The sequence below is a fragment of the Agromyces cucurbitae genome, assembly GCF_058349945.1.
This window is the reverse complement of record NZ_JBYRES010000003.1, coordinates 658,031-701,086: the sequence shown is the minus strand read 5'-3', so window position 1 is coordinate 701,086 and position 43,056 is coordinate 658,031. Positions and strand designations below refer to the sequence as shown.

Below are 43,056 nucleotides of genomic sequence, written 5' to 3'. Positions count from 1 at the left end.
GAAGCTAAGACTCGCAGCGCCGATGGTACTGCAGGGGGGACCCTGTGGGAGAGTAGGACACCGCCGGACATTCATTCAGGAGTGGCCACCCCCTGAGCTCAACAGCGAGCTCAGGTGGGTGGCCATTTCGCGTTAACAGCGGATCGGGCGCGGCCCGGCAGTACGGTTGAGTCTGACGAGACTCCCATTCGACAGGAACATCGTGAGCGATTCGAACAAGGACCGAGACGACCAGGGACGCCCGGCGCGGGCCGGCGGCTCCCAGGGCCGCGGAGGGCATGGCTCCGGTCAGCGAGGATCCGGTTCGTCGTACGGCCAGCGGGATGCGAAGCGCCCCTCGGGCGACCGCGGCGACCGCAAGCCCTACGGAGACAAGAAGCACGCCTCCGGCGACCGCGACGCGAAGCGCTCGTACGGTGACCGTGATCAGAAGCGTCCGTACGGTGACCGTGATCAGAAGCGGTCGTACGGTGACCGTGATCAGAAGCGGTCGTACGGTGACCGTGATCAGAAGCGGTCGTACGGTGACCGTGACGCGAAGCGTCCGTACGGTGACCGTGATGCGAAGCGGTCGTACGGCGACCGCGATCAGAAGCGTCCGTACGGTGACCGTGATGCGAAGCGCTCGTACGGCGACCGTGACCAGAAGCGTCCGTACGGTGACCGTGACGCGAAGCGCTCGTACGGCGACCGCAAGCCCCACGGCGACCGCGACCAGCACCGTTCGCACGGCGGCGAGCGCCGTGGTGCGCCGTCCGCGCCGGCCTACGAGCGGCACGGCGCTGCCGATCTCGCGGTGCGCCAGCGGCACGACGACCCGATGCTCCCGGATCGCATCGAGGCGCGCCAGCTCGACAAGGTCGCCCGCGCCGAGCTCAAGACCCTGAGCAAGGAGAACGCCGACTGGGTCGCGCGCCATCTCGTCGCGGCATCCGAGTACCTCGACGTCGACCCCGAGCTCGCGCACCGTCACGCCATGTCGGCGGCGCGGCGGGCCGGTCGCATCGCGGTCGTGCGCGAGACCCTCGCGATCACCGCGTACGCCACCGGCGACTTCGCCCTCGCGCTGCGCGAGCTGCGCACCTACCGCCGGATCTCGGGCAGCAACGACCAGCTGCCGCTCATGGTCGACAGCGAGCGCGGCGTGGGACGGCCCGATCGCGCGCTCGAGGTCGGCCGCGCGGTCGACCGCAACGAGTTGCCGGCGGCGGTGCAGGTCGGCTTGGCGATCGCAATGTCGGGCGCCCGGCTCGACCTCGAGCAGCCCGAGCTCGCCCTCGCGGAGCTCGAGATCCCGCAGCTCGACCCCGACCGTGCGTTCTCGTACAGCCCGGCCCTGTTCTCCGCGTACGCGGAGGTGCTCGAGGAGCTCGGCCGTGCCGCGGAGGCGGCCCGCTGGCGCGAGCTCGCCGGACGCGCGGAAGCCGCTCTCGCCGGCCCCGCCGAAGCCGAGCTCGTCGAGATCTTCGAGCTCGAGGACGCCGCGGCCGACGAGTTCATCGTCGAGGAGCCGGCGGTCGAGCCTGAAGAGGCTGACGCCGAGGTGTTCGCCGTCGTCGACGACGCGGATGACGCCGAGCCCGGCGACTACGGCGACGTGCTCGAAGACGATGTGCGCGAGGTGCTCGCCGAGGGCGCGACCCTCGACGCCGAGGCCGCGACCGAGGATCCCGCCGATGGCGCTGTTCCGAGCGAGGACTGAGCCCGCGACGCCGCTCGACGGCGTCGATGCGGTCTTCGCCGACCTCGACGGCGTCGTCTACGCGGGCGCCGGGGCGATTCCGCACGCCGTCGAGAGCCTGAACCTCGCGAAGCGATCCCACCCGGTCGGCTACATCACGAACAACGCCTCCCGCAGCGACGTCTCGGTCGCCGGGCACCTCACCGAGCTCGGGCTGCATGCGGCGCCCACCGACGTCGTCACCTCGCCGCAGGCAGCGATGAGCCTCCTCGCCGAGCAGGTCGCACCGGGGGCGCTCGTGTTCGTCGTCGGCGGCGAGGGCATCGAGGTCGAGCTCCGCAAGCGCGGCTACCGGGTGACCCGATCGGCCGACGACGGCCCCGATGCGCTCGTGCAGGGATTCACCCCGGAGATCGGCTGGAAGGACCTCGCCGAGGCTGCGTTCGCACTGCATTCCGAGGGACCGGCTGCCGGCGGTTCGGATGCCTCGGGGCCCGGGATCCCGTGGATCGCGACGAACATGGACTGGACGATCCCGGTCGCCCGCGGCATCGCGCCGGGCAACGGCACCCTGGTCTCGGCCGTGCACACCGCCGTCGGTCGGTTGCCGCTCGTCGCGGGCAAGCCCGAGACGCCGATCTTCGACGAGGCGCGGCGGCGGTTCGAGGCATCCGCGCCGCTCGTGGTGGGCGACCGGCTCGACACCGACATCCTCGGGGCCAATCGCGCAGGCATGGCCAGCGCGATCGTGCTCACGGGGATCGACCGCGCGAAGCAGCTGCTCGCCGCGAACGCGGCGAGCCGGCCCGATTTCATCCTCTCCGACCTGCGTGGGCTGCACGAGCCCTATCCGACGGTCGAACGGCTGCGCGGCGACGTCGTGCGGGTGGGGACGGCCCGGGTGCGCCTGACCGGCAATCGTGTCGAGATCCTCTCCGAGGGAGACGGCGGACTCGACCTGCTGCGCGCCGCGTGCGCGACGATCTGGGATTCGGGGTCGGCGATCCACGTGCTCGACGTCCCGGCGCGCCTCTACGCATGACCGTCCGTGTGACGGATGCGCGGGGTAGCGTGGACGGGTGAGCATCGACCACGAGTACGACCCGAGCGGCCCCGACGACGACGAGCTGGGCGAGGGCACGCGCGCCGCGCTCTCCGACATCGAGGGGCTCCCGCTCGACGAGCGCGCGCCCGGGTACGAGGCGCTCACCGCCCGCCTGCGCGACGAGCTCGAGCACTCCGACCCGTCGCAGGCACCGCGCTCGTCATGAGCGGCCAGCGTCTCGACGCCGCGCTCGCGGCTCGCGGCCTCGTGCGCTCGCGCACGCTGGCCGCGGCGCTCATCGCCGAGGGTCGCGTCGCCGTCGACGGCCGGCCGGTCGTGAAGGCGTCGTTCAAGGTCGACGCCGACGCCGTGCTCTCGGTCGAGGCATCCGACCACTACGTGAGCCGCGCCGCGCACAAGCTGATCGCCGCGCTCGACGCGTTCGCCGTCGACCCGTCGGGCAGAGTCGCACTCGATGCGGGGGCGTCGACGGGCGGTTTCAGCCAGGTCCTGCTCGAGCGTGGAGCACGCACAGTGCTCGCCGTCGACGTAGGTCATGGCCAGCTCGCCGCGGAACTGCACGGCGCGGCCGGGCTCGTGCTCGTCGAGGGGTGCAATGTCCGAGGACTCACCCGCGAGTCGCTCGCGACCGCCACGGGCGTCGCCGAGCCGCCCGATCTCGTCACCGCCGACCTGTCGTTCATCTCCCTCACGACCGTGCTGCCGGCGCTGCGCGCCACCGCGGCCGACGACGCCGACTTCGTCCTGCTCGTGAAGCCGCAGTTCGAGGTCGGTCGCGGGGGAGTGCGCGAGGGCATCGTGCACGACGGTGCACTGCGGTCCGAGGCCGTCATGAACGTGCTCTGGGCCGCGCACGATCTCGGCCTCGGTACCGACGGCGTCCTGTCCTCCCCAATCGCGGGCTCGCACGGAAACCGCGAGTTCCTCGTCCACCTCCGAGCGGGCGGCTCGAATCCGACAGAATGGTCAGGTCGGGTCGACGAGCTGACGAGAGGAGAGCACGGGTGAACGACGCACGCCACTTCCTCGTGGTCTCGCATACCGGCAGGCAGTCCGCCCTCGAGGCGACCGGCGCCGTCTGCACCCAGCTGCTCGCCGCCGGCGCCGTGCCCGTGATCGCCGCCGAGCACTGGGACGACGTGCACACGTTCGTCCCCGAGCTCGACGGCGGCGTGGTGCGGTTCGAAGACATCGACCCCGCTCGCATCGAGCTCGTGATCGTGCTCGGCGGCGACGGCACGATCCTGCGCGCGGCCGAGCTCATCCGCGACCATCCGGTGCCGCTGCTGGGCGTCAACCTCGGTCACGTCGGCTTCCTCGCCGAGAGCGAGCGCGACGATCTCGGCTACACCGTCTCCCGGGCGCTCGCGCGCGACTACGCGGTCGAGGAGCGCATGACCCTGTCGGTGCGTGCGAAGGTGGGCGACGAGGTCGTCTACGAGAGCTGGGCGCTCAACGAGGCGACCGTCGAGAAGGCCGAGCGCGAGCGCATGCTCGAGGTCGTGATCGAGGTCGATCGGCGGCCGCTGTCGTCGTTCGGCTGCGACGGCGTCGTGATGTCGACGCCGACGGGCTCGACCGCCTACTCGTTCTCGGCCGGCGGCCCGATCGTCTGGCCGAGCCTTGAGGCCCTGCTGCTCGTGCCGCTCAGCGCGCACGCGCTGTTCGCCCGTCCGCTCGTCGTCGGCCCCGAGTCGTCGCTCGCGGTCGAGATCCTGCAGCGCACCGAGACCTCCGCGGTGATCTGGTGCGACGGGCGTCGCACCTACGATCTGCCGCCGGGTGCGCGGGTCATCGTGCGGCGCTCCGACACGCCCGTGCGGCTCGCGCGCCTGCACGAGGCGCCGTTCACCGATCGCCTCGTGAACAAGTTCCAGCTGCCCGTCACCGGGTGGCGCGGACCGGCGGGGCGCGAATGAGGGTTGAGACGGGACGCGCGGCGATGAGAAGGGGTGTTCGATGATCGAAGAGCTCGGCATCCGCGATCTCGGCGTCATCGCCGAGGCGACCCTGCCGCTCGGTGCGGGGTTCACCGCGGTCACCGGCGAGACGGGCGCGGGCAAGACGATGGTCGTGACCGCGCTCGGGCTGCTGCTCGGTGCGCGTTCCGACGCCGGCGCCGTGCGCTCGGGGGCCAGGCAGGCGTGGGTCGAGGGCCGATGGATCGTGCCCGACTCGGGGGCGATCGCCGACCGCGTCGCCGAGACCGGCGGCGAGATCGAGGCCGGCGAACTCCTGCTCGGGCGATCCGTGTCGAGCGAGGGCCGCAGCCGTGCCGTGGTCGGCGGTCGCAGCGCGCCGGTCGGCGTGCTCGCCGAACTCGGCGACGAACTCGTCGTCGTGCACGGACAGGCCGACCAGCAGCGCCTGCGATCGGCCTCGGCCCAGCGAGACGCCCTCGACCGGTTCGCCGGCGCCCCGCTCGCCGAGACGCTCGACGCCTACGGCGCCGTCTTCGAGCGGTGGCGCACCGACGCCGCCGAGCTCGCTCGACTGCGCGACGAGCACGACGCCCGCGCACGCGAGGCGGAGGCGCTTCGGGCCGACCTCGACGAGGTCGAGGCGGCAGACCCGCAGCCCGGCGAGGACGCCGAGCTGCACGAACGCGCCGAACGGCTCTCGAACCTCGAAGAGCTGCGGCTCGCCGCAGCCCAGGCCAAGGCGCTCGTCTCCGGCGACGAGGTCGTCGACGACGCACCCGATGCGGTCACTCTCGTCGAGGCCGCGCGTCGGCACCTCGAACGCGTCGCCGAGCACGATGCGGCGCTCGCGCCGATCGCCGAGGCGCTCGCCAACGCCGGGTTCCTGCTCGCCGACGCCGGCACCGACCTCGCCGGCTACCTCACCGGACTCGACACCGACGGCGCCCGCGAGCTCGAGCTCGTGCAGGAGCGCCGGGCCGTGCTCGCCGGGCTCATCCGGCGTCACGGGGGCGACCTCGACGACGTGCTCGCGTTCCGGCGCGACGGCGGGCTCAGGCTCGTCGAGCTCGACGGCGACGACGAGCGCATCGCCGAACTCGATCGCACGGTCGACGAGCTGGCGGCCGAGGTCGACCGGCTCGCAACCCGCATCACCGAGCAGCGCACCGAGGCGGCGGGCCGGCTGGCCGAGGCGGTCACGATCGAGCTCGCCGCACTCGCGATGCCCGACGCGGTGCTGACCGTGAGCGTCGAGCCGGGCGCCGAGCCGACCGCGCACGGGCGCGACCAGGTCGCGATCCTCCTGCGTCCGCACCCGGGCACCGAGCCGCGCTCCGTCTCGCGCGGCGCGTCGGGCGGCGAGCTCTCCCGGGTCATGCTCGCGATCGAGGTCGTGATCGCCGGCACCGATCCCGTGCCGACGTTCGTGTTCGACGAGGTCGATGCGGGGGTCGGCGGCGCGGCGGCGATCGAGATCGGGCGCCGGCTCGCCCGGCTCGCCGAGCGCTCGCAGGTCATCGTCGTGACCCACCTCGCCCAGGTCGCCGCGTTCGCGACGAACCACCTGAGCGTCGTGAAGGGCACCGACGGTGCGGTGACCGCGTCGAGCGTCCGACAGCTGCACGGGGCCGAGCGCGAGGCCGAGATGGCCCGCCTGCTGTCAGGCCTCGCCGACTCCGAGAGCGGGCTCGCGCACGCACGGGAACTGCTCGAGATCGCCTCCGAACGGGCGGCCTGAGACTACGGGCCGCAGGGCCGAAACCGACCGGGGCCGGTTCGCTCCGAACGACGAAGGGGGAACGCGTGGGGCATGTCGCGGCAAGCGATCGGGATCGTGGGTTAGAATCGAAGCCCGTGGTGGATGAACGCGGAACAGCGCAGAGCGCAGACAACAACGACACGACCAAGCACATCTTCGTGACCGGTGGTGTCGTTTCTTCTTTGGGCAAGGGACTCACCGCCGCGAGCCTCGGCAACCTGCTGACGGCACGCGGCCTCCGGGTGGTCATGCAGAAGCTCGACCCCTATCTCAACGTCGACCCCGGCACGATGAACCCGTTCCAGCACGGCGAGGTCTTCGTGACCGATGACGGCGCCGAGACGGACCTCGACATCGGCCACTACGAGCGCTTCCTCGACATCGACCTGTCGCAGGCGGCGAACGTCACGACCGGCCAGATCTACTCGACGGTGATCGCCAAGGAACGCCGCGGCGAGTACCTCGGCGACACGGTGCAGGTCATCCCGCACATCACCGACGAGATCAAGCGCCGCATGCGGCTGCAGGCGTCGGAGAGCCCGAAGCCCGATGTGATCATCACCGAGATCGGCGGCACGGTGGGCGACATCGAATCGCAGCCGTTCATCGAGTCGGCCCGCCAGGTGCGCCACGAGCTCGGCCGCAAGAACGTGTTCTTCGTGCACGTCTCGCTCGTTCCGTTCATGGGCGCCTCGGGTGAGCAGAAGACGAAGCCGACCCAGCACTCGGTCGCCGCACTCCGCTCCATCGGCATCCAGCCCGACGCGCTCGTGCTCCGCAGCGACCGCCCCGTCACCGAGTCGAACAAGCGCAAGATCGCGCTCATGTGCGACGTCGACGAGGCCGCCGTCGTGAACGCCGTCGACGTGCCGTCGATCTACGACATCCCGACGATGCTGCACGAGCAGGGCCTCGACGCGTACCTCATCGACGCGCTCGGCCTGGGCGAGAAGGCCGACGCCGTCGACTGGTCGGGCTGGAGCGACCTGCTGCGCGTCGTGCACGACCCCAAGCACGAGGTCAAGATCGGGCTCGTCGGCAAGTACATCGACCTGCCCGACGCCTACCTCTCGGTGACCGAGGCGCTCCGCGCGGGCGGCTTCGCGAACGACGCGAAGGTCAACATCGAGTGGATCCCGTCCGACGAGTGCCAGACGCCCGAGGGTGCGCAGAAGCACCTCGCCCACCTCGACGGCATCTGCGTGCCCGGCGGCTTCGGCGTGCGCGGCATCGAGGGCAAGCTCGGGGCGCTGCACTTCGCCCGCGACAACGGCATCCCCGTGCTCGGCCTCTGCCTCGGCCTGCAGTGCATGGTCATCGAGTACGCGCGCAACGTCGCCGGGCTTCCCGGCGCGTCGTCGAGCGAGTTCGACCCCGACACCGAGTTCCCGGTCATCGCGACCATGGAGGAGCAGGTCGAGATCATCTCGGGCGGCGACCTCGGCGGCACGATGCGCCTCGGCCTGTACCCGGCGAAGCTCGGCGACGGCACGATCGCGGCCGAGCTCTACGGCTCGACCGACGTGAGCGAGCGTCACCGCCACCGCTACGAGGTCAACAACGCCTACCGCGACCGCATCGCCGAGGCCGGCCTCGTGTTCTCGGGGCTCTCGCCCGACCGCAACCTCGTCGAGTACGTCGAGCTGCCGCGCGACGTGCACCCGTTCTACGTGGGAACCCAGGCCCACCCCGAGCTGCGCAGCCGCCCGAACGACGCGCACCCGTTGTTCCGCGGGCTGGTCGCGGCGGCGCTCGAGCGTCAGCAGGCGAGCCGCCTGTTCGACGTCAACAATGGCTGATCCGGTCGGCACGGTCGTCGGCGGGTCGCGCGAGCGACTCGCCGACGACCCCGTCGAGCTCGCGCTCGTCGACGGCGAGGAGGTCTTCGCCGGCCGCGTCTGGAGCATCCGGCGCGAGACCTTCGAGCTCGGTGGCGCGCCGATCGTGCGCGAGTTCATGGACCACACCGGGGCCGTCGGCGTGCTCGCGCTCGACGACGACGATCGGGCCCTGCTCATCAAGCAGTATCGGCACCCGATCCGGATGCGCGACTGGGAGATCCCGGCGGGCCTGCTCGACGTGGCCGGCGAGGACCCGCTCGCGGCCGCGAAGCGCGAGCTCGCCGAGGAGGCCGACCTCGAGGCCGCCGAGTGGGCGGTGCTCGCCGACTTCGCGACCTCGCCCGGCGGCAGCGACGAGGTCATCCGGGTGTACCTCGCCCGTGGCCTGCGTGCGACCGCCGAGGCCTACGCGCGCGAGGACGAGGAGGCCGAGCTCGAGACCCGCTGGGTGCCGCTCGACGAGTGCGTCGACGCCGTGCTCGGGCGACGCATCCACAACGGTCCGCTCGCGATCGCGGTGCTCGCCGCCCACGCGGCCCGCGGCCGCGGCTGGAACGGGCTCGGCGAGGCGGATGCCCCGTGGCCGAGCCGCACGCCGCCGATCCGGGGGTCGGCGGGCCCGTGACGACCGCATCGCGGGTCGACGGGTACCTGCGGCACCTCGCCGTGGAGCGCGGCCTGTCGCGCAACACGACGGGCTCGTACCGTCGCGACCTCGCGATCTACGCCGACTGGCTCGAGACGCGCGGACCGGGCGAACTCGACCGTGTGGCCGAGCGCGACCTCTCGGACTTCGTGCGGTATCTCGGCACCGATCGCGATCCGGTGCTCGCGACCTCGTCGATCGCCCGCGTCCTCTCCGCCGTGCGGGGGCTGCACCGGTTCCTCGCCGAGGAGGGCGAGCTGACGGCCGACGTGTCGCGTGAACTGCGTCCGCCGAAGCTACCGGCGCGGCTGCCGAAGGCGATCCCGGTCGAGGACGTCGAGGCGCTCATCGCGGCGGCCGGCGGCGACGAGCCGGCGCAGTTGCGCGACGCGGCCCTGCTCGAGCTGCTCTACGCCACCGGGGCCCGCGTCACCGAGGCGATCTCCCTGAATGTCGACGACCTCGTCGACGACGAGGTCGTGCGGCTGTTCGGCAAGGGCGGCAAGCAGCGCATCGTGCCGCTCGGCAGCTACGCCAGGCGCGCGGTCGGCGCGTACCTCGTGCGAGCCAGGCCGATCTTCTCGGCGCGCGGCCAGGCGACGCCCGCGCTGTTCCTCGGCGTCCGCGGCAAGCGGCTCTCCCGGCAGGGGGCATGGGACGTGATCCGCCACGCGGCCGAACGAGCGGGGCTCGAGGCATCCGTCTCGCCCCACACCCTGCGCCATTCGTTCGCGACCCACCTGCTCGAGGGCGGGGCCGACGTGCGCGTCGTGCAGGAGCTGCTCGGGCACTCGTCGGTCGCGACGACGCAGATCTACACGCTCGTCACAGCCGATACACTCCGGGAGATGTACACGGCAGCGCACCCGCGTGCTCGCTAGAATCGACCAAGCCCAGATCCGAACAGGGCGCGCAGCACCGCCCCGGCCCAGGAGAGAAGACGACACGTGACGCAGCAGAAGCACGACTCGGCGGACGGAATCGCTTCGCTGGAGCCGGAGCTGGGTCCGACGGGTCGACCGCACCGCGAGTTCCCCGAACCGGCGCCGCTCGCCTCGCACGGGCCCGCGCGCATCATCGCCCTCTGCAACCAGAAGGGCGGCGTCGGCAAGACGACCACGACGATCAACCTCGGCGCCACGCTCGCCGAGTACGGCCGCAAGGTGCTCGCGATCGACTTCGACCCGCAGGGCGCGCTGTCGGCCGGTCTCGGCGTGCAGACGCACGACGTGCCGACGATCTACGACCTGCTGCTGTCGCGGCAGATCGAGCCGAAGGACGCGATCCAGAAGACGACGGTCGAGGGCCTCGACGTCATCCCGGCCAACATCGACCTCTCGGCCGCCGAGGTGCACCTCGTCACCGAGGTCGCGCGCGAGCAGATCCTCGCGAGCGTGCTGCGCCGCGTCGCGCCCGAGTACGACGTCATCCTCATCGACTGCCAGCCGTCGCTCGGCCTCCTGACGGTCAACGCGCTCACCGCGAGCCACGGCGTCGTCATCCCGCTCGAATGCGAGTTCTTCGCGTTGCGCGGTGTCGCCCTCCTCATCGAGACCATCGACAAGGTGCGCGACCGGCTCAACCCGGCCATCACGCTCGACGGCATCCTCGCGACGATGTACGACGCGCGCACGCTGCACTCGCGCGAGGTGCTCGAGCGCGTCGTCGACGCGTTCGGCGACCAGGTGCTCGAGACGGTCATCACGCGCACCGTGAAGTTCCCCGACGCGACGGTCGCCGCGACGCCGATCACCGAGTTCGCCCCCGAGCACCAGGCGTCGAAGGCGTACCGGCAGCTCGCGAGGGAGCTGGTCTTCCGTGGCGCGGTCGCCTGAGCAGGCGCCCGCCGAGCTCACTGCATCACCCGATGGCGGGGCGGTCGCGGATGCCTCGGGCGAGGGCGACGACACCGGTTTCCGAGTCGCACTGACCAACTTCGAGGGGCCGTTCGACCTCCTGCTCTCACTCATCGCGAAGCACGAGCTCGACATCACCGAGGTGTCGCTCTCGAAGGTCACCGACGAGTTCATCTCCTACCTGAAGGGTCTCGACTCCGAGGAGGAGCTCGACCGGGCGAGCGAGTTCCTCGTCGTCGCCGCGACGCTCCTCGACCTCAAGGTGGCGGGCCTGCTGCCGCAGGGCGAGCTCGTCGACGCCGAGGACGTGGCGCTCCTCGAGGCGCGCGACCTGCTGTTCGCCCGCCTGCTGCAGTATCGCGCCTTCAAGGAGGCGGCGCGCTGGTTCAGCGGGGAGCTCGACGCCGAGGCGCGGCGGCACGCGCGCACCGTGCGGCTCGAGGAGAAGTTCCGTCAGCGGGCCCCCGAGCTCGTGTGGACCCTCTCGGCCGACGACTTCGCCGCGCTCGCGACGCTCGCGCTCACCCCGCGCGAGATTCCCGTCGTCGGCCTCGACCATCTGCACGCGCCGCTCGTGTCGATCCGCGAGCAGGCCGCGCAGGTCGTCGCGGTGCTGCGTCGCGGCGATCCCGTCACGTTCCGCCAGCTGATCGCCGGCGTCGCACAGCGCGGTGTGGTCGTCGCCCGGTTCCTCGCCGTGCTCGAGCTCTACCGGCACGCGGCGATCGGATTCGACCAGATCGAGCCGCTCGGCGAGCTCACGCTGCACTGGGCCGCCGAGCACTGGACCGACGCGAACCTCGAGAGCCTGGGGGCCGACTATGACGAATGAGACGCAACCGCTGATCGACGGGAGAGCGGCGCGACCGTCTCGAGATCCGGATGCCGCGGGCGAGGTCGTCGAGACGCCGCCGTCGTCGGCGTCTCGACCTGCTGACGCCAACGCGCCCGAGCTCTCGGTGGCGACGCCGCTCGACGTGCCGGGCCAGCCCCGCCTCGACCTCGACCGCGCCGTCGAGGCGATCCTCTTCATCGCCGACGAGCCGCAGAGCGTCGTGCACCTCGCGGCGGCGGTCGCCCGCCCGGTCGCCGAGGTCCGGGCGTCCATCGCCCGGCTGCGCGACGACTACGACGGCGGAGCGGCCTCGGGCGAGCCCCGCACCGACCGCGCCGTCGACGAGGGCGAGCCTCGGGGCGTCCGCCGAGCCTTCGAGCTCCGCGAGGTCGGCGGGGGATGGCGGTTCTACGTGCGCGGCGAGTACGACGCGCTCGTCACCGACTTCGTCGTGACGCAGTCGTCGACCCGGCTCTCGCAGGCGGCACTCGAGACGCTCTCCGTCATCGCCTACAAGCAGCCGATCTCGCGGTCGCAGGTCGCGTCGATCCGCGCGGTCAACGTCGACTCGGTCGTGCGCACCCTGCTCGGCCGCGGGCTCGTGACCGAGGTCGACACCGACCCCGAGACAGGGGCGATCCTCTACGGCACGACCGAGCTGCTGCTCACGAACCTCGGCATCAACTCGCTCGACGAGCTGCCGCCCATCTCGCCGCTCCTCGACGACGGACAGGGAGGATTCGACCTCGATGGCTGAATCGGATGCCGCGGGTGCGAGCCCGTCGGCGAACACAGGACAGCGCCTGCAGAAGGTGCTCGCCGCCGCGGGCGTCGCGAGCCGGCGAGTCGTCGAGGAGTACATCCTCGCCGGCCGCATCGAGGTGAACGGACGCATCGTCACCGAGCTCGGCACCCGCGTCGACCCCGAGGTCGACCTCGTCTCGGTCGACGGCGTCGCCGTGCAGCTCGATACCGCGAAGCGGTACTACATGCTCAACAAGCCGACCGGCGTCGTCTCGTCGATGCGCGACGAGCAGGGGCGCCCCGACCTGCGGCGCTTCACCGACGACCTCGAGGAGCGCGTCTACAACGTCGGGCGGCTCGACGCCGAGACGAGCGGGCTGCTCGTGCTCACGAACGACGGCGAGCTCGCGCACGTGCTCGCGCACCCGTCGTTCGGCGTCGAGAAGACCTACATCGCGAAGGTGCGTGGGCGCCTGACACCGCAGACACTGCAGCGGCTCAAACAGGGCATCGAGCTCGACGACGGACCCATCAAGGCCGACCGGGCGAAGATCCTGCAGACACAGGGCGACGCGAAGCACACGATCGTCGAGATCACCCTGCACTCCGGCAAGAACCGCATCGTGCGCCGCATGCTCAAGGCCGTCGGCCACCCGGTCGTCGAGCTCGTGCGCCGCCAGTTCGGGCCGCTGCACCTCGGTACACTGAAGGCCGGTCAGCTGCGCGAGCTGACGAAGGACGAACGCGGCCGGCTGCTCACCATCGCCCGGGCCGCGGAGGGCGGCGCACCCGCGCGAGAGAGGCACTGACGTGGTCGAATCACGACTCACCGGACCGGTGCGCGTGGTCGGCGCAGGGCTGCTCGGCACGAGCGTCGCGCTCGGCCTGCGCGCGCGGGGCATCGACGTGATCCTCGCCGACGCCTCGCCGACGCACGTCGCCATCGCGACCGACCTCGGTGCCGGACGCCCCGCCCGCTCCGATGACGCCCCGCAGCTCATCGTCGTGGCGGTGCCGCCCGACGTGACCGCGCGGGTCGTCGCCGACGAGCTCACCGACTTCCCCGACGCGATCGTGACCGATGTGGCGAGCGTGAAGGCGGGCATCCTGGACGAGCTCGTCGCCGGCGGCGCCGACGTCTCGCGGTACATCGGGTCGCATCCGCTCGCCGGGCGCGAGCGCGGTGGGCCGCTCGCCGCCCGAGCCGATCTCTTCGCGGGCCGTCCCTGGGTGGTCGCAGCGCACGACGCCATCAGCTACCAGCGCGCCGGCGCGATCGACGACCTCATCCTCGATCTCGGAGCGACCCTCGTCGAGATGACCCCCGAGGAGCACGACCGGGGCGTCGCCCTCATCTCGCATGTTCCGCAGGTCGTCGCGAGCGTCATGGCCCGTCGCTTCATCGACGCCCCCAACGCCGCGCTGGGCCTCGCGGGGCAGGGCGTGCGAGACGTGACCCGTATCGCCGCGAGCGACCCCGACCTCTGGGTGCAGATCCTCGGCGCGAATTCTGCGCCCGTCCGGGACATCCTCGTCGCCTTCCGCGACGACCTCGACCGCTTCATCGACGCGCTCGGCGACCCCGCCGCGCCCGGCGCCCGGCGTCGTGTCGCCGAAGAGCTCACGGGCGGCAATACGGGCGTTTCGCGCCTGCCCGGCAAGCACGGCACCGACAAGCGCTTCACGACCGTCGTCGTCATGGTCGACGATCGTCCGGGCCAGCTCGCCCGGCTGCTCGCCGAGATCGGCGAGATCGGCGTCAACCTCGAAGACCTGCGGCTCGAGCACTCGCCGGGCCGTCAGGTCGGCCTCGCCGAGGTGCAGGTCGTGCCCGAGGCCGCCGACCGACTGACCAACGAGCTGGCCGAACGCGGCTGGCGCATCGCCGGCTGAGCCGGCCCGAACCGACCCCCTTGGAGGCATCCGTGGAGCTCCCCGTCGTCGTCGCCGTCGATGGCCCAGCCGGCAGCGGCAAGTCGAGCGTGTCGAAGGCGGTCGCGAAGCGACTGTCGTACGGCTTCCTCGACACCGGCGCCGCCTATCGCGCGCTCGCGTGGCACGTCGAGGCGTCGGGCGTCGACACCGACGACGCCGACTCGGTCGTCTCGTGCCTCGCGAGCTTCGACTACCGCATCGGCACCGACCCCGCCGGGTACCGCGTGCACGTCGGCGAGACCGATGTCACCGAGGCCATCCGCGATCCGCAGATCTCCGCCGTCGTGAGCCGCGTCGCCCGGGTGCCCGAGGTGCGCGCGCACCTCATCGAGCTGTTCCGGTCGATCATGGCCGCCGAGCGCCGGCCGGGCATCGTCGTCGAGGGTCGCGACATCACGACCGTCGTCGCTCCCGACGCGCCCGTCCGGATCCTGCTCACGGCTTCCGAGGAGGTGCGCATGGCGCGGCGCGCGGCCGAGCTCACCGGCAGCTCGGCCGCGGCCGTGGGCGAGGCCATGCGCAAGCGCGACGCCGACGACTCGAAGGTCGTGGAGTTCATGACGGCCGCCGACGGGGTCACCACCGTCGACTCGACCGAGCTCGACTTCGACCAGACCGTGGACGCGATGATCGCGGTCGTCGACGCGCGGCCGGCGCGAGCATAGCGGCGCCCGAGGCGCGCCCCGGGCGCGTCGCTCGCGCCGATGCGCGTCGCGCGCGCCGAGCACGGGCGGCGGCATCCCGAGTTCACAGCCGGCATACGGCAGACTGGTAGCCGCGCGCATTCGCGCCCACGACGTTCCAGGAGACAGCATGACCGACCAGCGCGACGAGAACCTGCGCGACGAGTATGGCGACGTCGCCGACGACGACCTGGCCGAGCGACTCGCCGGCGTCGACGACGAACTCGCCGAGCAGCGGGCCGCGGCCCTGCGCTCGGGCCTCAGCGACTACGAGCTCGACGACGACGACCTCGAGGTGCTCGAGCACTCCGAAGAGGGCGTCGAGGGCATCCGCTACCTGCCGGCGCTGCCGGTCATCGCGATCGTCGGCCGTCCGAACGTGGGCAAGTCGGCGCTCGTCAACCGCATCCTCGGCCGGCGCGAGGCCGTCGTCGAGGACACCCCCGGTGTCACCCGCGACCGGGTCTCGTACAAGGGCGAGTACCTCGACCGCCGATTCACGCTCGTCGACACCGGCGGCTGGGAGCCCGACGCGAAGGGCATCGACGCCTCGGTCGCCGCCCAGGCCGAGGTCGCGATCGACCTCAGCGACGTCGTGCTCTTCGTCGTCGACGCGACGGTCGGCGCGACCGCGACCGACGAGCACGTCGTGCGCCTCCTGCGCAAGACGAAGAAGCCCGTCTTCCTCGTCGCGAACAAGGTCGACGACGCCCGCCAGGAGCCCGAGGCGACGGCGCTGTGGAACCTCGGCCTCGGCGAGCCGTACCCGGTCTCGGCGTTGCACGGCCGGGGCGTCGCCGACCTGCTGGAGCAGGTCTTCACGGTCCTGCCGCAGGTCTCGGCGGTCGCGAAGGAGGAGTTCGGCGGCCCCCGCCGGGTCGCCATCGTGGGCCGCCCGAACGTCGGCAAGAGCTCGCTGCTGAACAAGGCGGCGGGCGAGGAGCGGGTCGTCGTGAACGACCTGGCCGGCACCACCCGCGACCCGGTCGACGAGCAGATCGAGCTCGGCGGCAAGATCTGGCGCTTCGTCGACACCGCGGGCATCCGCCGTCGCGTGCACCTGCAGCAGGGCGCCGACTTCTACGCGTCGCTGCGCACGCAGGCCGCCCTCGAGAAGGCGGAGGTCGCGGTCGTGCTGCTCGACGTCACGCAGCCGATCTCCGAGCAGGACGTGCGCATCATCGACCTCGTGCTCGAGTCGGGGCGCGCCCTCGTGCTCGCCTACAACAAGTGGGACCAGCTCGACGACGACCGCCGCCGCTATCTCGAGCGCGAGATCGAGCAGGACCTGCACCACGTCACGTGGGCGCCCCGCGTGAACATCTCGGCGCGCACCGGACGACACCTCGAGAAGCTCGTGCCCGCGCTCGAGACGGCGCTCGAGGGCTGGGACACGCGCATCCCGACGGGCAAGTTCAACGCGTTCCTCACGGAGCTCACGCAGGAGCACCCCCACCCGGTGCGCGGCGGCAAGCAGCCCCGCATCCTGTTCGGCACGCAGGCCGGCAGCCGCCCGCCGACATTCGTGCTCTTCACGACGGGCTTCCTCGACCCGGGCTACCGCCGGTTCATCCAGCGGCGCCTGCGCGAGGTCTACGGCTTCGAGGGGACGCCCATCGTCGTCAACATGCGCGTGCGCGAGCGCCGCCAGCGCTGAACCCGGCGAACGAGCGGAGGGCGCCCGATGGAGGTCACCGTCCGGGTGAAGCCCGGCAGCCGCAAGGGACCGCTCGTGGAGGAGAGGCCCGACGACCCCGCGGCGTCGCTCACGGTGTTCGTGCGCGAACGTGCGGTCGACGGTGCGGCGAACGCCGGCGTGATCGCCGCGATCGCCGCCCACTTCTCCGTGCCGCGGCGCGACGTCGAGATCGTGCGCGGGGCGTCGGCGCGCATCAAGCGGGTGCGGGTCGAGATCGAGGGCCCATGATGCGGCACGCGGATGCCGCGGGAACGGCCGCCGACGTCGTGCTGGCCTCGCTCGCCGACGCGTCGGCGCGCCTCGACGGGCTCGCGCCCGCCGTGGCCGTCGACGATCCCGATGCGGTGCACCAGGCCCGCGTGCTCGTACGCCGGCTGCGGAGCGTGCTGGCTGCCGCCCGTGCCCTCTTCGACGCCGCCGAGGTCGATCGTGCCCGCGACGAGCTGGAGGTGCTCGGCGACGAGCTCGGGCGCATCCGCGACCTGGAAGTGCGGATCGCCCAGGCGGAGGCGAATCTGGACGCGGACGCCACCGACACGATGCGTCGGCGCCTGGTCGAGGACGTCCGCGCCCGGCATCGCGCGGCGCATGCGGACTTCGTCGCCCGACTCGACCTGCGGGCGCCGCTCTCGAGTCCGATCCACTCGTTCCTCGACCTGCCGTCGCGCACGCTCGTGCCGGGCGAACCGGATTCGAGTGCCGCACGCCTCGTCGACCTGCTCGACGGGGAGGTGCATCGGGTGCTGCGCGCCGACGCTCGTGCGGGCGGCGACCTCACCTCGCTGCATCGACTCCGCCGGGCGGCCCGACGGTTGCGCTACGTCGCGGAGGCGGTGGCCGACGACCTCGAACCCGCGCTCGGTGACCGCGTGCGCGGTCTCGCGGCGGCCGCCGAAGCGGTGCAGGACCTGCTCGGCGCGAATCGCGACGGGCGGCTGTTCGCCGCCGAACTCGACGCGCTCGCCCACGAGCACTGCGGCGACGGCGACCCGGCGTCGGTCACCGGCTACCGGATGCTCGCAGCGACCGTGCGCGACGAGGCGGCCGCGCGCTTGCGCGACCTGCCCGAGGCGATGGGCGAGTTGCGGCGGCGTGCGAGGACGGTGGTCGGCTCGCGCGACGACTGATCGCTCGGAGGTCAGAGCTCGCGGATGATCGTCGCCCGCTGGGCGTCGTACTCCGCAGGGGTGATCACGCCGCGGTTGCGCAGGTCTTCGAGTTCGCGGAGGCGCCCCTCGACGGACCGCGGAACGGGCGCCCCGCGATCGTCGGTGGCACCCGAGCTGCGGGTGACGAGGACGATCGGCACCACGATCGCCGCGACGATGAGCGCGAAAACCAGCATGACCCCGAGGACGACGAGGACGTGCCAGCCACCCATGCCGTAGAACATGGGCTCATCGTAACCCCGTCGACGCTCGACGGGGGTGAGTTCGACGACGCCTCGCTCAGCCGAACTGCCGCTGCATGATCGCACGGTCGGGTCGAGGGCGGGCCACCTCGGTGAACCCCGCGTCGACGAACATCGACACCGTGCCGTGGTAGAGGTCGGCGGCCGGCGTCTTCGCCCGCTCCGACGGGTCGACGGCGTACCCCTCGAGCACCCGGGCCCCGCGAGCTCGCGCGTATTCGACGGCCGCGGCGGCCAGCGCGCGCCCCACGCCGCGCATGCGGAACTCGCGAGGAACGACGAAGCACGAGACCGCCCAGACGCGTTCGTCGTCGAAGTCGGGGTCGGGCGTCGAGGAGGATATGATGCGGCTGCGACGCAGGCGCGACAGGTTCGGCCGCGGCTCCACGGCGCACCAGCCAACCGGGATCTCGTCGTCGTAGGCGAGCAGCCCGGGGCCGTTCTCGGACGACTCGAGCTGCCGGTGCAGGAGATCGCGCAGGTCGGCGTCGCCCGTCGTGCGCCAATCGGCGGGGGCGAGCTTGAACCACTGGCACCAGCAGTGCGCCGGGTCGCCCTTCGTGCCGAATACGGCCTCGACGTCGGCGAAGGGCACGTCGCCCGCGGGCACCACGCGGAGCGGGTTCGGCTCGAGCTCGCCGCTGAGATCGCTCATCATGCGTCCACGCTAGCGGTGCCCACCGACATTCGTCCCGGCCGTCGATCCGCCCGAATCCCTCAGATAGTGAAGTAAGGTAACAATGCAGTAGACTCACGGTATGACCCCCGAGATCACCGTCCTCGACCGGCTGCTCGAGGTGAGCGAACTCTTCCAGAAGGACATGGCGCGCGCGTTCGCCGGCACCCCGCTGACGCCGTCGCGGGTGCGCGTGCTCTGGGTGCTCGCGGCGAGCGGACCGGCGAGCCAGCACGAGCTCGCGGCGCAGCTCGAGGTGAGTCCGCGCAACATCACCGGGCTCGTCGACGCACTCGAGGCGGGCGGGTACGTGATGCGCGCACCGCATCCGCACGACCGACGGGCCATCGTCGTCTCCCTCACGGCGTCGTCCCGAGCCCTCATGGCGGACATGCGGGCCGAGCACGCCGCGCTCACGGCCGACCTGCTCGCCGCGGTCGAGCCGGCCGACCGTGCGGCGCTCGAGCGCGGCGTCACGGCGATCGCCGATCGCCTGCGCCGGCTCGTCGCCGAGGCGGCGACCGCCGATCGTGCGACCGCCGATCGTGCGACCGCCGACCGCGCGGTCTCCGGGCGTCGGCCGGGGGAGTCGTGACGACCGAGGCCGGCGTCGGCCGCGAGGCATCCCGGTTGCTGATCGCGCGGGGTCTCGCGGGGCGGGCCCTGCGCATGGAACTCGCCGTGTACGCGAGCATCGGGCGGTTCGTCGCCCGGCGACCCGCGATCGAGCGCGGCGGGGCGGGGTTCGGGTACCACCGGCCCGTGCTGACGGTGCTCATCGTCTTCATCGTGCTGTCGGCGGTCGAGATCCCCATCCTCGACCTCGTGGTGCACCGCTGGCCCGCCGTGCGGATCCCGGTGCTCGTGCTCGGAATCTGGGGGCTCACGTGGATGGTCGGACTGCTCTGCGCGTACCTCGTGCGCCCGCACACGGTCGGCCCCGAGGGCATCCGGGTGCGCGCCGGGCTCGAGACCGATGTGCTGCTGCGATGGGACGACATCGCGTCCGTGGAGCGACGGCTGCTGGTCGACGAGCCGAAGTCGCCGAAGATCGTCGAGACCGGTGATGGGGCGGATGCCTCGCGCATGCTGCTCGTGCGCGTGAACAACGAGACCGTCATCGAGATCCGCCTCGAGCGGCCGACCGCCGTGCGGCTGCCCGGGCGCGGCGCGACGGGCGGCGAGCAGGTCGTCGACGCGGTCCGTATCTGGGTCGACGAACCGGCCGCGTTCATGGACGCGGTGCGGGAGCACCTGTAGGCGGGTTCAGGGTGCCGACTCGGCGACGGCGAACCGCCCGGCCTCGATCGCGGCGCAGAACGCCTCGTAGTCGGCGCGCGACTGCTCGGCATAGGCGAGCGACCAGTCGGCGATCGCTTCGTCGAACCGTTTGCTGCCGCCCGTGTAGCCGGCGATGAACCCAGCGCGCGGACTCTGCGAGTGCGCGCGGGCGAGCTTGCCCGCGCAGGCCTCGACGTACTCGACGAACGCCGGCTCGTCGAGTTCTGCGATCGCGAACGACGCGTTGCGGTCTCGGAACTGGCGCACGTAGAAGCCGCGTTCCTCGACCATGACGTGGCCGAGGAACACGTCGGACGTCGTCTGCAGGATTCGCTGCAGCGTGACGACACGGGCCCCGCCGGTGAGCTCGTCGATGCGCTTGGCGCTCGGACGGTCCGTGCGATCCCGCAGCCCGCCGAACTCGTCGAGCACCGAACGGCCGGCCTCCTTCACCTGCAGGATGACGATGTCGCCATGCGATCCTGCGAAGACGACGATGTAGCAGCGGGTGCCGACGCTGCCGACCCCGACCACGCGTCGCGCGACATCCGTCGCCGTGTACTGGGTCATGAGCATCGCGACGTCGGGCTGGACGGTGTGCAGGTAATCGTCGACGACCTCGGCCAGCCGGGCCTCCACTTCGGCCGATACGTGCGTCAGTGTCGGCGGCTGCTCGCGGAACACGGGCACCCCCGCCGCTGTCCGGTCGACGATCTTCGCCGCGACGCGCTCGGTCGTGCGCTTCGTCGACTGCTCGACCACGTCTCGGATCGCGGCGCGCGAACTCGCGTGCGCCCCGCCCTCATTCCCCGTCTGTCGCAGGTAGTAGCGTTCGACGGGGGAGAGTTCGGTCATGCGCCGGATGCTCCGTCGGTATGCCGCGATCGCCCTGACCGTGGCAGTGCGAACCGTCTCGTCGTCGAACCCGTTCGCCTGCGCCCCGATGACGACGCTCGTCGCGAGACGCTTGAGATCCCACTCCCAGGGCGCGAGCGCGGCCTCGTCGAAGTCGTTGAGGTCGAACACGAGGCTGCGATCGGGTGCGGCGTACACCCCGAAGTTGCTGATGTGCGCATCGCCGCACGCGACGACGAAGAAGCCCGAGTCGAGCGAGTTCGCCAGGTCGGCGGCTTGCAGGGCCGCGGTGCCCCGGAAGAACGCGAACGGGCTCTCGGCCATTCGCGCCATGCGCAGGGGCACAAGCTCCTGCAGCCGATCGGCGTTCTGGCGCTCGATGATGGCGAGCGGGTCGCGGCCCTCCGGCGCGTCGTAATGCGCATGCTTCGAGCGCTTGACCCGCTGCCGCGCCTCGCGGCCCTCATTGCGGTAGGCCTCGCGCTCGGCGACCGCGCCGTGCTCGTAACGAAGGTGGCCCGTGGTCTCGGTCGGCATCGACATGCGTTGATCGTGCCATAGGAGTGCGTCGCGGGATAGATGGCGGGCTGAGGTGTGGTGCCGAGGCGCCCATGTGCACGAGCACCCCTTCGGATACCGCTATGATGGTCAAGTTGCCTCGGCGAAGTCGCCGGAGCATCGGGCTGTGGCGCAGCTTGGTAGCGCACTTGACTGGGGGTCAAGGGGTCGCAGGTTCAAATCCTGTCAGCCCGACCGAAAAGCCCCGGTGAGAAGAGATTCTCACCGGGGCTTCGTCGTACGCGGCGAGGTCTGCCCGGCGTCGATTCGGGCGACACGGGAATGCCCCGATGGGATCGACATCCCACCGGGGCATCCCCGTCTCACCGACCGCGGTTCAGAAGCGGCGGTCGCGCCGATCGTCGCGGCGGTCCTGGCGCCGGTCCTGTCGACGGTCGACGCCGTTCGAGACGACCTTGGCCGTGCCGACGACGGCCGCGGTGCGCGCCACGGGGCGTCCGATCATTCCGACGCGCCCGACGCGTCCGATTCCGATGGGCATCAGTTGTCTCCTTCGCTCGTCATCGAGGCGACCAGCGCCTGCGTCGGGATCCGGCCCGACGCGATCAGCTGGGCACCGGTCTTGCGCAGGGCGACCGCGAACGGCGCCGCCCAGGTGTTCTCCCACACGAGCACGGCGGCGCTCGAGCCGGGCTCCATCGCGGCCGAGATGTCGATGAGGTCGGCTTCGGCGAGCACGTCGGCGAGCGTGGCCTCGAACGCGCCCAGCGGGCCGAGGTCGTCGATGTCCTCGAACTCGTCGACGTCGATCGAGCCGTCTTCACCCTTGTGCACGACCACGAGGTCGAGCACGCGGATCGTCTCGGTGGCGGCGAGCGTGGCGAGCTCCTCGGCGGCCGCGCCGGTCAGGCGGGTCTGGCCGGCGGGGAACTCGACGACGATGTAGTCGATCGGCCCCAGTTCTTCTTCGGTGAGGTCGAGGTCCTCAGTGGTCTGTTCCGACACGTGCCGGCTCCCTTCATCGATCGCACCGCGTCGTCGACGGGTGCGATTCCCATGAAAGTCGCGCGTCGGGAGCGAGGCATCACATGAATGGGATGAATCGTGCGCGCCATCCGGGATGGGGCGCAGCCCGTCACGGTGCGGTGACGGCGGCGAGCGCCGCCGCCACAGCACCCGGCCCTCGACGAACCCGAGCTCCTCGTGCTGCGCGCGGATCGCGGGCGCCTCGTGCCGCACGATCGCGCGGCACAGCGTGCCGCCGGGATGGTCGAGCACGATCTCGGTGGTCATCGGGACGGGTGCGCGGAACTCACCGCGGATGTGCGAACGGCGGGAACGCCTCCCGCCCTCTCCAGTTTATCGGCGGGTGGGGGGCTTGCGGCAAGGGCCCCCGGCGGAGGCATGATTGACGCTTCCGTCCACCTGGAGCTGAGCATTTGACCCGTTCGTCGACCGACGTCTTCACCCTGCCCGACCGCCTCGCCGCAAAGGCCACGCCCGGATCGATCGGTGGCGACGAGCGGCACTTCGCGCGCATCGCCGCGACCCTCGCGAACCAGGCCGCCGACGTCGCCGGCCGGTTGACCGAACTGCGCGCCCTTCCCGCCCGCGGCGGAGAAGCGGCGCTCGAACGCGACCTCGAGATCCATCGGTCGAGCGCCCGGCTCCGGCTGCTGCAGCGATTCGGACTCGACCTCTGCCTCGGCCGCATGGTCCCGGCCGACGGCGCCGATCCCGTCTACGTCGGTCGAACCGGGCTCACGGGCGACGACGGCGAGCCGCTGCTCGTCGACTGGCGGGCTCCCGCCGCCGAGCCGTTCTTCGGCGCGACGCACGGCGATCCCATGGGGCTCTCGAGCCGGCGGCGGTACCGATGGACGGGCGGACGGATCACCGACTACTGGGACGAGGTCTTCACCCCGGGGCGCGGCGACGGCGGTCTCGCGCCGGACGACCAGTCGGCGTTCATCGCGAGCCTCGGCGTGAGCCGTTCACCGCGGATGCGCGACGTGCTCGGCACCATCCAGGCCGACCAGGACGCCGTCATCCGTGCCGGGTCGCGCGGGGCGCTCGTCGTCGACGGCGGCCCCGGCACGGGCAAGACGGTCGTCGCGCTGCACCGCGCCGCGTACCTGCTCTACTCCGACCCGCGACTCGATGCGCGACGTGGCGGGGTGCTCTTCGTCGGCCCGAGCCACGCCTACATGTCGTACGTCGACGACGTGCTGCCGAGCCTCGGCGAGGAGGGGGTGCGGATGGCCACGCTCGGCGATCTCGTCGACGAGGGCGCGGACGCGCGACCCGAGACCGACCGGGAGACCGCACGGCTCAAGGCGGCCGCCTCGCTCGTGGAGGCCGTGGAGGCCGCGGTCAGGGCGTACGAACGACCGCCGACCGACGAGCTCGTCGTCGAGACGCCGTGGTCGGAGCTGTCGGTGACCGCCGCCGACTGGGCGGAGGCGTTCGACGCGCCGGAGCCCGGCACGGCGCACAACGACGCGCGAGCGGAGGTCTGGGAGGCGCTGCTCGGGATCCTCGCCGACCAGCTCGACGCGGACGACCTGCCCGCTTCGCTCGTGCGTCGCGCGCTCGAGCAGCACGAGGAGCTCGTGCGCGTCTTCAACCGATCGTGGCCGCTCCTCGACCCGGCCGGCGTGGTCGCCGACCTCTGGTCGGTGCCGGACTACCTGCAGCGTTGCGCTCCGCAGCTCGCGCCGGCCGACGTCGAGCGCCTGCAGCGCGACGACCCCCGGGCGTGGACGGTCGCCGACCTCCCGCTGCTCGACGCCGCCCGCCGCCGTATCGGAGACCCCGAGGCCGCTCGCCGACGCCGCCGACGGCGGCTCGCCGCGGCGGCGGAGCGCGAGCAGCGCGAGCGGGTGCGCGACGAGCTCATCGCCGCCGACGACTCGGAGATGCTCATCATGTCAATGCTGCGCGGGCAGGATCTCGCGAACACGCTGGCCGACGACGACGATGGGATGCCGCGCACGGACCCGGAACAGCTCGCCGGCCCCTTCGCGCACGTCGTCGTCGACGAGGCCCAGGAGCTCACCGACGCCGAATGGCAGATGGTGCTCGCACGCTGCCCGTCCCGGAGCCTCACGATCGTCGGCGACCGGGCGCAGGCGCGCCACGGCTTCATCGAGACCTGGCGCGAACGGCTCGACCGCCTCGGAGTCCCGAACGTGCGACTCGCCGCCCTCGGCGTCAACTACCGCACCCCGCAGGAGGTCATGGACCTCGCCGAGCCGGTCATCCGTGCCGTCCTGCCCGATGCCAACGTGCCGACCTCGATCCGCCGCAGCGGGGTGCCGGTCGTCCGCGCCGGCGTCGGCGAACTCGGTGCGATCCTCGAGCGCTGGCTGCGCGAGCATGCCGAGGGCACGGCGTGCGTCATCGGCGCGCCCGGCCTCCCGAGCACGTCGCGCGTGCGTTCGCTCGCACCCGAGGGCGCGAAGGGACTCGAGTTCGACCTCGTCGTGCTGGTCGACCCCGACCGGTTCGGCGCCGGCATCGAGGGCGCCGTCGACCGCTACGTCGCGATGACCCGGTCGACGCGCGAGCTCGTCGTGCTCACGAGCGACTGACGTTCACGGTCGCTCGGCGAGCGCCGCCTCGATGCGCTCGAAGACCTCGGGATCGCGTGCGACGAGCCGCACGTCGTCGACGTGGGTGTCGGCGGCCTCGATCGTCTCGATCGCTGCGGCGATCGCGTCGTCGAGCGGCCAGCCGTAGATGCCGGCGCTGATGAGCGGAAAGGCGATCGAGTGCACCCCGAGCTCGTCGGCGACGGCGAGCGAGCGCCGATAGCAGGATTCGAGCAGCGAGCGATCGCGCTCGCCGGCGCGGTGGTTCGGCCCCACGGTGTGGATCACCCACGGGGCGGGCAGGGCACCGCCGGTCGTCCAACCCGCGTCACCGGTCGCGAGTCCGTAGGGGAAGCGTGCGATGCAGTCGTCGAGCACGGCCGGCCCGCCGGCGCGATGGATCGCGCCGTCGACGCCGCCTCCGCCGCGCATCGCGTTGTTGGCGGCGTTGACGATCGCGTCCACGCGCTGCTCCGTGATGTCGCCGAGGACGGCGGTGACGACGGCCATGCGTCCAGTCTGCACCGGGCGGCCCCGTCTGCGCGAGGCCGCCCGATGCCGATCAGGCCGGAACCGCCGACGGGTTCTGCGCCCAGAGGTCGGGTCCGAAGACCTCGTACTGGATCCGCTCGCTCGGGATGCCGCGGACCATGAGGGTCTCGCGCATGGCGCGCATGAAGGGCAGCGGACCGCACATGAAGACGGTCGCGTCCGTCGGCAGATCGACCTCGTTGAGGTCCATGAACCCCGGCAGTGCGGGGTGCAGGGTGGGCGCCTCGGCCGCGTCGCGCTCGTACCAGTTCTGGGCACGGGCGTCCTCCATGGCGAGCACCTGGCGTCGGAGCGAGGCGTACAGGGCGTGCGAGTCGTGCGCGCGATCCGCGTGGAACAGGCGAACGGTGCGGTGCGGCTGCGTGCGCGAGAGGTCCTCGAGGATCGCGGCGACCGGGGTGATGCCGATACCCGCCGACACGAGCACGAGCGGGGCGTCCGAGTCGTCGAGCACGACGTCGCCCGCGGGCTGCGAGACGTCGAGGATCGTGCCCGGACGCGCGTGCTCGTGCAGCCAGCCCGACACCTGGCCGTCGGGGGCGCCGTCGACGCCGCGCACTCGCTTGATCGTCACCCGCAGCGAGTCGCCGCGGGGACCCGAGGAGATCGTGTACTGGCGCGGCTGGCGCATGCCGTCGGACAGGTCGACCGCGATCGCCACGTACTGGCCCGTGTGATGCGCGGGCACGGCCCCTTCGGTCGGTGCGAGCACGAGCGAGAAGACCTCGTCGGACTCCTCGTAGCGCTCGACCACGCGGTACTTCCGCCACGGGTGTTCGGGGTCGGTGCCGCCGAGCGCGTAGAGCTTCGCCTCCTCGGCGATGAGCGAACAGCCGAACAGCCAGTAGACCTCGTCCCACGCCGACCGCACCTCGGGGGTGACCGCGTCGCCGAGCACGGTGCCGACGGCGTCGAGCAGGTGCTTGCCGACGATCGTGTACTGGCGGGCGGTGATGCCGAGCGACACGTGCTTGTGGGCGATGCGCCGCATGACGGGTGAGAAGTCCGGCGCGTCGGGGTCGATGAGCCGCACCGCGAATGCGACGACCGAGGCCGCGAGCGCCTTGGGCTGCTCGCCGACGGCCTGGTTCGCGCGGTTGAAGACCCGCAGGAGCTCGGGGTGGGCGGCGAACATCGCGGGGTAGAACACCCGCGTGATCTCCTCGGCATGCTCGGCGACCACCCCGGCGGTCGCGCGGACGATGGCTTCGGACTCGGCAGAGAGCTGCATGACGTACCTTCCAGGTTCGAGAGAACGCGTCCCTCCGAGTCTCGGACCGGAGCGCACCGTGCGCTCGCGGTTCCACCGGACTTATTCGACGCGACGTAGAATCAGTCCGTGCCACGTCGCGTCGGGGACTTCCGGGGACTCACCCAGCCGAGCCGCATCCGCCTCCTCCGTGCGATCCAGCGCGAGCCCGGTCGCCGGGCGGCCGAGCTGGCCGACGAGTGCGGCATTCCGACGAACACCGTGCGCGACCATCTCCAGGTGCTCGAGCGCGAAGGACTCATCCGGGGCGAGTCGATCCCGACGTCGTCGCGCGGACGTCCGCCGATCGGCTTCCACCCGGTGCAGGACGCCGCGACGAGCGCGGTCGCGGGCGACCGGATCGACGCCGCACGACGGCGTGGGCAACTGCTGCGCGCCGCCACCGGTTCGGGCGGGGTCGACCTCGACGACGCCGCCCGGACGCAGCTCGACGTGCTCTACGAGCATCTCGACGACGCGGGCCTCGAGCCCGAGGTCGACGAGGCCGCGCTCACCTTCGAACTCGCACCGTGCCGCTATCACGAGCTCATCGACGAGGACGTCGCCCTCGTCTGCTCGGTGCACGCGAGGCTCGTCGGCGACGTGCTCGGCCAGACCGGCGGCCCGCTCGCGCTCGAGAAGCTCGAGCCCTTCATCACCGGGCACCGGTGCAGGGTGGTGCTTGCGCGGCGCACGGTCGACTGACCGACCCGCCGACCGTCCGGCCGAGTCGTGCGATACGTGGAGCGTATGCCGGCGATGCTGTCCCCGCGACGATCGGCGCGTCCACGAGGCATCCAGCGTTCATGCGGCCCCGGCCGCGTACCCTTGGAAGGTGACGAACTCGACCGACCAGACCGCCGCCGACGCGGTGCGCCGCACGAAGCCCCGCCAGGTGCGCCCGGCCACCGAAGGCTGGGAGCAGAAGAAGGGCCCCGATGGGCGGCCGATGCTGCAGTTCGCCTCGCCCAAGCGCGGCAAGCCGCCCGTGCACCTCGCCGACATCGCGCCGGCCGAGCGCAAGGCGCACGTCGCCGAGCTGGGGTTCCCCGGCTACCGCGCCGCGCAGCTCGCCACGCACTACTTCGTGCACCACACGAACGACCCGGCGCAGATGACCGACCTGCCCGCGTCGTCGCGCGACGCGCTCGCCGCAGCGGTGCTGCCGAAGCTCCTGACCGAGGTTCGCCGGTTCACGACCGACAACGGCGACACCATCAAGTTCCTGTGGAAGCTGCACGACGGCGCGCTCGTCGAGTCCGTGCTCATGCGCTACCCGGGCCGGGTGACCCTCTGCGTGTCGAGCCAGGCGGGCTGCGGCATGAACTGCCCGTTCTGCGCGACGGGCCAGGCGGGGCTCACCCGCAACATGTCGGCGGCCGAGATCGTCGAGCAGGTCGTCATGGCGAACGCGGCGCTCGCTCGCGGCGAGCTCGGCGGCCGCAAGCAGGGCGACCACACGCCCGACCGCGTGTCGAACATCGTCTTCATGGGCATGGGGGAGCCGCTCGCCAACTACGCCCGCCTGATGTCGGCCGTGCGCACGATGCTCGCCCCGGCGCCCGAGGGCCTCGGCATGTCGGCCCGCGGCGTCACCGTGTCGACGGTCGGCCTCGTGCCCGCGATCAAGAAGCTCGCCGACGAAGACCTGCCGGTGACCTTCGCCCTCAGCCTGCACGCTCCCGACGACCAGCTGCGCGACGAGCTCATCCCGGTGAACTCGCGCTGGAAGGTCGACGAGGCGCTCGACGCGGCGCGCGCGTACTTCGACAAGACCGGCCGTCGCGTGTCGATCGAGTACGCCCTCATCAAGGACATGAACGACCACGGCTGGCGCGCCGACCTGCTCGCCGAGAAGCTCAACGAGCGCGGTCGGGGCTGGGTGCACGTCAACCCCATCCCGCTGAACCCGACGCCCGGCTCGATCTGGACCGCCTCCGAGAAGGACGTGCAGCAGGAGTTCGTGCGCCGGCTCGAAGCGGCCGGCATCCCGACGACGATCCGCGACACCCGCGGCAAGGAGATCGACGGCGCCTGCGGGCAGCTCGCCGCCGCCGACGCGTAGGGGTCGTCGGATGCCTCGTCGACGGCGTCGCGAGGCCGGACAGCCGTGGCATCCCCGCTGGTGAATCAACTTTAGTTCATCTAAAGTTGATTAAGGAGTCACCGGGCGGAAGGAGGCGCGATGGGGCGATTCATCGAACGCACCTGGCATCCGCAGGATGCCGGACACCTCAGCCGTCGCGACCGCGAGCCCGGCCGGTACCTCGCGTACGTGCCCGACGAGCTGGGCGACGCGCTGCCCGAGGTCGGCGCCGCCGCCCGCCAGGCCGCCGAGGACGCACTCGCCGTGCTCGCGCGCGCCGACGAGCGCATCGGGCCGCGGGGCGGGTACCTCAACCACCTGCTCATCCGCTCCGAGAGCATCTCATCGTCGTGGATCGAGGGCAATCGCATCACCCCGAAGCGGCTGGCGATCGCCGAACTGCTCGAATCGGGGCCGAAGGTCGCGCTCGACGTCGTCGCGAACGTTCGGGCCACCGAGCGGGCGATCGCCGGGCTCGCCGACCGCGGCCGCACGATCGCCGTCGCCGATCTCGTGCGGCTGCAGCACCTCATCGAGCCGACCTTGGCGCCGGGCCTGCGCACCGAGCAGAACTGGGTCGGCGGAGCGGGATGGAGCCCGCTGCGCGCGGACTTCGTGCCCCCGCCCGAATCGGAGGTCCCGCGCCTCGTCGAGGACCTCGCCCGGTTCGTCACGGCGACCGACGGCAACCCGGTCGTGCGGGCCGCGATCGCGCACGCGCAGTTCGAGACGATCCACCCGTTCATCGACGGCAACGGACGCACCGGGCGAGCGCTCATCCACACGGTGCTGCGTCGCGCTGACGCCGTGCGCAACGTGCTCGTGCCGATCAGCACGGTCTTCGCGGGCGACACGAACGCCTATCTCGCGGGTCTCACGGCATTCCGTGCCGACCGGCCCGCCCTCGACGACTGGATCATCGGATTCGCGCACGCGGCCGAGCTCGCCGCGGGCAACGCCGTGCGACTCGCCGACGACCTCGACCGGATCGACGAGGAGCTCATCGAGCAGCTCGTCGAGACGCGCCGTGCGCGCGGCGCCTCACCGGCACGCCCACGCAGCGACGCGGTGGTGCTCAAGGTGCTCGGCGACCTCGCCGCCGAACCGGTGCAGACGATCGACCTCGTCGCGTCGAGGCACGCGGTGTCGAAGGCGGCCGCGCAGCGAGCGCTCGCCGAGCTCGCCGACGCGGGGATCCTCGGTCGGAGCAAGGACCAGAAGGGGCGTCTCGTCTGCTGGACGGCCGACCGCCACCTCGCGCTCGTCGCGCTCACCGAGCGCAGCAATCGCGTGGGCGGCGGCGACACCCGCGAACGGGCGCCGCGGCTCGGGCCGCCGCGACCCGACCGGGTCGGCTGACGAAACGAGCCGGCCGAGCGGCGTGGCCCGGCGACGTGCCTCGATCCCGATCCGACCGAGAGAGAAATGACGACGATGCCCCGTTCCGAGCCGCCCCGAGCGCAGCACGCCGACATCATGCCCCGTCGCGAGGTGGAGGCGTGAGCGCGGCGGTGCTCGAACTGCGCGACGTGACCTTCCGGCGCGACGGCAACCCGATCCTGCACGGCATCGACCTCACCGTCCGCGCGGGCGAGCACTGGGCGCTGCTCGGTCCCAACGGCGCGGGCAAGAGCACGATCCTCGGCTTCTGCGGGGCGCGTAGCCACCCGACCTCCGGCACGGTCGAGGTGCTCGGCAGGCGCCTCGGGCGGGTCGACGTCCAAGAACTGCGTCGCGAGATCGGACAGGTCGACCCGAGGCACCCGCTCCGATCACCGCTCACGGTGCGCGACGTCGTGCTCACGGGGATCACCGGCAGCATCGAGACGCCGATGCGTTGGCGCCCCGGATCCGACGAGGTCGCGCTGGCCGACGCCCTCGTCGACGACGTCGGGCTCGCCGACCGGCGTACCGCGGTCTGGCCGACGCTCTCGCAGGGCGAGCGCGGCCGAGCGCTGATCGCGCGGGCGCTCGTCGCGCGTCCGCGGCTCCTGCTGCTCGACGAGCCGACGACCGGGCTCGACGTCGCGGCGCGCGAGCAACTGCTCGAGACGCTCGACGAGCTCGCGCACCGCACGCCCGACCTCGCGTCGATCCTCGTCACGCACCACCTCGAGGAGCTGCCCGAGACGACGAGCCACGCGCTCGTCATCGCTCACGGCCGGGTCGTCGCGGCGGCGCCGGTCGACGAGGCCGTGACGACGTCGACCATCACGCGCGCGTTCGAGCACCCGATCTCGGTCGTCCGGGAGGGCCGCAGATGGACGGCCCGGGCGACGCGCGGGGCGCGGACCTGACGGTCAGCGCCCCTGCAGCGCCGCGATGAGCGTGCCGATCGCGACGAGCACGATGATGCCGACCAGGCCCCAACGCCGCAGCTGCACGGCGAGCAGCGCCGCCGAGAGGCGCCGGCGACGCCGGCGCCTCGGCGGGCGCGGTGCGGGGGTGCTCAGACGGCACCCGGCACGATGAGGCCGCTCGTCGCCGAGCGGGCGCGGTCGAAGCGGGTCGCGACGTCGGCCCAGTTCACGATCTCCCAGAACGCCGTGACGTAGTCGGCGCGCACGTTCTTGTAGTCGAGGTAGTACGCGTGCTCCCACACGTCGAGCTGCAGGAGCGGCGTGACGCCGAGCGGGGCGTTGCCCTGCTGATCGAAGAGCTGGAACACGACGGGGCGCGCCCCGACCGAGTCCCACGCGAGCACCGACCATCCCGAGCCCTGCACGCCGAGTGCGGTCGCGGTGAAGTGCGCGCGGAACGCGTCGAACGAGCCGAACGCGTCGTCGATCGCCGCCGACAGCTCGCCCTCCGGCGCGCCGCCGCCGTCGGGCGACATGTTCTGCCAGAAGACGCTGTGGTTGATGTGGCCGCCGAGGTTGAACGCGAGGTCCTTCTCGAGCTTGTTGACGTTCGCCAGGTTGCCCGAGTCGCGCGCCTCGGCGAGTTGCTCGAGCGCGGTGTTGGCGCCGGTGACGTAGGCCTGGTGGTGCTTCGAGTGGTGCAGCTCCATGATCGTGGCGGAGATGTGCGGCGCGAGCGCCGCGTAGTCGTACGGCAGGTCGGGCAGGGTGTACGTCGACATTGCGATGTCTCCTTCTTCGGTGAGTCGCCGCCCGCGGTCGCGAACGGCGGGATTCAGAGTTCGGGGGCCCCGTGCTCGAGGCGGTGGAACCGGCGGTCGTGGTAGACGAGCGGGGGAGTGTCGGGGCCGGGGTGCACGTCGAGCACCTCTGCGAGGACGAGTGTCGAGTCCCCGACCGGCACGAGCTGCAGCGCGCGGCACCGCAGTGCCGACCGTGCCTCGGGGAGGATGGGCTCGCCCGTCGGCAGTCGGCTCCAGCCCTGGTCGGGCGTGAATCGCGGCGCCCCCGATCGCGCGAACGCGCGTGCGAGCCCGACCTGGTGGTCGGCGAGCAGGTGCACGACGAACGAGTCGGCGCCGAGCAGTGCGCCGGCCGAGCCGGTCGCCCGCGTCACGGAGAACGACAGCACGGGCGGGTCGGCGGCCACGGATGCGACGCTCGAGGCCGTGAGTCCGACGGGCCCCGTGGCCGTCGCGGCGGAGATGAGCGCGACCCCCGCGGGATGCACGCGGAACGCCGCTTTGAACGCCTCGGCGGTGACCTCCGTCGGCGCCGGCTCGTCGGCCAGCGCGGTGTGGCGTGCGGCGTTCACCCCTCGCCGCCCTGCGGGCCGAGCGCGGCCACGAGCGGGTGGTCGTAGGCGAGGGCGCCGGTCTTCGCGGCTCCGCCGGGGGAGCCGAGTGCAGGGGCGCCCCCCGGGGCGATCTCGAAGAACTCGACGTTGGCCTTGTAGTAGTCGGCCCATTCGTCGGGCAGGTCGTCTTCGTAGTAGATCGCCTCGACGGGGCAGACGGGCTCGCAGGCGCCGCAGTCGACGCACTCGTCGGGGTGGATGTAGAGGGACCGTTCACCCTCGTAGATGCAGTCGACGGGACACTCGTCGATGCAGGCCTTGTCCTTGACGTCGACGCAGGGAAGGGCGATCACGTAGGTCACACGATCACCCCGGAGTTGGAACGCATGCCACCAGCCTAAAACCTCAAGTAGCCTTGAAGTCCAATCGAGAGGAAGCCCGGCATGGCCAAGCACGCGCCCGACGAGTTGCTGACCGTCGGCGAGATGAGCCGTCGCACCGGTGTCGCGCCCTCGGCATTGCGGTTCTACGAGGATCTCGGGCTCATCGCCTCGCAGCGTTCGGGCGGCAACCAGCGCCGCTATCCACGGCACATGCTCCGGCGCGTCTCGCTCATCGTCGTCGCCAAGCGGCTCGGAATCCCGCTCGGCGACGTGCAGTCCGCGTTCGAGCACGTGCCGCTCGACACGACGCCGAGCCACGAGGACTGGCAGCGCGCCTCGCGGCGGTGGAAGCGGCAGCTCGAGGCGCGGCGCCTCGGCATCGAGCGGCTGGAGCGCGAGCTCACCGGCTGCATCGGGTGCGGATGCCTCTCGATGAAGGCGTGCGGGTTGCTCAACCCCGACGACGCGCTCGGGGACGACGGGGCCGGACCGCGCCGCCTCGGTCCCGAGTCGGTCGAGGAAGAGGTCGACGCGGCCGACTGAGCCGCGGCGGTGCCCTGCGTCCGTCGTGGGGTGGATGGCTCCGTGCCGGCACCGATGCGGGCGGTGCGCGAATGTGAGGCAGGCTCGCGTTTTGACGACTTTCACAGGAAGAAGTGAGGTTCTGTCCAGAACCCCTCGGCAGACTGGCCACTTCGCCCGGGCGCCCCCGCGTCCGAGGAACGTCGACCGAAGGTCCGGCCCGCGCTCGCGCGAGCAGTGCCGCCCACGTGAAAGTCATGCAGAACCAGTCTTCCTCCCTGAATACCCCTGACAATTCCCCCGAGAATGACTCCCGTCTCAGCCGTCGCGAGCGCCGTGCGCGCCGTGGCTGGCGGCGGGGCCCGGTCATCGCAGCCGGCGCCGTCGTCGCGGTCGGCGCCCTCGTCGGCTCGGGATTCATGCTGCAGTCGGCCGTCGCCGCGCAGAACGAGCGCATCGCCGCGACCGCGGAGCTGAGCGCCGCCACCGACCTCAGGGTCGAGCAGCTCGGCTCGCACTCGAACATCCTCGAGGCGCGCGCGGTGAAGACCGCCAAGGACACCCTGAGCGGCGCGAAGGACACGATCACCGCTGCGAAGGGCAAGGCCGACGCCAGCGAGCTCGCCTCGTCGGTCGCCGCGCTCGACAACTACCGCCTGCTCGCGCCCGAGCGCGTCTTCGAGCTCGCCGACGCGACCGAGTCGCACACGACCGAGGTCAAGAGCGCGATCGCGAAGGCCGACAAGATCGCGGCCGAGAAGAAGGCCGCGGCCGAAGCCGCCGCCCGCGCCGCCGCCGAGAAGGCCGCCGCCGAAGAGGCCGCGGCTGCGGCCGCGGAGGAGGAGTCCTCGGGCGGTTCCCGACCGTCGGGCCCCGCGAACCCGAGCGGCGCCCAGGCGATCGCGCGCGACATGCTCGCGGCGCGCGGCTGGGGCGACGACCAGTTCGGATGCCTCGTGGCGCTGTGGGACCGCGAGTCGGGCTGGAACGTGTACGCCTCCAACCCGTCCGGCGCCTACGGCATCCCGCAGGCGCTGCCCGGCTCGAAGATGGGTTCGGCCGGCGCCGACTGGGAGACCAACCCCGCGACGCAGATCGCGTGGGGCCTCGGCTACATCGCCGACCGGTACGGCAGCCCCTGCGGCGCATGGGATCACTCGGAGTCGGCCGGCTGGTACTGAGCCCGGCGCTCGCCGCGGCATCCGACCCGAACTCGACGAACGGGCCGCAGCAGACCGATCGGTCTGCTGCGGCCCTTCGCCGTTCTCGCAGCGGATGAGGCGCGTCGGATGACGCGCGTCAGGCGACGCGCGTCAGGCGACGGTGTCGGCCTGCACCGACGCGGCGTCGCGCTTCGGCAGCTTCCACCCCGGGCGCACGAAGTGGCAGGTGTACCCGTTCGGGTAGCGCTCGAGGTAGTCCTGGTGCTCGGGCTCGGCCTCCCAGAACGGGCCCGCGGGCGCGATCTCGGTGGTGGCCGGTCCCGGCCAGAGGCCCGAGGCGTCGACGTCGGCGATCGTCTCGCGGGCGACCTGCTCCTGCTCTGGCGAGGTCGGGAAGATCGCCGAGCGGTAGCTCGTGCCGATGTCGTTGCCCTGCCGGTTCCTGGTCGACGGGTCGTGGATCTGGAAGAAGAACTCGAGCAGGTCGCGGTAGCTCTCCTGCTCGGGATCGAAGACGATCTCGATCGCCTCGGCGTGGGTGCCGTGGTTGCGGTAGGTCGCGTTCGGCACGTCGCCGCCGGTGTAGCCGACGCGGGTCGCGAGCACCCCGGGGCGCTTGCGGATGAGGTCCTGCATTCCCCAGAAGCATCCGCCGGCGAGGATCGCGGTCTCGGTACGTACGCTCATGGTGTCTCTCCTGGTCTCTCGATGGGCGGGGCTTCGTACACGCCCGAATGCCTCAACAACAAGGGGCTGGTTCGTGTTCCGTTGCACTCGATAGCCTGACACGGTGATGGCGGGGGAGCAGCGTTCGTTCTGGCAGGGAGTGGTCCGCCGTGGTGAGCGGGTGTGGGAGTGGGCGCTCCGATTCACGCTGGTGCAGGCGATCGTGCGGTACTTCACGCTGCACGGCCCGATGCTCGCCGACAGCGTCACATACCGTGCGCTGTTCTCCGTGTTCGCGGGGGTCTTCCTCGGCTTCGCCGTCGCGGGTGTCTGGCTGGCGGGCAGGCCCGACGCGATCGAGGCCATCGTCCACGCGCTCGACTCGGTGATCCCGGGACTCGTCGGCGACGACGGCCTGATCACGCCCGAGCAGCTCGTGCAGCCCGTGACGCTCAGCGTCGCGGGCGTGCTGGCGCTCATCGGCCTCGTGGGCGCGGCGATCGGGGCGATCGGGTCGCTCCGGGTGGCGTTCCGCGATCTCGCCGAGCAGCCCGACGACCCGCGGTTCTTCGGCTGGCTGATGTTCCGCGACTTCGTGTTCGCGATCGGGTTCGGCGCCGCGTTCGTCGTCTCGGCGGTGATCATGGTCGTCAGCACCGCGGCCCTCGGCACGATGTTCGATTGGATGGGCGTCTCGGTGCGGTCGCCGTGGTACGACGCGCTCACCAGGACGGTCTCGGTGCTGCTGGCGTTCGCGATCGACGCCGGGGCGATCGCCGCGCTCTTCCGTCTGCTGTCGGGCATCAGGGTGCGAGCGGGCTCGCTCTGGCGCGGCGCGCTGCTCGGCGGCCTCGGCCTCACCGGACTGCAGGTGCTGTCGGGGCTGTTCGTTGGCGGAGCGATGGCGAACCCGCTCTTCGCGTCGTTCGCCGCGCTCATCGCTTTGCTCATCTGGCTCAACCTGTCGAGCCAAGTGATCCTGATCGCCGGCGCCTACATCATCGCCGACGACCGCGCGGTCACCGCCCGGCGATCGGCCTGACCGGCGGGCGGCGACGCGGTGCCGGGCACCGTCAGATCGGGAATCCCCGCCCCGGCGGGATGATCGCATCGGGCGCCACGATGTCGACCTCGTCCTCCTCCTCGATCTCGACGTCGCCCTCGTCCTGGTCGACGTCGACCTCGAGCGCCTGCGTGTCCTGCTCGGCGCTCAACGCCTCCGCGTGGTGGTCCCGCTCGGGTGTCGCGCTGCGCGCGTCCTCGGGCAGTTCGGAGTCGGTGTATTCGCCCTCGGCCGGTTCGCCGGGGCGCATCGGGTCGGTCATGGCTCCTCCGATCTCTCTCGTCTCCTTCCACGGTAGGTCGACGGCGGCCGTGGGCAAGGGGGTTGACCGACAGGCGGCCGGGCGGAGGCGTTGCGACGTGCCCGGGAGCCGGCGACCCGCCGCTCGCGGCCTCGACGCGGCGAGCGCTGGCCCTGCAGAATGGGCCGCATGCCCAGCGTCGTCCACCTCGTCAGATCCGTGATCTCGCCGCTCACGCGGACCCGCGTCTTCCGGTGGGCCGCGCCCCGGCTGCTCCCGCCGATCGAGCGCCTGATCGGGTGGGCGAGCGGTGGCCGGGTGCAGCTGAGCGCCCTCCTCGTGCCGTCGCTCGTGCTCCACACGGCCGGGGCGCGAACGGGCGAGCCCCGCGACACGGCGCTCATGTACACGCCCGACGGGCACGGCCGTGCGATCGTCGCGGGGACGAGCTTCGCGCGAGATCGGCATCCGGCGTGGACGTACAACCTGATCGCCCACCCGGCGGCGGCGATCACCGTGCGCGGCCGCCGGATGCCGGTGCTCGCGACCCGCATCGGCGACGCCGACCGCGATGCGGCGTGGGCGTTGATCGAGGCCCAGTGGCCGGGATATCGGGCCTACGAGCGGGAGTCGGGTCGCGTGGTGCGGCTGTTCCGCCTGCAGCCGGTGGTGCCGCCTCCGGAGTCGAGCGTTCCTCGGACATGAGGCGTAGGCTGCACGGCATGTGCAGGAACATCCATCCCCTCCACAATTTCGAGCCCGTCGCCACCGACGACGAGGTGCACGCCGCGGCACTGCAGTTCGTGCGCAAGGTGAGCGGGTCGACGAAGCCGTCGAAAGCGAACACCGAGGCGTTCGATCGCGCCGTCGAGGCGATCGCGCACATCACCCGGCACCTGCTCGACGAGCTCGTCACGAGCGCGCCGCCGAAGAACCGGGAGATCGAGGCTGCGAAGGCGCGGGCGCGCGCGGCGCGCCGGTACGAGTCGATCCCTGCCTGATGCGGTCGCCGGGGCTGCGCGACGTCGGTGCTTGCCGGTAGCGTCGCTGCCATGGCCGGTGACGCGATCGAGCTCCTTGTCCCCGGACCCGACGGCGAGCGCGCCGTGCGGGTCTCCAGTCCCACGCGGGTGATCTGGCCCGAGGCGGGCATCACGAAGCGCGAGCTCGCCGAGTACCTGGTCGCGGTCGGCGACGCGTTCATCGAGGCCAACGGCGATCGCCCGGTGTCGTTGCAGCGCTTCCCGGGCGGCGTCGACGGCGAGCAGTTCTTCTCGAAGAATCCGCCGAAGGGGGCGCCCGAGTGGATCCGCTCGGTGACCGTCACCTATCCGAGCGGGCGCAAGCACCCGCAGCTCGTGCTCGACGAACCGGCCGGTGCCGTCTGGGCGGCCCAGATGAACACCGTCGTCTTCCACCCGTGGGCGTCCCGCGCCGAGCAGAGCGACTTCCCCGACCAGTTGCGCATCGACCTCGACCCGCAGCCGGGCACGGGGTTCGCCGAGGCCGTGCCCGTCGCGTTCGCCCTTCGCGAGCTGCTCGCCGAGGTGGGCCTGACCGGGTTCGTGAAGAGCTCCGGCAGCCGCGGCATCCATGTCTTCGCACCCATCGAGCCCGAGCACGAGTTCCTCGACGTGCGGCACGCGGTGATCGCGCTCGGTCGCGAGCTCGAGCGCCGGCTGCCCGAACAGGTGACGACGAACTGGTGGAAGGAGGAGCGCGGCGACCGCATCTTCATCGACTACAACCAGGCGAACCGCGATCGCACGATGGCGGGCGCCTACAGTCCGCGTCCGCTGCCGCACGCGCCCGTGTCGTGTCCGCTCGACTGGTCCGAACTCGAAGGCACCGATCCCGCCGTCCACACGATCCGCACCGTGCCGCAGCGCCTCGCGGAGCGCGGCGACCCGTGGGCGGGCATGCACGACGAACCCGGCCGGCTCGGCACGCTGCTCGACTGGTGGGCGCGCGACCTCGACGACGGCCTCGGCGAACTGCCGTTCCCGCCCGACTTCCCGAAGATGCCGGGCGAGCCGACCCGCGTGCAGCCGAGCCGGGCGAAGAAGGTCGACGACGAGTCCGTCGAGTGAGGGCCGCCCGCCCGCGGCCGGTCAGACCGCGATGTCGCGTGGCACGCGCGGCAGCTGCGGCGCGCCGTGCACCTCGTGGTGCAGGCGCTCCATGCGCGCGTCGAGCTCCGACGCCGTGTGGGCCGCGTCGGTGAGCCCGTCGAGCAGTTCCTGCGGCACCTGCCGGTCGTACTTGTAGTAGATCTTGTGCTCGAGGCTCGCCCAGAAGTCCATCGCGATCGTGCGGATCTGCACCTCGACGGCCACCGGGTGCGGGCCGGTCGAGAGGAACACGGGCACCTCGACGATGACGTGGAGGCTCTGGTAGCCGTTCGGCTTCGGCTCCTTGATGTAGTCCTTCACCTTGAGCACGCGGATGTCGCGCTGCGCGGTGAGCAACTCGAAGATGCGGTAGGCGTCGGAGACGAAGCTGCAGGTCACCCGTACGCCGGCGATGTCGGTGATCGTGTCGCGGATCGTGTCGAAGTTCGGCTCGATGCCCTTGCGGGCCATCTTCTCGATGACGCTGTCGAGGCTCTTCAACCGGCTCGAGATGTGCTCGATCGGGTTGTAGTCGTGCGTCTGGTTGAACTCCTCGCGCAGGATGGAGAGCTTCGTGATGACCTCGTCCATGCCGAACTTGTACCGCAGCATGAAGCGCTCGGTCTCGTCGCGGAGCGCGCGCATCTCGTCGAGGGTCTGGCCGTCGATGGTCTCGAGCGTGCGCTGGGCACGTGCGGTGAGCATGGCCGGGGCGTCGGGACGCCTCGTGGGGCGAGTGCCGTCGAGCGGAGTCACGAGCACCACGCTAGGCGTCGAAGCTCTGGATTCGCTTTGATTCGCGGCGGCGTTCGCCCGCAGCGGAGCGGCGGCCGCCGCCGGTCGCCGCCGGTCGGCGTCAGTCGACCGCGTCGACGTAGCGCCAGCGCCCGTCGACGCGCGCGAACCGGCTCGTCTCGTGCTGGCGACCGCGCTCGCCGCCGTGGCGGTAGTGGGCCGTGAACTCCACGATGCCGTCGCGGTCGAACGGCCCGCCGCGTTCGGTGCGCTCGACGTCGAGTCGCAGCCAGCGGATGGAGGCGTCGAGCTCGAGCGTGGACGGGCGGGTCGCCGGGTGCCAGGTCTCGAGCAGGTACGCCGCTGCGCCGATCGCGAATGCCGTGTAGCGCGACCGCATGAGCTGCACGGCGGTCGGTGCGGTCGTCGCGCTGCCGATGAACCGATCGCAGCATTCGCCGAACGCGAGTCCCGACAGGCAGGGGCAGCGATCCGTCGCCGACGGAGCGGCGAACGAGGCGGAATCGGCTGGGAGCATCCTCCGAGTATCGCGCGTTTCGCAGCGGTATCCATGAACCGCACAGGCAGAACTGAGGATCCATCCAGAATCGGAGGGCAGGGTGTCTGACTTGTGCCCGTGCTCGGGGCCGCCCCCCACCGAACGAAAGCCGAATCCGAGCAGCTTCAGATACCTATGCGCAACCAGACTTCCCCCAGCCCCGAAACCAGCACCGCAGACCTCACCGGCACGACCGTCGACGACCACCCCCGCCGCTCGATGCGCCGCCGGGCCAACCGCCGCCGGCTCATGGCGGCCGGCGCCGTCGCCGGCATCGCGCTCATCGTCGGCACCGGCTTCACCGTCAGGTCGGCCGCCGAGTCGCAGGCGCGCATCGACGCGACCACCGCGCTCACCGAGGCGACCGGCGTGCAGCACGACCAGCTCGGCGCGTACAGTGCCATCGCGGCCGCCCGCACCCGCGCCACGGCAGAGGACACCCTCTCGACCGCGAACGCCACGCTCGCCGCCGTCGACGGCAAGACCGATACCTCGGACCTCGCGGCCTCGGTCGCCTCGCTCGGCGACTACGAGCTGCTGCCGGTCGACGAGCTCGTCGACCTGACCGCGGAGACCCGCGACGAGGTCGACAAGGCGAAGGCCGCTGCCGCCGACTTCGATCGCAAGCAGGCCGCGAAGGCGAAGGCCGCAGCCGAGGCGCTCGCCCGCGCCAACACTCCCGAGGGTGCTCGAGAGACCGCACGATCGATGGCCTCGAGCACGTACGGGTGGGGCGACGGCGAGTTCCAGTGCCTCGACTCGCTGTGGCAGAAGGAATCCGGTTGGTCGTACACCGCGATGAACGGCTCGAGCGGTGCCACCGGCATCCCGCAGGCGCTGCCCGGCAGCAAGATGGCCACCATGGGTGCCGACTGGCAGACCAACGCCGCGACCCAGATCGCCTGGGGCCTCGACTACATCTCGCGGTCGTACGGCTCGCCGTGCAGCGCCTGGTCGCACTCCCAGGCCGTGAACTGGTACTGATCGCACATGAAGCGCCCCGCCTCGAGCGGGGCGCTTCGTCGTGTCAGCCGCGCTCGACGAGCGGGGTGAACGCCGCGAGCTCGGCGCCGAGTCCGAGGTCGACGACGAGCACCTCGCCCGCGAGGTCGGCACCCGGCTCGATGAGCAGGCCGGCCTTCGCGGCGCCGAACGTGACCGTGACGCTCGCCGGCAGCACCGTCGGGTCGGGCACGCTGCCGTCGTCGGGCTGCACCCCGCTCGGCAGATCGGCCGCGACCACCACCGCCGGGTCGCCGGAGGCGAGCACCGGCAGGATCGCGGCGACGAGTTCGCGGGCGCGCCCGCGCAGCGCCGGGTCCGCGCCGGTCCCCGTTCCGAGGATGCCGTCGACGATCACGGATGCCTCGGCCGCACGCGCCGCGACGGTCGAGGCGTCCGCCTCGTCGAGTATCGGCACGCCCGCGGCGGCGGCCGCGGCCCGGCCGGCGGGGTGGAGGCGCGATCCGGTCGGGACCAGCTCGACCCGCACGCCGCCCGCGGCGAGGTCGGCCGCCGCATATGCGGCATCGCCCCCGTTGTCGCCGGAGCCCGCGAGCACGAGCACGAGCGGTGCGTCGACGCCGTCGTGGGGGAGCCGCTCGCGCACGACCGCGGCGAGCGCCGCCGCGGCGATCGCCATGAGCGGTTCGCCGCGCGCGAGGTGCGGCGCCTCGGCCGCGCGCACCTGGGCTGCGCTGTAGCCGGCGACCATCAGCCGAGCCGCGGGTCGAGCATGCCGCGCCGATCGGGATGCCGGTCGAACCACTCGGAGACGTACCAGCAGCTCGGCACGATGTGCCGGTCGGAGGTCGCCTCGACGTCGTCGACCGCGAAGGCCACGACCTCGGCGGCCAGGCCCGAGCCGCGGTACGCCGGATTCGTGAAGGTGCGGGTGAAGGCGACCGCCTCGCCGAGGACGCGGTAGTCGAGCACGCTCGCGATCGTGCCGTCCAAGCGCAGCACGTAGCGGCGGGCGTCGGGTTCGTGGGCGAGTTCCTTGTGCACGTGGCACAGGCTACGCCCCGATGCGACCGTCGCGGCAGCACGCGCGACGGATCGATACCGGGTCACCGACCCCGGAGCCGGTCGATGTCGCGGCGCTCCCGCTTGGTCGGACGGCCCGCGCCACGGTCGCGGACGATCGTCGCCGGGAGCTCGGTGCGAGGCGGCGGCGGGGGTGTGAGGTCCTCGGCCGCCTCGGCGGCGAGGGGCGCCGAGACGCGCTTCGCGATCGTGCGGCGCACGACCAGTCTCCGGTCGAAGCCGGCGATGCGCACGCGCACCTCGTCGCCGGGGCGCACCGACTGGGCGGCCTTCACGCGCTCGCCGTTGACGCGCACATGCCCGGCCCGGCATGCCGCCGTCGCCGCCGAGCGCGTCTTGTACTGGCGCACCGCCCACAGCCACGCGTCGATGCGCACGGGCCGTTCGTCGTCCATCCCACCAGCCTACGGCGGGGTGCGCCCCGGGCGCGGGCGTGCGTCATGCTGGAGTGGTGACGAGAGCGAGCGGCGATGCGTGGGTCGAGGGTCCTGGTGGAGTCCGTTACTGGGGCCGTTACGGCGCCGCCGGACTGCTCGCGGTGAGCCCGGCGGCCGAGGTGCTGCTGCAGCACCGCGCCGAGTGGAGCCACTTCGGCGGCACCTGGGGCATTCCGGGCGGCGCACGACACGCCGACGAGGCGGCGGTGGATGCCGCGATCCGGGAGGCCGGCGAGGAGGCGGGTGTCCCCGCGGAGGCGCTCTCCGTCCGGTTCACGAGCGTGCTCGACCTCGGATTCTGGTCGTACACGACCGTCGTCGCCGATGCGCTCGTGCGCTTCGAACCCGTCGTCAGCGATCCCGAGAGCATCGAGCTGCGCTGGGTGCCGATCGCCGAGGTCGCGAGCCATCCCCTGCATCCGCGCTTCGCCGAGGCGTGGCCGGTCCTCGCCGCGCGGCTCTGAGGCGCGGCATCCGGAGCCCCGATAGGATCGGGGCGTGGCTGGGGAGCGGGCGGGGGCCGTCGGTTCGGAGATCTGGACGATCCCGAACATCCTGAGCATGCTCCGGCTCGCGCTCGTACC

Annotated in this window: 51 protein-coding genes, 1 tRNA gene and 1 rRNA gene (1 of these 53 running past the window's edge); 36 read left to right on the top strand and 17 right to left on the bottom strand. The window is 71.8% G+C overall.

Going from position 1 to position 43,056, the window contains the following annotated elements:
• From rrf to AC3RJ6_RS14485, 19 genes are all read left to right on the top strand, one after another.
• Nucleotides 1-69, top strand: a 5S ribosomal RNA gene (gene rrf / locus AC3RJ6_RS14575); the annotation flags it as partial.
• 133 nt (nt 70-202) lie between these two features.
• Nucleotides 203-1,702, top strand: coding sequence for a hypothetical protein (locus AC3RJ6_RS14570; protein WP_491427793.1), 1,500 nt, complete (start codon nt 203-205; stop codon nt 1,700-1,702).
• Complete coding sequence (locus AC3RJ6_RS14565; protein WP_491427792.1) at nt 1,677-2,723, top strand: HAD-IIA family hydrolase; 1,047 nt, start codon at nt 1,677-1,679, stop codon at nt 2,721-2,723. The genes AC3RJ6_RS14570 and AC3RJ6_RS14565 overlap by 26 nt, the downstream gene beginning before the upstream one ends.
• 37 nt (nt 2,724-2,760) lie before the next feature.
• A complete protein-coding gene (locus tag AC3RJ6_RS14560) occupies nt 2,761-2,952 on the top strand; it encodes a hypothetical protein (RefSeq protein WP_491427791.1) in 192 nt (63 codons plus the stop codon).
• A complete protein-coding gene (locus AC3RJ6_RS14555; protein ID WP_491427790.1) occupies nt 2,949-3,755 on the top strand; it encodes a TlyA family RNA methyltransferase in 807 nt (268 codons plus the stop codon). Before AC3RJ6_RS14560 ends, AC3RJ6_RS14555 begins: the two co-directional genes overlap by 4 nt.
• Complete coding sequence (locus AC3RJ6_RS14550) at nt 3,710-4,666, top strand: NAD kinase (protein WP_491427789.1); 957 nt, start codon at nt 3,710-3,712, stop codon at nt 4,664-4,666. The genes AC3RJ6_RS14555 and AC3RJ6_RS14550 overlap by 46 nt, the downstream gene beginning before the upstream one ends.
• Before the next feature lie 40 nt (nt 4,667-4,706).
• On the top strand, nt 4,707-6,407 hold the full coding sequence (gene recN / locus AC3RJ6_RS14545) for a DNA repair protein RecN (protein WP_491427788.1): 1,701 nt from the start codon (nt 4,707-4,709) through the stop codon (nt 6,405-6,407).
• 119 nt (nt 6,408-6,526) lie between these two features.
• Complete coding sequence (gene pyrG / locus AC3RJ6_RS14540; protein ID WP_491427811.1) at nt 6,527-8,227, top strand: CTP synthase; 1,701 nt, start codon at nt 6,527-6,529, stop codon at nt 8,225-8,227.
• Entirely contained in the window at nt 8,220-8,894 is a 675-nt protein-coding gene (locus AC3RJ6_RS14535; protein ID WP_491427786.1) for an NUDIX domain-containing protein, read from the top strand. Before pyrG ends, AC3RJ6_RS14535 begins: the two co-directional genes overlap by 8 nt.
• Nucleotides 8,849-9,796: a site-specific tyrosine recombinase XerD gene (gene xerD, locus AC3RJ6_RS14530; protein ID WP_491427785.1), complete on the top strand. Its 948-nt coding sequence runs from the start codon at nt 8,849-8,851 to the stop codon at nt 9,794-9,796. The genes AC3RJ6_RS14535 and xerD overlap by 46 nt, the downstream gene beginning before the upstream one ends.
• Nucleotides 9,797-9,862: 66 nt before the next feature.
• The gene (locus tag AC3RJ6_RS14525; RefSeq protein WP_491427784.1) at nt 9,863-10,750 is read left to right on the top strand and encodes a ParA family protein; all 888 of its coding nucleotides are present in this window, start codon (nt 9,863-9,865) and stop codon (nt 10,748-10,750) included.
• Nucleotides 10,734-11,603, top strand: coding sequence for a segregation and condensation protein A (locus AC3RJ6_RS14520; protein WP_491427783.1), 870 nt, complete (start codon nt 10,734-10,736; stop codon nt 11,601-11,603). Before AC3RJ6_RS14525 ends, AC3RJ6_RS14520 begins: the two co-directional genes overlap by 17 nt.
• Complete coding sequence (gene scpB, locus AC3RJ6_RS14515) at nt 11,593-12,363, top strand: SMC-Scp complex subunit ScpB (RefSeq protein WP_491427782.1); 771 nt, start codon at nt 11,593-11,595, stop codon at nt 12,361-12,363. The genes AC3RJ6_RS14520 and scpB overlap by 11 nt, the downstream gene beginning before the upstream one ends.
• Nucleotides 12,356-13,159 carry a pseudouridine synthase gene (locus AC3RJ6_RS14510; protein WP_491427781.1) on the top strand — a complete coding sequence of 268 codons (804 nt, stop codon included), beginning with the start codon at nt 12,356-12,358 and terminating at the stop codon, nt 13,157-13,159. The genes scpB and AC3RJ6_RS14510 overlap by 8 nt, the downstream gene beginning before the upstream one ends.
• A gap of 1 nt (nt 13,160) precedes the next feature.
• Entirely contained in the window at nt 13,161-14,243 is a 1,083-nt protein-coding gene (locus AC3RJ6_RS14505; protein ID WP_491427780.1) for a prephenate dehydrogenase, read from the top strand.
• Nucleotides 14,244-14,275: 32 nt separating this feature from the next.
• Nucleotides 14,276-14,950 carry a (d)CMP kinase gene (gene cmk / locus AC3RJ6_RS14500; RefSeq protein ID WP_491427779.1) on the top strand — a complete coding sequence of 225 codons (675 nt, stop codon included), beginning with the start codon at nt 14,276-14,278 and terminating at the stop codon, nt 14,948-14,950.
• A 148-nt stretch (nt 14,951-15,098) separates the two neighbouring features.
• The gene (der, locus tag AC3RJ6_RS14495; protein ID WP_491427778.1) at nt 15,099-16,625 is read left to right on the top strand and encodes a ribosome biogenesis GTPase Der; all 1,527 of its coding nucleotides are present in this window, start codon (nt 15,099-15,101) and stop codon (nt 16,623-16,625) included.
• Between the two features lie 27 nt (nt 16,626-16,652).
• A complete protein-coding gene (locus AC3RJ6_RS14490) occupies nt 16,653-16,895 on the top strand; it encodes a DUF167 domain-containing protein (RefSeq protein ID WP_491427777.1) in 243 nt (80 codons plus the stop codon).
• Nucleotides 16,892-17,794 (top strand): CHAD domain-containing protein, encoded by a 903-nt coding sequence (locus AC3RJ6_RS14485; protein ID WP_491427776.1) that lies wholly within the window; start codon nt 16,892-16,894, stop codon nt 17,792-17,794. The genes AC3RJ6_RS14490 and AC3RJ6_RS14485 overlap by 4 nt, the downstream gene beginning before the upstream one ends.
• 11 nt (nt 17,795-17,805) lie before the next feature.
• Here the strand turns inward: AC3RJ6_RS14485 and AC3RJ6_RS14480 are convergent, their stop codons facing one another.
• Together AC3RJ6_RS14480 and AC3RJ6_RS14475 are read right to left on the bottom strand one after the other, a co-directional pair.
• Nucleotides 17,806-18,060, bottom strand: coding sequence for an SHOCT domain-containing protein (locus AC3RJ6_RS14480; protein ID WP_491427775.1), 255 nt, complete (start codon nt 18,058-18,060; stop codon nt 17,806-17,808).
• Nucleotides 18,061-18,115: 55 nt separating this feature from the next.
• Nucleotides 18,116-18,736, bottom strand: coding sequence for a GNAT family N-acetyltransferase (locus AC3RJ6_RS14475; RefSeq protein WP_491427774.1), 621 nt, complete (start codon nt 18,734-18,736; stop codon nt 18,116-18,118).
• Nucleotides 18,737-18,836: 100 nt separating this feature from the next.
• Here AC3RJ6_RS14475 and AC3RJ6_RS14470 point away from each other — a divergent pair, with 100 nt between their 5' ends.
• Together AC3RJ6_RS14470 and AC3RJ6_RS14465 are read left to right on the top strand one after the other, a co-directional pair.
• Complete coding sequence (locus AC3RJ6_RS14470; protein ID WP_491427773.1) at nt 18,837-19,349, top strand: MarR family winged helix-turn-helix transcriptional regulator; 513 nt, start codon at nt 18,837-18,839, stop codon at nt 19,347-19,349.
• On the top strand, nt 19,346-20,014 hold the full coding sequence (locus tag AC3RJ6_RS14465; RefSeq protein ID WP_491427772.1) for a hypothetical protein: 669 nt from the start codon (nt 19,346-19,348) through the stop codon (nt 20,012-20,014). The genes AC3RJ6_RS14470 and AC3RJ6_RS14465 overlap by 4 nt, the downstream gene beginning before the upstream one ends.
• 6 nt (nt 20,015-20,020) lie before the next feature.
• Here the strand turns inward: AC3RJ6_RS14465 and AC3RJ6_RS14460 are convergent, their stop codons facing one another.
• On the bottom strand, nt 20,021-21,433 hold the full coding sequence (locus tag AC3RJ6_RS14460) for a DUF2252 domain-containing protein (protein WP_491427771.1): 1,413 nt from the start codon (nt 21,431-21,433) through the stop codon (nt 20,021-20,023).
• A gap of 136 nt (nt 21,434-21,569) precedes the next feature.
• On the opposite strand from AC3RJ6_RS14460, the gene AC3RJ6_RS14455 reads away from it, so the two are divergent.
• Nucleotides 21,570-21,643: transfer RNA gene (locus AC3RJ6_RS14455), tRNA-Pro, on the top strand.
• A 142-nt stretch (nt 21,644-21,785) separates the two neighbouring features.
• Here the strand turns inward: AC3RJ6_RS14455 and AC3RJ6_RS14450 are convergent.
• The gene (locus AC3RJ6_RS14450) at nt 21,786-21,950 is read right to left on the bottom strand and encodes a hypothetical protein (RefSeq protein WP_244854437.1); all 165 of its coding nucleotides are present in this window, start codon (nt 21,948-21,950) and stop codon (nt 21,786-21,788) included.
• On the bottom strand, nt 21,950-22,414 hold the full coding sequence (locus AC3RJ6_RS14445; RefSeq protein ID WP_491427770.1) for a DUF6325 family protein: 465 nt from the start codon (nt 22,412-22,414) through the stop codon (nt 21,950-21,952). Before AC3RJ6_RS14445 ends, AC3RJ6_RS14450 begins: the two co-directional genes overlap by 1 nt.
• A gap of 434 nt (nt 22,415-22,848) precedes the next feature.
• On the opposite strand from AC3RJ6_RS14445, the gene helR reads away from it, so the two are divergent.
• Entirely contained in the window at nt 22,849-25,002 is a 2,154-nt protein-coding gene (helR, locus tag AC3RJ6_RS14440) for an RNA polymerase recycling motor ATPase HelR (RefSeq protein ID WP_491427769.1), read from the top strand.
• Nucleotides 25,003-25,005: 3 nt separating this feature from the next.
• Here helR and AC3RJ6_RS14435 read toward each other — a convergent pair whose 3' ends face one another.
• Nucleotides 25,006-25,512, bottom strand: a complete 507-nt coding sequence (locus AC3RJ6_RS14435) for an O-acetyl-ADP-ribose deacetylase (protein ID WP_491427768.1) — start codon at nt 25,510-25,512, stop codon at nt 25,006-25,008.
• Nucleotides 25,513-25,564: 52 nt separating this feature from the next.
• Complete coding sequence (locus AC3RJ6_RS14430; protein ID WP_491427767.1) at nt 25,565-26,785, bottom strand: globin domain-containing protein; 1,221 nt, start codon at nt 26,783-26,785, stop codon at nt 25,565-25,567.
• 108 nt (nt 26,786-26,893) lie between these two features.
• Between AC3RJ6_RS14430 and AC3RJ6_RS14425 the strand changes: the two genes are divergently transcribed.
• From AC3RJ6_RS14425 to AC3RJ6_RS14410, 4 genes are all read left to right on the top strand, one after another.
• Nucleotides 26,894-27,508: a helix-turn-helix domain-containing protein gene (locus AC3RJ6_RS14425; RefSeq protein WP_491427766.1), complete on the top strand. Its 615-nt coding sequence runs from the start codon at nt 26,894-26,896 to the stop codon at nt 27,506-27,508.
• Nucleotides 27,509-27,638: 130 nt separating this feature from the next.
• On the top strand, nt 27,639-28,868 hold the full coding sequence (gene rlmN, locus AC3RJ6_RS14420) for a dual-specificity RNA methyltransferase RlmN (protein WP_491427765.1): 1,230 nt from the start codon (nt 27,639-27,641) through the stop codon (nt 28,866-28,868).
• Nucleotides 28,869-28,988: 120 nt separating this feature from the next.
• Complete coding sequence (locus AC3RJ6_RS14415) at nt 28,989-30,248, top strand: Fic family protein (protein WP_491427764.1); 1,260 nt, start codon at nt 28,989-28,991, stop codon at nt 30,246-30,248.
• Nucleotides 30,249-30,388: 140 nt separating this feature from the next.
• Nucleotides 30,389-31,186, top strand: a complete 798-nt coding sequence (locus AC3RJ6_RS14410) for an ABC transporter ATP-binding protein (protein WP_491427763.1) — start codon at nt 30,389-30,391, stop codon at nt 31,184-31,186.
• 152 nt (nt 31,187-31,338) lie between these two features.
• On the opposite strand, the gene AC3RJ6_RS14405 is transcribed toward AC3RJ6_RS14410, so the two are convergent.
• The 3 genes from AC3RJ6_RS14405 to fdxA are packed head-to-tail and all read right to left on the bottom strand — an operon-like array spanning nt 31,339 to nt 32,908.
• Nucleotides 31,339-31,971: a superoxide dismutase gene (locus AC3RJ6_RS14405; protein WP_491427762.1), complete on the bottom strand. Its 633-nt coding sequence runs from the start codon at nt 31,969-31,971 to the stop codon at nt 31,339-31,341.
• Between the two features lie 53 nt (nt 31,972-32,024).
• A complete protein-coding gene (locus tag AC3RJ6_RS14400; RefSeq protein WP_491427761.1) occupies nt 32,025-32,564 on the bottom strand; it encodes a flavin reductase family protein in 540 nt (179 codons plus the stop codon).
• Nucleotides 32,561-32,908, bottom strand: a complete 348-nt coding sequence (gene fdxA / locus AC3RJ6_RS14395) for a ferredoxin (RefSeq protein WP_491427760.1) — start codon at nt 32,906-32,908, stop codon at nt 32,561-32,563. Before fdxA ends, AC3RJ6_RS14400 begins: the two co-directional genes overlap by 4 nt.
• A gap of 81 nt (nt 32,909-32,989) precedes the next feature.
• On the opposite strand from fdxA, the gene soxR reads away from it, so the two are divergent.
• The gene (gene soxR, locus AC3RJ6_RS14390; protein ID WP_491427759.1) at nt 32,990-33,472 is read left to right on the top strand and encodes a redox-sensitive transcriptional activator SoxR; all 483 of its coding nucleotides are present in this window, start codon (nt 32,990-32,992) and stop codon (nt 33,470-33,472) included.
• A 398-nt stretch (nt 33,473-33,870) separates the two neighbouring features.
• Nucleotides 33,871-34,632, top strand: coding sequence for an aggregation-promoting factor C-terminal-like domain-containing protein (locus AC3RJ6_RS14385; protein WP_491427758.1), 762 nt, complete (start codon nt 33,871-33,873; stop codon nt 34,630-34,632).
• Between the two features lie 132 nt (nt 34,633-34,764).
• Here the strand turns inward: AC3RJ6_RS14385 and msrA are convergent, their stop codons facing one another.
• The gene (gene msrA, locus AC3RJ6_RS14380) at nt 34,765-35,301 is read right to left on the bottom strand and encodes a peptide-methionine (S)-S-oxide reductase MsrA (protein WP_491427757.1); all 537 of its coding nucleotides are present in this window, start codon (nt 35,299-35,301) and stop codon (nt 34,765-34,767) included.
• Nucleotides 35,302-35,407: 106 nt separating this feature from the next.
• Here msrA and AC3RJ6_RS14375 point away from each other — a divergent pair, with 106 nt between their 5' ends.
• Nucleotides 35,408-36,322, top strand: coding sequence for a YihY/virulence factor BrkB family protein (locus AC3RJ6_RS14375; protein ID WP_491427810.1), 915 nt, complete (start codon nt 35,408-35,410; stop codon nt 36,320-36,322).
• Nucleotides 36,323-36,353: 31 nt separating this feature from the next.
• Here the strand turns inward: AC3RJ6_RS14375 and AC3RJ6_RS14370 are convergent, their stop codons facing one another.
• Nucleotides 36,354-36,605, bottom strand: coding sequence for a hypothetical protein (locus AC3RJ6_RS14370; RefSeq protein ID WP_491427756.1), 252 nt, complete (start codon nt 36,603-36,605; stop codon nt 36,354-36,356).
• 168 nt (nt 36,606-36,773) lie between these two features.
• Between AC3RJ6_RS14370 and AC3RJ6_RS14365 the strand changes: the two genes are divergently transcribed.
• The 3 genes from AC3RJ6_RS14365 to ligD are packed head-to-tail and all read left to right on the top strand — an operon-like array spanning nt 36,774 to nt 38,674.
• Nucleotides 36,774-37,289, top strand: a complete 516-nt coding sequence (locus AC3RJ6_RS14365; RefSeq protein WP_491427755.1) for a nitroreductase/quinone reductase family protein — start codon at nt 36,774-36,776, stop codon at nt 37,287-37,289.
• A 17-nt stretch (nt 37,290-37,306) separates the two neighbouring features.
• Complete coding sequence (locus AC3RJ6_RS14360) at nt 37,307-37,585, top strand: DUF2277 domain-containing protein (RefSeq protein ID WP_491427753.1); 279 nt, start codon at nt 37,307-37,309, stop codon at nt 37,583-37,585.
• A gap of 51 nt (nt 37,586-37,636) precedes the next feature.
• Nucleotides 37,637-38,674, top strand: coding sequence for a non-homologous end-joining DNA ligase (gene ligD / locus AC3RJ6_RS14355; RefSeq protein WP_491427752.1), 1,038 nt, complete (start codon nt 37,637-37,639; stop codon nt 38,672-38,674).
• Nucleotides 38,675-38,695: 21 nt separating this feature from the next.
• On the opposite strand, the gene AC3RJ6_RS14350 is transcribed toward ligD, so the two are convergent.
• Together AC3RJ6_RS14350 and AC3RJ6_RS14345 are read right to left on the bottom strand one after the other, a co-directional pair.
• Nucleotides 38,696-39,340: a GTP pyrophosphokinase gene (locus tag AC3RJ6_RS14350; RefSeq protein ID WP_491427809.1), complete on the bottom strand. Its 645-nt coding sequence runs from the start codon at nt 39,338-39,340 to the stop codon at nt 38,696-38,698.
• A 211-nt stretch (nt 39,341-39,551) separates the two neighbouring features.
• A complete protein-coding gene (locus AC3RJ6_RS14345) occupies nt 39,552-39,968 on the bottom strand; it encodes a YchJ family protein (protein ID WP_491427751.1) in 417 nt (138 codons plus the stop codon).
• A 156-nt stretch (nt 39,969-40,124) separates the two neighbouring features.
• Between AC3RJ6_RS14345 and AC3RJ6_RS14340 the strand changes: the two genes are divergently transcribed.
• A complete protein-coding gene (locus AC3RJ6_RS14340) occupies nt 40,125-40,973 on the top strand; it encodes a DUF948 domain-containing protein (RefSeq protein ID WP_491427750.1) in 849 nt (282 codons plus the stop codon).
• A gap of 43 nt (nt 40,974-41,016) precedes the next feature.
• Here the strand turns inward: AC3RJ6_RS14340 and AC3RJ6_RS14335 are convergent, their stop codons facing one another.
• The 3 genes from AC3RJ6_RS14335 to AC3RJ6_RS14325 form a co-directional block, all read right to left on the bottom strand.
• Nucleotides 41,017-41,703, bottom strand: a complete 687-nt coding sequence (locus tag AC3RJ6_RS14335; RefSeq protein ID WP_491427749.1) for an NAD(P)H-hydrate epimerase — start codon at nt 41,701-41,703, stop codon at nt 41,017-41,019.
• A complete protein-coding gene (locus tag AC3RJ6_RS14330) occupies nt 41,703-41,996 on the bottom strand; it encodes a GNAT family N-acetyltransferase (protein WP_491427748.1) in 294 nt (97 codons plus the stop codon). The genes AC3RJ6_RS14335 and AC3RJ6_RS14330 overlap by 1 nt, the downstream gene beginning before the upstream one ends.
• A gap of 62 nt (nt 41,997-42,058) precedes the next feature.
• Complete coding sequence (locus AC3RJ6_RS14325; RefSeq protein ID WP_491427747.1) at nt 42,059-42,430, bottom strand: RNA-binding S4 domain-containing protein; 372 nt, start codon at nt 42,428-42,430, stop codon at nt 42,059-42,061.
• Nucleotides 42,431-42,486: 56 nt separating this feature from the next.
• Between AC3RJ6_RS14325 and AC3RJ6_RS14320 the strand changes: the two genes are divergently transcribed.
• Both AC3RJ6_RS14320 and AC3RJ6_RS14315 read left to right on the top strand, forming a co-directional pair.
• On the top strand, nt 42,487-42,936 hold the full coding sequence (locus tag AC3RJ6_RS14320) for an NUDIX domain-containing protein (RefSeq protein WP_491427746.1): 450 nt from the start codon (nt 42,487-42,489) through the stop codon (nt 42,934-42,936).
• A 34-nt stretch (nt 42,937-42,970) separates the two neighbouring features.
• Nucleotides 42,971-43,056, top strand: the beginning of a protein-coding gene (locus AC3RJ6_RS14315) for a CDP-alcohol phosphatidyltransferase family protein (RefSeq protein ID WP_491427745.1). It continues 538 nt past the right edge of the window; the window shows 86 of its 624 coding nt (coding positions 1-86); its start codon is at nt 42,971-42,973; its stop codon lies beyond the right edge, outside the window.

What these genes read in the sequence shown, in the direction of transcription:
- AC3RJ6_RS14490 (WP_491427777.1), top strand. Translation starts at nt 16,653, where the DNA reads ATGGAGGTCACCGTCCGGGTGAAGCCCGGCAGCCGCAAGGGACCGCTC.
- AC3RJ6_RS14450 (WP_244854437.1), bottom strand. Translation starts at nt 21,950, where the DNA reads ATGCCCATCGGAATCGGACGCGTCGGGCGCGTCGGAATGATCGGACGC.
- AC3RJ6_RS14475 (WP_491427774.1), bottom strand. Translation starts at nt 18,736, where the DNA reads ATGATGAGCGATCTCAGCGGCGAGCTCGAGCCGAACCCGCTCCGCGTG.
- AC3RJ6_RS14485 (WP_491427776.1), top strand. Translation starts at nt 16,892, where the DNA reads ATGATGCGGCACGCGGATGCCGCGGGAACGGCCGCCGACGTCGTGCTG.
- AC3RJ6_RS14510 (WP_491427781.1), top strand. Translation starts at nt 12,356, where the DNA reads ATGGCTGAATCGGATGCCGCGGGTGCGAGCCCGTCGGCGAACACAGGA.
- AC3RJ6_RS14350 (WP_491427809.1), bottom strand. Translation starts at nt 39,340, where the DNA reads ATGCGCGCGCTCCGCGACGAGACCGAGCGCTTCATGCTGCGGTACAAG.
- AC3RJ6_RS14565 (WP_491427792.1), top strand. Translation starts at nt 1,677, where the DNA reads ATGGCGCTGTTCCGAGCGAGGACTGAGCCCGCGACGCCGCTCGACGGC.
- AC3RJ6_RS14385 (WP_491427758.1), top strand. Translation starts at nt 33,871, where the DNA reads ATGCTGCAGTCGGCCGTCGCCGCGCAGAACGAGCGCATCGCCGCGACC.
- AC3RJ6_RS14340 (WP_491427750.1), top strand. Translation starts at nt 40,125, where the DNA reads ATGCGCAACCAGACTTCCCCCAGCCCCGAAACCAGCACCGCAGACCTC.
- scpB (WP_491427782.1), top strand. Translation starts at nt 11,593, where the DNA reads ATGACGAATGAGACGCAACCGCTGATCGACGGGAGAGCGGCGCGACCG.
- msrA (WP_491427757.1), bottom strand. Translation starts at nt 35,301, where the DNA reads ATGAGCGTACGTACCGAGACCGCGATCCTCGCCGGCGGATGCTTCTGG.
- AC3RJ6_RS14360 (WP_491427753.1), top strand. Translation starts at nt 37,307, where the DNA reads ATGTGCAGGAACATCCATCCCCTCCACAATTTCGAGCCCGTCGCCACC.
- ligD (WP_491427752.1), top strand. Translation starts at nt 37,637, where the DNA reads ATGGCCGGTGACGCGATCGAGCTCCTTGTCCCCGGACCCGACGGCGAG.
- AC3RJ6_RS14365 (WP_491427755.1), top strand. Translation starts at nt 36,774, where the DNA reads ATGCCCAGCGTCGTCCACCTCGTCAGATCCGTGATCTCGCCGCTCACG.
- soxR (WP_491427759.1), top strand. Translation starts at nt 32,990, where the DNA reads ATGGCCAAGCACGCGCCCGACGAGTTGCTGACCGTCGGCGAGATGAGC.
- AC3RJ6_RS14435 (WP_491427768.1), bottom strand. Translation starts at nt 25,512, where the DNA reads ATGGCCGTCGTCACCGCCGTCCTCGGCGACATCACGGAGCAGCGCGTG.
- AC3RJ6_RS14325 (WP_491427747.1), bottom strand. Translation starts at nt 42,430, where the DNA reads ATGGACGACGAACGGCCCGTGCGCATCGACGCGTGGCTGTGGGCGGTG.
- der (WP_491427778.1), top strand. Translation starts at nt 15,099, where the DNA reads ATGACCGACCAGCGCGACGAGAACCTGCGCGACGAGTATGGCGACGTC.
- AC3RJ6_RS14345 (WP_491427751.1), bottom strand. Translation starts at nt 39,968, where the DNA reads ATGCTCCCAGCCGATTCCGCCTCGTTCGCCGCTCCGTCGGCGACGGAT.
- AC3RJ6_RS14375 (WP_491427810.1), top strand. Translation starts at nt 35,408, where the DNA reads ATGGCGGGGGAGCAGCGTTCGTTCTGGCAGGGAGTGGTCCGCCGTGGT.
- AC3RJ6_RS14480 (WP_491427775.1), bottom strand. Translation starts at nt 18,060, where the DNA reads ATGTTCTACGGCATGGGTGGCTGGCACGTCCTCGTCGTCCTCGGGGTC.
- AC3RJ6_RS14535 (WP_491427786.1), top strand. Translation starts at nt 8,220, where the DNA reads ATGGCTGATCCGGTCGGCACGGTCGTCGGCGGGTCGCGCGAGCGACTC.
- AC3RJ6_RS14430 (WP_491427767.1), bottom strand. Translation starts at nt 26,785, where the DNA reads ATGCAGCTCTCTGCCGAGTCCGAAGCCATCGTCCGCGCGACCGCCGGG.
- AC3RJ6_RS14550 (WP_491427789.1), top strand. Translation starts at nt 3,710, where the DNA reads ATGGTCAGGTCGGGTCGACGAGCTGACGAGAGGAGAGCACGGGTGAAC.
- recN (WP_491427788.1), top strand. Translation starts at nt 4,707, where the DNA reads ATGATCGAAGAGCTCGGCATCCGCGATCTCGGCGTCATCGCCGAGGCG.
- AC3RJ6_RS14370 (WP_491427756.1), bottom strand. Translation starts at nt 36,605, where the DNA reads ATGACCGACCCGATGCGCCCCGGCGAACCGGCCGAGGGCGAATACACC.
- AC3RJ6_RS14460 (WP_491427771.1), bottom strand. Translation starts at nt 21,433, where the DNA reads ATGTCGATGCCGACCGAGACCACGGGCCACCTTCGTTACGAGCACGGC.
- AC3RJ6_RS14335 (WP_491427749.1), bottom strand. Translation starts at nt 41,703, where the DNA reads ATGGTCGCCGGCTACAGCGCAGCCCAGGTGCGCGCGGCCGAGGCGCCG.
- AC3RJ6_RS14415 (WP_491427764.1), top strand. Translation starts at nt 28,989, where the DNA reads ATGGGGCGATTCATCGAACGCACCTGGCATCCGCAGGATGCCGGACAC.
- AC3RJ6_RS14405 (WP_491427762.1), bottom strand. Translation starts at nt 31,971, where the DNA reads ATGTCGACGTACACCCTGCCCGACCTGCCGTACGACTACGCGGCGCTC.
- AC3RJ6_RS14555 (WP_491427790.1), top strand. Translation starts at nt 2,949, where the DNA reads ATGAGCGGCCAGCGTCTCGACGCCGCGCTCGCGGCTCGCGGCCTCGTG.
- AC3RJ6_RS14470 (WP_491427773.1), top strand. Translation starts at nt 18,837, where the DNA reads ATGACCCCCGAGATCACCGTCCTCGACCGGCTGCTCGAGGTGAGCGAA.